The organism is Enterobacter cloacae, from assembly GCF_011078175.1.
In the GTDB taxonomy this organism is placed as follows: Bacteria; Pseudomonadota; Gammaproteobacteria; order Enterobacterales; family Enterobacteriaceae; genus Enterobacter; species Enterobacter cloacae_Q.
On record NZ_JAALCJ010000010.1, the window covers coordinates 57,672 to 115,342 of the forward strand.

Sequence of the window (57,671 nt, forward strand, 5' to 3'; positions counted from 1 at the left end):
GTGCGTCGTAGGCATACGGCAGGGATGGCAGTGTATAACTCATAATCCTCTCCATTATTGTCGGGCGGCACAGCTGTTAATGCCGCGTAAGCAGTTGGTTCATTATAGTTAATTAAATGATATTGAAAATGATTATCAATGCCGTAGTTTTTATAAGGTTATTCGTATTTTGATAAATGACAGAATTGTGAGTCTGCTCACGTGCTTAACGTGCTGATTGCCATCCTGAACAAAAGTGCGGCAACCTTCTGAAGGTTCCCAAACCGCCTCATTTTTACACTCATCAAGTCGGCGGGAAGCCTCCGGCTATAAAAACGATGAGGATGTAAAAATGAATCATGCGATTACGATGGGTATCTTCTGGCATTTGATAGGCGCGGCCAGTGCAGCCTGTTTCTATGCCCCGTTTAAAAAGGTGAAAGGCTGGTCATGGGAAACCATGTGGTCCGTAGGCGGTACCGTGTCCTGGCTGATTTTGCCGTGGACAATCAGCGCCATGCTGCTGCCCGATTTCTGGGGCTACTTCTCCTCCTTCAACGCCTCCACCCTGCTACCGGTATTCCTGTTTGGCGCGATGTGGGGCATCGGTAATATCAACTACGGCCTCACCATGCGCTACCTCGGCATGTCGATGGGGATTGGCATCGCGATTGGCATTACGCTGATTGTTGGCACCCTGATGACGCCAATCCTCAACGGCCACTTCGACGTGCTGATCAACACTCAGGGCGGGCGAATGACGCTGCTGGGCGTGCTGGTGGCGGTGATCGGCGTGGGCATCGTCACCCGCGCAGGCCAGCTGAAAGAACGCAAGATGGGCATCAAAGCCGAAGAGTTCAACCTGAAGAAAGGGCTGCTGCTGGCGGTGATGTGCGGCGTCTTCTCGGCAGGCATGTCGTTCGCCATGAACGCCGCCAAACCAATGCACGACGCCGCTGCGGCGCTGGGCGTTGACCCGCTGTACGCTGCCCTGCCAAGCTACGTAGTGATCATGGGCGGCGGCGCGCTGGTAAACCTCGGCTTCTGCTTCATTCGTCTGGCAAAAGTGAAGAACCTGTCAGTAAAAGCCGACTTCTCGCTGGCAAAACCGCTGATCGTCACCAACGTCCTGCTTTCCGCCCTCGGCGGCCTGATGTGGTATCTGCAATTCTTCTTCTACGCCTGGGGTCACGCCAGTATTCCGGCGCAGTATGACTACATGAGCTGGATGCTGCACATGAGCTTCTACGTGCTGTGCGGTGGACTGGTTGGGCTGGTGCTAAAGGAGTGGAACAATGCCGGACGTCGCCCGGTTGGCGTCCTGAGTCTGGGTTGCGTGGTAATTATTATCGCCGCTAACATTGTTGGCCTCGGTATGGCGAACTGATTACGCGGCCTTTCGACTGCGATGACGCCACTGAACCGGCGTCATCCCCACCTCGCGGTTAAACACCACCGAAAAGTAGTTACTGTCCTCAAAGCCGCAGCGCATCGCCACTTCACTGACCATCAGCTCCGTATGCTGTAACAGATACTGAGCATGGCAAACGCGCAGCTGGCGCAGATAGTGGTTTACCGTCATCCCCGTCTGGGTGCGGAACTGCTGGCGTAGCGCGCGCTCGCTGCACTGCTCCTGCTCGCAGAATTTTTCCAGCACGAAACTCTTGTTCAGGCTGCCCGCAAGCCGGGTGATTAGCTTATCCAGCAGCGCTTCCTGCGTAGTCGCATAGGGATTATCCGTGGCGTAACGATGGCGCTTCAGGGTCATCACCAGCTGGGCAAAAAGCAGCTCCGACATCTGGTTTGCCACCGGATCGCTCTTCTGGCTCTCCTGCTCCAGCTGGGAAATGGTCTGGCGCACCTGAGCCATGCCGTTGCTGCTTAAGCGCCAGTGCGGTTCGCCTCTGGCATCATGAAATCCGGGGATATTGCCCGCCCAGTCGACATTCAATTTAAGCCTGTCAGGGCAGTAGATGACGTTCTGCAACACCAGATCGTTAACCGAGGCGTAGGAGTGTTTATCTTCAGCGCGAATATAAAACAGGTCTCCGCGCGTGATGCGGTAGGGACGGTCGTTGAGGACGTGCAGGCCGTTGCCCCGCCACACCAGCACCAGCTCGCAAAACTCGTGGGTGTGCTCGGCAAAGACGTTTTGCGGGTAGCGGTCGGCCACCGCGACGGCCTGACTCGCGGAGGCAAAAAAATCATCTTTGCGAAGAATGAGCTGAGCAGCCACACCACAACCTCTACGGCGAATAACCGGACATTATTAGCCTTTTTGCAGCAAAAAAACGGTGACTGCCCTCGCGTTACTGAAGCAACGCGTCTTTCCCCTGACGGATATCGCGCGGCGACCAGCTAAATTCCCGACGAAACAGCGTCGAAAAGTGGTTACTGTCGCCGAAACCGCAGCGATAGGCGATATCGGTGACGCTTTCGTCGGTATGACGTAAAAGGTGACGCGCTTTGATCAGGCGCAGACGGTTAAGGTAACGCTGCGGCGTCAGGCCGGTATGCTGCTTGAGCTGGCGATGCAGCGTGCGCAGCGAGAGCGAAAAGTCATCTGCCAGCGTTTCCCAACAGACATCTTCGGCGAAGTGATCTTCCAGCCAGGCCATCAGCTGGTTCAGGCGCGCGTCGTTATTTTCCAGCCCTTCCACCAGGCTGCTGCGGCGCAGCAGCACCAGCAGCTGCATAAACAGCAGCTCGCGAGTGGCAATCGCGTGCGTCTCCTGCCCGTCCTCGCTTTGCTCCATCTGGCTCACCAGCTGACGCACCTGCTGCAATGTGGACTGATTCACCCGCCAGTGCGACGGATAGTGTCCGTCTTTCTCCTGCGGCAACAGCTGATTCAGCCCGGAGAGAAACTGGAACGCATCCGGAGAACGATAAAGCACATTAGTCAGGCACAGGTTGTCGGTATGTTCATACAGGTGCCTGTCGTGGTCGCGCACGAAGCACACCGTACCGCCGCTGATGGTATACGGCTGACCGTTAAACACGTGGATGCCCGTTCCGTGCTCAACAATCACAATTTCATGAAAATCATGATGATGTTCCGGGAACGCAGCCTGAGGAAGCCGTGGCTCAATCGCGACGGGAGAGGCCCCCGAAGGAAAAAAATCGATGCTGTGCAGTACGGTCATAACGGCCCCCACCAATGAGAAAAGTTCTCAAAATAGTAATTAAGGCCTTCCTCGCTCACCTTAAATTTTTGACAGCAAACCGCGCAAAAGCTGCCGGTTTTTCAAGAAACGGGCGGAAAGATCGGGAAATGCGGTCAGCGTCACACTGCCTGTAAACCCCGCCATTACTGGAAACTGTGAACTCCCTCACGTTCATCTTTGCTTTCTTGCCAGCGCGAGATTTGGGCTGTCAGTGGCGAGAAGGTGGCTATTTCTTCCCTTTCTTACACTCATCGCTAATGACTTAAGAAAGGACCCGACCATGACTTTTCGCCATTGTGTGGCTGTCGATTTAGGCGCATCCAGCGGCCGTGTAATGCTCGCCACCTGGGACTGTGACCTGCACACCCTTACGCTTCGCGAAATGCACCGTTTCGCCAATTGTCTGCAAAAACAGGACGGTTTTGTTACCTGGGATATTGATGCGCTGGAAGCTGAGATCCGTACCGGGCTTCACAACGTCTGCAAAGACGGCATTCGCATCGACAGTATCGGCATTGATACCTGGGGCGTGGATTATGTGCTGCTGGACAGTCAAGGCGAGCGCGTCGGCCTGCCCGTCTCCTACCGAGACAGCCGCACCGATGGACTAATGGCGCACGCCATCGCGCAGCTTGGCAAAGAGGACATCTATGGTCGTAGCGGCATCCAGTTTCTGCCGTTTAACACGCTGTACCAGCTGCGCGCGCTGGTAGAGCAACAGCCGGAGCTGGTCGAAAAGGTGGCGCATGCGTTACTGATCCCGGATTACCTAAGCTACCGTCTGACCGGCAACATGAACTGGGAATATACCAACGCCACCACCACGCAGCTGGTCAATATCAACACCGATAACTGGGATGAACATCTGCTGGCCTGGACCGGCGCCTCGCCATCCTGGTTTGGCACGCCAACCCATCCGGGCAATGTGATTGGTCACTGGCTTTGCCCGCAGGGGAATGAAATCCCTGTTGTCGCCGTCGCCAGCCATGACACCGCGAGCGCGGTCATTGCTTCGCCGCTCGCCAGCAAAGACGCGGCCTACCTTTCCTCCGGCACCTGGTCGCTAATGGGCTTTGAGAGTAAAACCCCTTACACCAGCGATGCCGCGCTGGCCGCGAACATCACCAATGAAGGCGGCGCCGAAGGCCGCTACCGCGTGCTGAAGAACATCATGGGCCTGTGGCTGCTCCAGCGGGTGCTGAAAGAGCAGAACATCACCGACCTGACCGCGCTTATCGCGGAAACCGAAACGCTGAAGGCCTGCACCTACCTGATTAACCCAAACGACGACCGCTTTATTAACCCGGTGCATATGAGCGCTGAAATCCAGGCCGCCTGTTTTGAAGCGGGGCAACCCGTACCTTCCCGCCCCGCCGAGCTGGCGCGCTGCATTTTTGACAGCCTCGCCCTACTCTATGCCGACATCCTGAGTGAACTGGCTGACCTTCGCGGTAAACCGTTCAGCCAACTGCATATCGTGGGCGGCGGATGCCAGAACCAGCTGCTGAACCAGCTCTGCGCCGATGCCTGCGGCATTACCGTGGTGGCAGGTCCGATAGAAGCCTCCACGCTCGGCAATATCGGCATTCAGCTGATGACCCTGGACGAACTTTCAAACGTCGACGATTTCCGTTCGGTGGTGACGGCGAATAACAGCCTGACCACTTTCATCCCCCATCCCTGCCATGAAATTGCCCGCTATCGGGCGCAGTTTCAGCAAAAACGACTGACTAAGGAGCTTTGCGCATGACCACTCAACTTGAACAAGCCTGGGACCTGGCTAAACAGCGTTTCGCCGCCGTTGGCGTGGATGTCGAAGAGGCGCTGCGCCAGCTCGACCGTCTGCCCGTTTCTATGCACTGCTGGCAGGGCGATGACGTCGCCGGTTTCGAGAACCCGGGCGGTTCCCTGACGGGTGGCATTCAGGCCACGGGTAACTACCCGGGCAAAGCGCGCAACGCGACCGAACTGCGTGCGGATCTGGAGCTGGCGCTGAGCCTGATCCCGGGGCCAAAACGCCTGAACCTGCACGCGATTTATCTCGAATCCGACGCGCCGGTCGCGCGTAACGAAATCAAACCGGAACACTTTAAGAACTGGGTGGAGTGGGCAAAGGCCAACCGGCTGGGACTGGATTTTAACCCGTCCTGCTTCTCGCACCCGCTGAGCACGGACGGGTTTACCCTTGCGCACGCCAACGACGACATCCGTCAGTTCTGGATCGACCATGTCAAAGCCAGCCGCCGCGTCTCCGCATACTTCGGCGAACAGCTCGGCACACCATCGGTAATGAATATCTGGATCCCGGACGGTATGAAGGACATTACCGTAGACCGACTGGCCCCGCGTCAGCGCCTGCTGGCCGCGCTGGATGAGGCCATCAGCGAAAAACTGGACCCGGCGCACCACATCGATGCCGTCGAGAGCAAGCTGTTCGGCATTGGGGCAGAGAGCTACACCGTCGGCTCAAACGAGTTCTACATGGGTTACGCCACCAGCCGCCAGACCGCGCTGTGCCTGGATGCCGGCCACTTCCATCCAACTGAGGTGATCTCCGACAAGATCTCCGCCGCCATGCTCTTCGTGCCGCGCCTGCTGCTGCACGTCAGCCGTCCGGTGCGCTGGGACAGCGACCACGTGGTTCTGCTGGATGACGAAACCCAGGCGATTGCCAGCGAAATCATCCGCCACGACCTGTTCGACCGCGTACACATTGGCCTCGACTTCTTCGACGCCTCCATCAACCGCATCGCGGCGTGGGTAATCGGCACCCGCAACATGAAGAAAGCCCTGCTGCGCGCGCTGCTGGAGCCTGTCGCCGCCCTGAAACAGCTGGAAGAAAACGGCGACTACACCGCGCGCCTGGCACTGCTGGAAGAACAGAAATCCTTGCCATGGCAGGCGGTGTGGGAGATGTACTGCCAGCGTCATGATGCGCCAGCGGGCAGCCAGTGGCTGGACAACGTGCGGGCATATGAGAAAGACGTGTTGAGCCAGCGCGGGTAATTGCCCCCTCATCCCTGCCCTCTCCCCAAAGGTGAGAGGGAGCAAACCATCCCCTCTTCCCGATGGGGAGAGGGTTAGGGTGAGGGGAAACTCTCACCGCGATAACTGGAAAAGAAAACTATGCAAACCATCACTACCTCCTGGTTCGTCCAGGGCATGATCAAAGCCACCTCCGATGCCTGGCTGAAGGGCTGGGACGAGCGCAACGGCGGCAACCTGACGCTACGCCTGGACGATGCGGATATTGAGCCATTTTCCGCAGATTTTCACCAGAAGCCGCGCTATATCGCCCTGAGCCAGCCGATGCCATTGCTCGCCAATACGCCGTTTATCGTCACCGGTTCCGGTAAGTTCTTCCGCAACGTCCAGCTCGATCCGCAGGCTAACCTGGGCGTGGTCAAAGTGGATAGCGACGGCGCGGGCTACCACATTTTGTGGGGGCTGACGGATGACGCAGTGCCAACCTCAGAACTGCCGGCGCACTTCCTCTCCCACTGCGAACGCATTAAGGCGACCAACGGCAAAGACCGCGTGATTATGCACTGCCACGCCACCAACCTGATCGCCCTGACCTACGTACTGGAAAATAATTCTGATTTCTTCACCCGCAAACTGTGGGAAGGCAGCACCGAGTGTCTGGTGGTGTTCCCGGACGGCGTCGGCATTCTGCCGTGGATGGTGCCGGGCACCGACGAAATCGGCCAGGCGACCGCGACGGACATGCAGAAACACTCGCTGGTGCTGTGGCCGTTCCACGGCGTCTTCGGCAGCGGCCCGACGCTGGATGAAACCTTCGGCCTGATCGACACCGCCGAAAAATCCGCGGAAGTGCTGGTGAAGGTCTATTCCATGGGCGGCATGAAGCAGACCATCACCCGGGAAGAGCTGATAGCCCTGGGCAAACGCTTTGGCGTGACCCCGATGCAGTCCGCATTAGATCTGTACAAATAATAACATCGCGCCCCGCTCATTGAGACGGGGCGAAAACCACCTGCAATCCCTACAACTAACTCAAGTCAGTGGAGTAAAAGCAATGAAAATAAAAGCAAGCTTGATCCTCACCGTTGCCGCTCTGGCGTTGTCCGGTTCCGCTTTAGCAGAAGTGAAAATCGCCCTGGTGGCGAAGTCCTTAGGGAATGGATTCTTCGAAGCAGCGAACGTCGGCGCGCAGGAGGCGGCCAAAGAGTTAGGCGATGTAAAAGTGATTTATACCGGCCCGACCACCACCACGGCGGAAGCACAGATCGAGGTGTTGAACGGGTTGATCGCCCAGGGCGTGGATGCGATCGCCATTTCCGCGAACGATCCGGACGCCGTCGTGCCGGTGCTGAAAAAAGCGATGCAGCGCGGCATAAAGGTCGTGTCCTGGGATTCCGGCGTGGCGAAAGCCGGACGTCAAATTCACCTGAACCCGTCGAATAACGCGCTGATTGGCGAAACCAACGTGAAGCTCGCCGCCGATGCTCTGAAGGCGCTCAACGTTGAGAAAGGTGACGTCGCCGTGCTGAGCGCGACCCCAACCTCCACCAACCAGAACATCTGGATTGCGGAGATGAAAAAGGTGCTGCCGAAGTACCCGTCCGTTAATCTGGTGACCGTGGCCTACGGGGACGATCTCTCCGACAAAAGCTACCGCGAAGCGGTCGGTCTGCTGAAAACCTACCCGGACCTGAAAGTGATCGTCTCGCCTTCGTCAGTAGGTATTGTCGCCGCGGCTCAGGCGGTGAAGGACCAGGGCAAAATTGGCAAAGTGTATGTTACGGGGTTAGGCCTGCCGTCCGAAATGGCCGGCGCGGTGAAATCCGGCGCGAGCAAAAGCTTTGCTATCTGGAACCCGATTGATCTTGGCTATGCCGCAACTTACTTAGCGGACGATCTGGTGAAAGGCACGGCCACCAAAGACGAAGCCAGCATGGGTAAACTGGGCAAAGTGAAGCTGGATGCCGACGGTAACGGCGCGATGGCGGAGCCGTTCGTTTACGATGCCAGCAATATTGATAAGTTCTCGAAAATTTTCTGATCCTTATCTCCCTCTCCCTGTGGGAGAGGGTCGGGGTGAGGGCATCAGGCCGCATCTCCCCTCACCCTAACCCTCTCCCGAGGGGAGAGGGGATCTAACGGAGAACTATCATGACCCCATTGCTACAGCTTTCTGGCATCACCAAGGTGTTCCCCGGCGTGCGTGCCCTTGAGAACGTGCAGCTTGCGCTGTGGCCCGGCAAAGTGACGGCGCTTATCGGCGAAAACGGCGCGGGCAAATCGACGCTGGTCAAAGTGATGACCGGCATTTACCAGCCCGACGAGGGCGAAATCCTCTACAAAGCGATCCCCGTACAGCTCCCGACGCCGGAGTCTGCGCATAAAATAGGCATCACTGCCATTCATCAGGAAACCGTCCTGTTCGATGAACTGTCGGTCACCGAAAATATTTTTGTCGGTCAGTACCTCCACAAAGGCGTCCTGAAAAAGCTCGACTGGCCGGAAATGCACCGCCGGGCACAGGCGATCCTCACCCGGCTTGAGGTGCAAATCGACCCGCGCGCAACGCTGAAAACCCTGAGCATCGCCCAGCGTCACATGGTGGCGATTGCCCGCGCGCTGTCGTTTGAGGCGCAGGTGGTGATCCTCGATGAACCGACGGCGGCGCTGTCGCAGCATGAAATCCTCGAGTTTTACCAGATTGTGGAGCGTTTAAAGCAGGAGGGTAAAGCCATCCTCTTTATCTCCCACAAGTTCGACGAGATTTTTGAGCTGGCCGATCACTACACCATTTTGCGCGACGGTGTGTTCGTCGGTGCAGGGGCAATAAATGAAATCACCGAGGAGCGGATGGTGTCGATGATGGTCGGGCGCGCCATTACCCAAACCTTCCCGAAAATCGACTGCGAAAAAGGCGAGACGGTGCTGGAGGTGAAAAAACTCTGCCATCCGACCGAGTTTGCGCATATCTCGTTCTCTCTGCGTAAAGGAGAAATCCTCGGCTTTTACGGGCTGGTGGGTGCCGGGCGTACCGAATTAATGCAAGCGCTTTCCGGCGTCACGCAGCCGTCGTCGGGTGAAATCATCCTCAACGGTCAGCCCAGACGCTTCCGCCAGCCTGCGGATGCGATCAAAGCCGGTATCGTCTGCGTGCCGGAAGAAAGGCAGAAACAGGGGGCGATTATCGCCCTGCCGATTGCCCAGAACATCAGCCTGCCTCAGCTTAGCACGCTCAATCCGAACGGCGTGCTGCATGACGACCGCGAATGGAAGCTGACAGACGAATACGCCAGGCGCCTGCAAGTGAAAGCCTTCAGCTGGAAGCAGGCGGTGGAGACTCTCTCTGGCGGCAACCAGCAAAAGGTCGTGATTGGCAAATGGCTGGCAACGCACCCTGACGTAATCATCCTTGATGAGCCGACAAAAGGCATCGATATCGGTTCAAAGGCAGCCGTGCATCAGTTTATGTCTGAGCTGGTCGGCCAGGGGCTGGCCGTAATTATGGTCTCGTCCGAACTGCCGGAAGTGATGGGCATGGCGGATCGCATTATCGTCATGCACGAGGGGCTGATGGTGGCCGAATACCAGGCGGGAGACGCGACGGCAGAAACCATCGTCAGCGCCGCCAGCGGTGCAAAACAGGAGGCGGCATAATGCTTAGCTCACTCTTAAAACACCGCGAAGCGCTGCTTGGCGCGGTGATTGTCCTGATGGTCGTCGCCATTGGCAGCCGCGTGCCGTCGTTTATCGCGCCAGGTAACCTGGTGGAGATGTTTAACGACACCGCCATTCTGATCGTCCTCGCGCTCGGGCAGATGATGGTGCTGCTCACTAAAGGCATCGACCTGTCGATGGCGGCCAATCTGGCCCTGACCGGGATGATTGTCGCCCTGATTAACTTCCATTACCCGGACGTGCCCGTCTGGGCGCTGCTGATCCTCGCCAGCGCGCTTGGGCTGCTGATGGGCGCGATAAACGGCCTGCTGGTGTGGAAGCTGGGCATTCCGGCGATTGTGGTAACGCTCGGCACCATGAGCATCTACCGCGGAATGATCTTTTTGCTCTCCGGCGGCGGCTGGGTGAACTCCAACCAGATGGGTACAGACTTCCTCGGCCTGACGCGTGCGTCAGTGCTGGGCTTGCCGGTGCTGAGCTGGTGCGCCATCGCCGCACTGCTGCTGGTGGGCTACTTCCTGCGCTACAGCCGCACCGGACGGGCGCTCTACACCGCAGGCGGGAACGCCACGGCAGCGTACTACACCGGGATCAACGCCGGGAAAATGCAGTTCATCAGCTTCTGCCTTTCCGGTCTGCTGGCCGGGTTCTGCGGCTACCTGTGGATCTCGCGCTTTGCCGTTGCGTATGTTGACGTCGCGAACGGTTTTGAATTGCAGGTGGTGGCAGCCTGTGTGATTGGCGGGATCAGCACCATGGGCGGCACCGGCCGCGTGCTCGGCTGTCTGTTCGGGGCGCTGTTTCTTGGCGTCATCAATAACGCCCTGCCGGTGATCGGCATCTCCCCGTTCTGGCAAATGGCGATTTCCGGCGCGGTCATTGTCATCGCTGTGCTGCTGAACGAACGCGGCAACAAGCGCAAAGGCAGGCTGATCCTGCGCGACGCGGCGCTGGCACGTCAGAAACTGGCGGTGAAACCATGAGTAAAATGATGACATCTGAAGAGTTCAAACCCACTTCTGCGCCGGGCATCTTCCAGCGCCTGCTGTGCTGGGAGGGCTTCCTGCTGGCGGTGACGCTGGCGGTGTTCGTGGTGAACGCGCTCGCCTCGCCCTACTTCCTCAACATCTGGAACCTCTCCGACGCGACGTTCAACTTCACCGAAAAGGCGATCATCGTGTTGCCGATGGCGATGCTGATTATCGCCCGGGAAATTGACCTGTCGGTGGCCTCTACCATCGCGCTCAGCTCCACGGTGATGGGCTTTTGCGCGGCGGCGGGAGTCGATACGCCGCTGCTGGTCTGCGTGGGATTAGGCGTCGGGCTACTGTGCGGGCTGTTCAACGGCATTCTGGTGACGCGCTTTAACCTGTCGTCCATCGTCATCACCATCGGCACCATGAGCCTGTACCGTGGTATCACCTACATCCTGCTCGGAGACCAGGCGCTGAACAGCTACCCGGAGAGCTTTGCCTGGTTCGGCCAAGGCTACGTCTGGGGTGCGCTGTCGTTCGAGTTCGCGCTGTTTATTGTACTGGCCGCTCTGTTTGCCTTTGCGCTGCACCGCACCAATTTTGGCCGCCGCACCTACGCCATCGGTAACAACCCGACCGGCGCGTGGTACTCCGGCATCAACGTGAAGCGCCACAACCTGATCCTGTTTGCGCTGGTAGGACTGATGTCCGGCCTGGCGTCGGTGCTGCTCACCTCGCGGCTGGGCAGCACCCGCCCGACCATCGCGATGGGCTGGGAGCTGGCGGTGGTGACGATGGCGGTGCTCGGCGGCGTCAATATTCTCGGCGGGTCCGGCAGCATGGTGGGCGTGATTATCGCCGCCTTCCTGATGGGGCTGGTGACCTTCGGCCTGAGCCTGCTCAACGTGCCGGGCATTGTGATGTCGGTGATCATCGGCGCCATGCTGATCGTGGTGATTTCGCTGCCGATTATCACTCGCCGGATTATGCAGCGAAGACGGATCTCATAGCCGGGTGGCACTGCGTTTACCCGGCCTGCTTAACCGTAGGCCCGCGCAAGCGCAGCGCCGCCGGGCATAAAAATCACAGTAATTAAGGAGAATTATCATGAGCTTTATGTTGGCACTGCCAAAAATCAGCCTGCACGGCGCGGGCGCAATCGGCGATATGGTCAACCTGGTGGCGAGCAAGCAGTGGGGAAAAGCGCTGGTTGTCACCGACGGTCAGTTGGTAAAACTCGGCCTGCTCGACAGCCTGTTTAACGCGCTGGATGCCCATCAGATGTCGTATCACCTGTTCGATGAGGTGTTCCCGAACCCGACGGAGGCGCTGGTGCAGAAAGGCTATGCGGCATATCAGGACGCGGAGTGTGATTACGTGATTGCCTTCGGCGGCGGCAGCCCGATTGATACCGCCAAGGCAATCAAAATCCTCACCGCCAACCCCGGTCCGTCAACCGATTACTCCGGCGTCGGCAAGGTGAAAAACGCGGGCGTGCCGCTGGTGGCAATCAACACCACCGCAGGCACGGCAGCGGAGATGACCAGCAACGCGGTGATCATTGACTCCGCGCGGCAGGTGAAAGAGGTGATCATCGACCCGAACATCATCCCGGATATCGCCGTGGATGATGCCAGCGTGATGCTTGATATTCCGGCCTCCGTGACCGCCGCAACCGGCATGGATGCGTTAACCCACGCCATTGAAGCCTACGTGTCCGTCGGCGCGCACCCGCTCACTGATGCCAACGCGCTGGAAGCGATTCGCCTGATCAACCTGTGGCTGCCGAAAGCGGTCGACGACGGTCACAACCTGGAAGCGCGCGAGCAGATGGCCTTTGGTCAGTATCTGGCGGGCATGGCGTTTAACAGCGCCGGTCTGGGGCTGGTGCATGCCCTGGCACACCAGCCGGGCGCGACGCACAACCTGCCGCACGGCGTGTGCAATGCCATCCTGCTGCCGATCGTCGAAAACTTTAACCGCCCGAACGCGGCCGCGCGTTTTGCCCGCGTGGCGCAGGCGATGGGCGTTGACACGCGCGGCATGAGCGATGAAGCCGCAAGCATGTCAGCCATTCAGGCGATTCGTGACCTGAGCGCCCGCGTCGGCATTCCGTCCGGCTTCAGCCAGCTCGGCGTCACCAAAGCCGATATCGAAGGCTGGCTGGATAAAGCCCTCGCCGACCCGTGCGCGCCGTGTAACCCGCGCACCGCCAGCCGCGATGAGGTGCGCGAACTCTATCTGGAGGCATTATGATCCGCAAAGCCTTTGTGATGCAGGTAAACCCTGACGCACACGAGGAGTATGAACGTCGCCACAATCCGATCTGGCCCGAGCTGGAAGCGGTACTGAAAGCCCACGGCGCGCACCACTACGCCATTTACCTCGACAAAGCCCGCAACCTCCTTTTTGCGACGGTGGAGATTGAATCGGAAGAGCGCTGGAACGCGGTGGCGAATACCGACGTCTGCCAGCGCTGGTGGAAACATATGGGTGACGTTATGCCGTCTAACCCGGATAACAGCCCGGTGAGTACGGAACTGAAAGAGGTGTTTTACCTGGAGTGATGTGTTAACGCTGCTGCCCCTGCGGTAGCAGCAATCTCCCGTCTGCCACTCAGCGTAAACGCCGACACCACCGTAATCGCCAGCACAAAACAGCCCAGCATAAGATACGTCTCCTGGAAGCCGATCCGGTCATACATATTTCCGGCAAAGGCGGAGAGAAAAATCGCCGCCGACTGTTTGGCAAACTGGAAGCCAATCAGGTAGATGGTGGCTGAAAGGCGCGTATCAAACACCCCGGTGATGTACTTGAATGCCCCCACCAGCAGGAACGGGACTTCCAGCGCGTGCAGCATCTTCAGGGCAATCACCTCCACGGCGGTGGTGGCAAACGACGAGCCGATAATGCGCGTCGCCATGATCACCCCGGCAATCAGCAGCGTGTTTTTCGCACCGATGCGGTTAATGATCCACGGCGAGCAGAACATGATGATCGCGTTACAGATTTCCCCCGCCGTGGTGGCGAAACCAAAGGCGCGGGTCCCCTCCTGCGGCGTGGCGAAGAAGGTTTTGAAGAAGGTAGCAAACTGCTGGTCGAAGACGTCATATACGCAGGCCACGCCAATCACGTACAGGATGAACATCCACATTCTGCGCTGGCGGAACAGGTTGAACACGGTTTTGGCAGTGATCTGCGGCTGATTCGCGCCCAGGGCGTTCATCACCTGCGCCGTCTGGTTGGGCTTCGGCTTCGCAACGACCAGCAGCAGCATCAGCAACAGCGCCGCCGCCGATCCCATCCAGAAAACATACGACGGATCGATGCCGAACAGGATGCCACCCGTTGAGGCGCATAGCCCCCAGCCGAGACAGCCGAACATGCGCGCCTTGCCGTACTCAAAAAAGCTGTTGCGGCTCACGCGTTCAATATAGGCCTCAATCGCCCCCGAACCCGCTGAGAAGACAAAGCCGATATACAACCCACCGCTCAGCGCCCCCAGCCAGATATTGGTTTTCAGCAGCGGAGCGAAGACGTACAGGAAGAACGGCGCGAACAGGAACAACAGCACCGAGATGATCCAAAGCAAATGTTTTTTCAGCCCCAGCTTGTCCGAAATGACCCCCAGCACAGGCTGGAAAGCAATGGCCGACAGCGAGATGCAGGAGAAGACAATCCCGGTATGAGTTTTATTCAGGCCAATGATGTCCGACAGCCAGATCGGCAGAAACGGAAAGCAGGTGGCCATGATGAAGAAGTAGAGAAAGAAGAACAGCCCGAAGATCCAGAAATTAGGGTTGTCTTTGTGGGTACAGGTTGTTGTGTTCATTATTTTTATCCTCAACGGAGGGCCGGCTGCCCGGCCCGTCACCCTTACACGCGTTCCACACCAATCAGAATGGCGGTTTCCGGATCCAGAATCGGCAGCGCAATACCCGCCTGCATCAGCCACTCACCGCTTACCGTTTGCGGCGCGTCCATCCACGCCGGCAGCTTGCGCATGGTGTGCCCGCCCTTGCCCGTAATCTGAATGTTCGGGTGATCGAGCAGCGTGATGCGGTACTGCGCGCTGGCGTCTAACCCCGGCATGCGCAGCGGCATCATCAGGGTGTAATCCGGCATCGCGAGCTGGCTGACCATAAACAGCCCCTGCGTCTTGTCCTGGCTCACTATACCCTGCGCCAGGGTGGTGGCGTCCGGCATATCCACGCGCCACTGGGTGCCGCGATGAATAACCTCGCGCCACCGCTTATACAGCGCGGCGTAATGGCGATAGCCTTCACGCTCCTGCGCGTCCACGGAGAGCGGATCCAGCTCCAGCCCCATGTGACCAAACAGCGCCGTGAGTCCGCGGAACTGAATGCTGTGCTGGCGGAAGGTGGCGTGACATTTATGATGACCGATATGCGCTCCCATCACCTCCGGCGGGAAGAAGTAGCTCATGCCGCGCTGGATAGTGTTGCGCTCCAGTGCGTCATTGTTGTCGGACGCCCAGAAGCGGTGGCAGCGGGTCAGCACTTCATAATCGATTCGCCCGCCCCCGGAGGAGCAGGACTCAAACTCAATGTGCGGAAAGCGCTCGCCCAGAACGTCCAGCAGGCGATAAAACTGGCGCGTCTGGGCATCGGCGGCGGCTTTGCCCTTGTGCCCTGGCTGCACCAGCTCGCGGTTCATGTCCCACTTCACGTAGTCGACCGCATGCTCGCCCAGCAGCCAGCTCATGCGCTCGACCAGATAATCAAAGGCCTGCGGAATATTAAGATTGAGCACCAGCTGATGTCGCCCGGTCGCCTGGGCGTAGCCCGGCAGCGCCAGCACCCAGTCAGGGTGCGCGCGATACAGATCGGAATCCGGGTTAATCATCTCCGGCTCAATCCAGATACCAAACTCCATGCCAAGCTGTTTAACGTGATCGATCACCGGCTTGAGGCCGTTCGGGTATTTTTTCTCGTCCAGATACCAGTCGCCCAGCGCGGCGTGGTCGTCGTTGCGGCCTTTGAACCAGCCGTCGTCGATAATAAAGCGCTCCACGCCCAGCGCTGCGGCCTCGTCGGCCATGCGCATAATGTAGTCCGGATCGTGGTTGAAGTAGATCCCCTCCCAGGTGTTGAGGTGCACCGGGCGCGGTTTATCTTCCGGGAAGCGGATAACGTTGTCGCGCAGGTAGCGGTGAAACTGCCGGCTCATGCCGTTCAGCCCGTGCGGGGAGTGGCTGGCATACAGGCGCGGCGTCCAGAGCGTTTCCCCCTCTTCAATCGCCATTTCACCCGGCAGGTAGAGCGCTTCGGCCTGTATATAACGACGGCCATCGGTTTTCACCTCCGCTCGCAGGCGGTGGTTGCCGCTCCAGCCCAGATGCACGCCCCAGACGTTGCCGTGCATTTCACTGAACGACGGCGTGCCTGAAATCAGCGCCGGGAAATGTTCATGGGACGTTTTACCCCGGCGGTTCTCAACCACGAAGCTGTCGTGCTCAAGCGTAACGCGGTGCGGCTGGAACTCCCTGATCCAGCGTCCGTGGAAGGCCATCACCTCCTGCGCGCGCTCGGCCACCGGCAGCGTGACGGCAAAGCGATCCACCTGCCACGCCAGCGCTTTCAGGTTGGTCAATCCATGACGTACCACCAGCACGCCGCTGGCGTCCAGTGCCAGCTCGCTGGTCAGGCGCAGGCCCGCCTGTTTATCTTCCGCTGTTACCCGGAGGGTTTGCCCTTCGCGCTTTACATCTGTGGTGGTGAATACAGGGGAACCGTCGAGCCCCTGGCGATGCCCCTCGATGCCGGGCGAACCAAAAAGGCCGTGTCCCAGCTCTGCCATCAGCGTGACGGGGGAGTCTACATCCAGCCTGCCGTTAGCAACCGGACGTGCAAGCGTAGCGACATCCTGCGGTGAAAAGTGTTGAAGGTGCGGCCCCCAGTAGAGAATTTCAGCGAACGGGTGGCTTTTTAGCACCACGTCAACCGTATTGCTTTCAAGTCGAAAAATGGCATCTTGCATCGGACATCTCCTGTCATCGGGATGTCCTGAGTGTTGATCCGAAACGTTTCGGATATAAACCAAAACGTTTCGGATCTGTGATCGGGTTTAGAATTTTTGCTGTAATCAGGCCGTCTGGCCTGGGGAGAATTCCGGCTGCCAGAGCACCTGAAGCGTGTCGATGTCGTCGCCGTTAATCAGCTGGCGCACCATATCGGCAATCTGTTTCCCGACACCTTGACGGGTAGACTGGATCACCGCCGCGACGTCGATATCGACAATGCTGTCCTGCGGTAAACCGTCATAGACCACCAGCGAGACGGCATTTTCACCGCTTAAGCGCCCCATCTGCGCCAGAGCCATCGCTGCGCCGTCGCCGTGGGTGTTGCAGTCGGTAATGATGGCCGTGGGCGGCTGCGGCAGGGAGAGAAGTTCTTGCGTGGTGGCATACCCCACGCGGCGCGAAGGAGGCATGGCGCGCAGCCATTCGCTGGAAAGACCGGCTTCCCGCAGCGCGTCCAGGAAGCCCTGGCGACGCTGGGTAATAAATGCCTGGTTGTTGCTTTCACCCAGCAGCGCAATGCGCTGATGGCCTTTCTCGATCAGCCAGCGGGTGGCCTGATACGTACCGGCATAGTTGTCGAAATCAAACCATGCGTACGGCTGCGGGAGCTGGCTGCGGCCGAGCGCCAGGAACGGGAACCCGGCGGCCTGAAGCTGCTCAAGACGCGGATCGTGATCCAGCGTATGCGCCACTATCAGCGCATCCACGCGTCGGCTCTGCACCATGCGCATATAGCTGTGTTTGTCCGCCAGATCGTCGTCAGCGATGAGCAGCAGGTCAATCTCATGTCGCGCCAGTTCGTGGCTAATTTCGCCGACCATGTCCATAAAGACGCTGTTATTGAGCGGAACAGGATGCACCGGAAATACCAGTCCGACGGCGTCGATTTTGCCCATCTTCAGGCGGCGGGCAAAGGTGTTTGGACGGTAGCCACGGCGCTGGGCCTCCGCTTCCACGCGGGCGCGCGTCTCAGCAGAAACGTCGTCATACCCGTTGAGGGCGCGGCTGACGGTGGTAACAGACAGCCCCAGTTCTTTGGCAATGGCTTTAAGCGACATGATTTTCCGTATCTTCGTTAGTTTTGTTCCGCCACCAGCAGCGCGTGCGTATCGGGCTCCAGCGCCTTAAAGATATGCGGCTGGTCAGCGGGGTAGCAAATGTAATCTCCCGGGCCGAGCTCTTCCGCCGCGTCGATCAGACCGACCATCGCCCGCCCCTGAGTCACGATAATATGCTCAACCGACCCAGGCGGATGGGGCTGGGAAATACGGTCTGCCCCCGGCTGAGTCAGCAGCAGATAGATATCACGACGCGCCCCCGGCGGACACGCCGCGAGCAAAATCGCCTCGTAGTTCGCCTGCCCGGCCACAACCTTTGTGCCCTCGCCGCGGCGGATCACCTGCGTGACGGGTTGTTGCGGCTCCAGTAATCGGGCAAACGGAATATCCAGCGCCACGCAAAGCGACCATAGCGTTTCCAGGCTAGGATTGCCGTTGCCAGACTCCAGTTGGGAAAGCGTGGATTTGGCGATCCCGGCACGGCGGGCAATTTCCGCCAGCGAAAGCCCGGTTCGCAGGCGTTCTCGCACCAGACTTTTGGCGATTACGCTAATTGGCTGCGTCATAAAACGGCCTCTGCCTCTCTATATCGAACGAATCGTTCGCCTTGTAAAACGGTTTTGATGCGTTCATTATAATGGAAATACGTTCGATATGGCTAAAATGGTATGAAGAATCACCTCTCTTGCCTGAAAGGCGACACGATAAAAGCGATCGTCCTGGTCTGCCTCGCGGTGGGCGTGGTCGGCATGTCCTACGGCTCGCTGGCGATGGCCTACGGGTTCCCACTGTGGGTGCCGTTTGTCCTCTCCCTCACGGTGCTGGCAGGCGCGTCCGAGTTTATGTTTATCGGCATCGTGGCGAGCGGCGGTAATCCGCTGGCGGCGGCCGCGGCCGGTTTACTGGTTAATGCCCGCCATGTGCCCTTCGGCGTGACGGTGCGTGACCTGGTGGGCAAGCGCGGCCTGAGCTTTCTGGGCTGTCATATCATGAACGATGAAAGCGTGGTGTTTGGCCTGTCGCAAAAAACTGCCGAGCAGCGTAAAGCGGCGTACTGGCTGTGCGGTCTTGGCGTGGCAATCATCTGGCCGCTGGGGACGGTGCTGGGCGCGATGGTCGGTAAGCTGCTGCCGGACCCGGAGACCATCGGGCTGGACGCGGTGTTCCCGGCGATCCTGCTGGCGTTAGTAGTGCCAGCGTTTAAAAACCGTACCACGCTGATCCGCGCCTGTAGCGGCGCAGTGCTGTCGCTGGCCGCCGTACCGTTTGCGCCGGTTGGCCTGCCGGTGCTGCTCTCTCTGCTCGGTCTCGCTGCGAGGAAAAAATAATGGAAAACATGACGGTTTTTATTCTCGGCATCGCCATTCTTTCTGCCGGAACCTACCTGATGCGTCTTGGCGGAGCGAAGCTCGGCAACCGGCTGGCGCTTTCTGAACGATCGCAGGCGTTGCTTTCCGATGCGGCTACCGTTTTGCTGTTCTCCGTCGCGCTGGCGACAACGTTTTATGAAGGGGACCATTTTGCCGGGATGGCGCGCGTACTGGGGGTGGGGTTCGCGGTGTTTTTGGCCTGGCGAAAAATGCCGTTGATTGTGGTGATCGTCGCGGCGGCGGTGGTGACGGCACTGCTGCGTCTGGCGGGTATAAACTAAAAAAGCGCCCCAGGGGCGCTCTTTCGACGGTATAGCGGAATTATTTGTTCAGTTCAGCAGTCATGTGTACGCGGTTACCGGTGAATGCCTGGGTAATTTTGTAGGATGACGCGCCCGCTTCCTGAGCCTGTGCGGCAATTTTAGCTTCAGCACCGTCCAGCGTAGAGGAGGATGCGGTCACTGTCTGCGCAGCAAAAGAACCGAAAGAAGTAGCCAGAGCGATTACTGCGACAAAAGTTTTGATGCTGTTCATGTGTTTAAACCCTTTCGTTAAGTTGATTTGGTAAGGCACCGTGCCTTGATGAGATAAATAATAGCCCTCATCACGGCCAACTGATAGCGGAAGGATTTGCCATAATCATTCAAAATTACTGATCAACTATTAGCCGCTGAGGATGGGTATAAATTGTCGCCCTTCCCGGCTTGCAGAACCCCACCAGCGTCAGGTTGCAGCGCTCCGCCACCTCCACCGCCAGCGTGGTTGCCGCTGACACCGCAAACAGAATCTCCACGCCGCACATGGCGGACTTTTGCACCATCTCATAGCTGGCGCGGCTGGAGACTAACGCCGCGCCCTGCTGCCAGACGCTGCTTTCCCGAGCGCGGCGGCCTAACAGCTTGTCCAGCGCGACGTGGCGGCCCACGTCCTCATGCCCGCCGGTAATGTTCCCCGACGGCAATATCCATGCCGCCGCATGGGTACAGCCGCTGAGCTGGCCGATGGGCTGCACGTCGTTCAGGTGCTCAAGCGCCCGATCAAGGTGCGCCAGATTGAACGTCTGGGTGAACGGCAGCGGGATAATCGGTTTGCCGATATCGTTAAGCTGTTCAACGCCGCACACGCCGCATCCGGTACGTCCGGCCAGGGCCCGGCGGCGCTCTTTCAGCCCCATAAAGCGGCGGCTGGAGAGTTCGATTTGCACTTCAAGACCATTACAGGCATGAACTACGTCCATGCCGTAGATCTCCTGCGGATGCGCAATGATGCCTTCCGAGAGGGAAAAACCAATGGCGAACAGCTCAAGATCTTTCGGCGAGGCCATCATCACCACATGCGAAATCCCGTTATAGACCAGGGCAACGGGGACTTCTTCCGCCAGAAAATCTGGCGTGGCATGTGAAATGTGAGGCGGTCTGTGTACCGACAGTTCCACAGTGCCCGCAGGCAGTGGCGACGCGTGGGTAGCACGGTTTTGTTTAGACACAACGGTATTCCTGAACAACCACGGAAGTGAGCCTGCTATTGCAACACAAACGGCAGGCCTTACGCATAGTATGGATCAATTTTTCAGCGACCATTCTCCTACTCAATCCGGAGGGGTGCAACCAGTCGTCTGCTACACCTCTTTAACATGCGTAGGGTAAAATGTGATTGATATCACATTTTATAATCAATGCCGTGATAATACGTTCACTTTGTTTTAACGCCGTTGGAACAGGCGTACCGACATTGTGGTATTCTGGGCTTATCCCTCGGAGAAATGAGGGATTAATGCAAATTTTTCTCCTTTGCGGTTAATTCTCAACCGCAGAGTAAAACTACATAGCAATGTCGTAATGAACCAAGGAGTGACCCATGCAGGTCAGCAGAAGGCAGTTCTTTAAGATCTGCGCTGGCGGTATGGCAGGCACCACGGCGGCGGCACTGGGCTTTGCGCCCGGTGTAGCGCTGGCGGAAACACGGCAGTATAAACTGCTGCGCACCCGCGAAACCCGTAACACCTGTACGTACTGCTCCGTCGGCTGTGGGCTGTTAATGTATAGCCTCGGCGACGGTGCGAAAAACGCCAAAGCATCTATTTTCCACATCGAAGGCGATCCGGATCACCCGGTCAACCGTGGTGCACTCTGCCCGAAAGGGGCCGGTCTGGTAGATTTTATCCACTCCGAAAGCCGCCTGAAGTTTCCTGAGTATCGCGCTCCCGGCTCTGACAAATGGCAGCAAATCAGCTGGGAAGAAGCGTTCGATCGCATCGCTAAGCTGATGAAAGAAGACCGCGATGCCAACTTCATCGCGCAGAATGCCGAAGGCACCACCGTTAACCGTTGGCTCTCCACCGGCATGCTGTGTGCTTCAGCGTCCAGTAACGAAACCGGCTATTTAACCCAGAAATTTACGCGCGCACTCGGTATGCTCGCGGTCGACAACCAGGCGCGTGTCTGACACGGACCAACGGTAGCAAGTCTTGCTCCAACATTTGGTCGCGGTGCGATGACCAACCACTGGGTCGACATCAAGAACGCCAACCTTATTGTGGTGATGGGCGGTAACGCCGCTGAAGCGCACCCTGTCGGGTTCCGCTGGGCGATGGAAGCCAAAATCCACAACGGTGCGAAACTGATTGTGATCGATCCCCGCTTTACGCGTACGGCGTCAGTGGCGGATTTCTACACCCCTATTCGTTCAGGTACTGACATCACTTTCCTGTCAGGCGTATTGCTGTACCTGATGAGCAACGAAAAATATAACCGCGAGTACACCGAAGCCTATACCAACGCCAGCCTGATCGTGCGTGAGGATTACAGCTTCGAAGATGGCCTGTTCAGCGGTTACGACGCCGAAAAACGCAAATACGACAAAACCAGCTGGAACTACGAGCTGGATGAAAACGGCTTTGCGAAGCGCGATACCACCCTGCAACATCCGCGCTGCGTGTGGAACCTGCTGAAAGAGCACGTCTCCCGCTACACGCCGGAGGTTGTCGAAAACATCTGCGGTACGCCGAAGGCGGACTTCCTGAAGGTGTGCGAGCTGATTGCGGAAACCAGCGCGAAAGACAAAACCGCGTCGTTCCTGTATGCGCTCGGCTGGACGCAGCACTCCATTGGCGCGCAGAACATCCGCACCATGGCGATGGTTCAGCTCCTGCTCGGCAACATGGGGATGGCCGGTGGCGGCGTGAACGCCCTGCGCGGTCACTCCAACATTCAGGGTCTGACCGACCTCGGCCTGCTGTCGCAAAGCCTGACGGGTTATATGAACCTGCCAAGCGAAAAACAGACCGACCTGCAAACCTACCTCACGGCCAGCACGCCAAAACCGCTGCTCGAAGGCCAGGTGAACTACTGGGGCAACTATCCGAAGTTCTTCGTCTCAATGATGAAGGCCTTCTTCGGTGACAAAGCGACGGCGGAAAACAGCTGGGGCTTTGACTGGCTGCCGAAGTGGGACAAAGGCTACGACGTGCTTCAGTATTTCGAGATGATGCACCAGGGCCAGGTCAACGGCTATATCTGCCAGGGCTTTAACCCGGTGGCGTCGTTCCCGAACAAGAACAAGGTTGTTGAGTCTCTGTCGAAGCTGAAGTTCCTGGTGACGATTGACCCGCTCAATACCGAAACGTCGACGTTCTGGCAGAACCACGGTGAGTCGAACGACGTCGATCCGTCGAAGATTCAAACCGAAGTGTTCCGTCTGCCGTCAACCTGCTTCGCGGAAGAGAACGGGTCTATCGTCAACTCTGGCCGCTGGTTGCAGTGGCACTGGAAAGGCGCGGACGCCCCGGGCATCGCCCTGAACGACGGCGAGATCCTGGCCGGCATCTTCTTACGCCTGCGTAAAATGTACGCGTCTGAAGGCGGCGTAACCCCTGAGCCGGTGCTGAACATGACCTGGAACTACTCGACGCCAGAGAATCCGTCTCCGGAAGAAGTGGCGATGGAGAGCAACGGTAAGGCGCTGGCGGACGTTATCGACCCGGCGACCGGTGCGGTGCTGGCGAAGAAAGGCGATCAGCTCAGTACCTTCGCCCATCTGCGCGATGACGGTACAACGTCAAGCGGCTGTTGGATCTTCGCCGGTAGCTGGACGCCGAAAGGCAACCAGATGGCCAACCGCGATAATGCCGACCCGTCAGGGCTGGGCAATACGCTGGGCTGGGCATGGTCCTGGCCGCTGAACCGCCGCATTCTTTATAACCGTGCCTCCGCTGACCCGCAGGGCAACCCGTGGGATCCGAAGCGTCAGCTGCTGAAGTGGGACGGCGCGAAATGGGGTGGCGTGGATATTCCTGACTACAGCACCGCGCCTCCGGGCAGCGATGTCGGGCCGTTTATCATGCAGCCTGAAGGGATGGGACGTCTGTTTGCTATCGACAAGATGGCGGAAGGGCCGTTCCCGGAACACTACGAGCCGTTTGAAACGCCGCTGGGTACTAACCCGCTGCACCCGAACGTGGTCTCTAACCCGGCAGCCCGTATCTTCAAGGGCGATTTTGAAGCGCTGGGTAAAAAGGACAAGTTCCCGTATGTCGGCACCACTTACCGTCTGACCGAGCACTTCCACTACTGGACCAAGCACGCGCTGCTTAACGCCATCGCGCAGCCGGAACAGTTTGTGGAGATCGGCGAGAAGCTGGCGAACAAACTCGGCATCGCCCATGGCGATACCGTGAAGGTCTCCTCTAACCGCGGCTACATTAAAGCCAAGGCGGTGGTGACCAAGCGTATTCGCACGCTGAACGTTCACGGACAGCAGGTGGATACCATCGGTATTCCAATTCACTGGGGTTATGAGGGCGTGGCGAAAAAAGGGTTCATTGCGAACACCCTGACGCCGTTCGTCGGTGATGCGAACACGCAGACGCCGGAGTTTAAGGCCTTCCTCGTGAACGTGGAAAAGGTGTAACGGAGACGACCTATGGCTTATCAATCTCAAGACATTATCCGTCGTTCCGCGACTAACGGTTTCACGCCCGCGCCTCAGGCGCGGGATCACCAGCAGGAAGTGGCGAAGCTTATCGACGTGACCACCTGTATCGGCTGTAAAGCCTGTCAGGTGGCCTGTTCAGAGTGGAACGACATCCGTGACGAAGTGGGTCACAACGTCGGGGTGTACGACAACCCGGCGGACCTGACCGCCAAGTCCTGGACGGTAATGCGTTTCTCGGAAGTGGAGCAGAACGACAAACTGGAATGGCTTATCCGCAAAGACGGCTGTATGCACTGTGCGGATCCGGGCTGCCTGAAGGCGTGTCCGTCAGAAGGGGCTATCATTCAGTATGCCAACGGCATCGTCGACTTCCAGTCCGAGCAGTGCATTGGCTGCGGCTACTGCATCGCGGGCTGTCCGTTTGACGTGCCGCGCATGAACCCGGAAGACAACCGCGTCTACAAATGCACGCTGTGCGTAGACCGCGTTAACGTCGGCCAGGAGCCAGCCTGCGTGAAGACCTGTCCAACCGGCGCCATTCATTTTGGCTCTAAAGAGGATATGAAAACGCTGGCGGCAGAGCGCGTGGGCGAGCTGAAAACCCGCGGTTACGACAACGCTGGCCTGTACGATCCGGCCGGGGTTGGCGGTACGCACGTGATGTACGTGCTGCACCACGCCGACAAGCCGAATCTGTACCACGGCCTGCCGGAGAACCCGGAAATCAGCGCCACGGTGAAGTTCTGGAAAGGCATCTGGAAACCGCTGGCCGCGGTGGGCTTTGCTGCCACCTTCGCAGCGAGCATCTTCCACTACGTCGGCGTCGGTCCGAACCGTGCGGAAGAGGAAGACGACAACCTGCATGAAGAGAAAGACGAGGTGCGCAAATGAGAAAACGTGACACCATCGTGCGCTACACCGCGCCGGAACGCATCAACCACTGGGTCACCGCCTTCTGCTTCATGCTGGCGGCGATAAGCGGGCTGGGGTTCTTCTTCCCGTCCTTCAACTGGCTGATGCAGATCATGGGGACACCGCAGCTGGCGCGTATACTGCACCCGTTTGTTGGCGTCATCATGTTCGCGTCGTTTATCATCATGTTTTTCCGATACTGGCACCATAACCTAATCAATCGGGATGATATCTTTTGGGCGAAGAATATTCGTAAGATCGTCGTCAACGAGGAAGTAGGTGATACCGGGCGTTATAACTTCGGCCAGAAATGCGTATTCTGGGCGGCGATTATCTTCCTGGTCCTGTTGCTGGTCAGCGGCGTGATCATCTGGCGTCCGTACTTTGCGCCTGCTTTCTCAATCCCGGTGATCCGATTCGCGCTGATGCTGCATTCATTTGCCGCAGTGGCGTTAATTGTGGTTATCATGGTGCATATTTACGCCGCCCTCTGGGTGAAAGGCACCATTACCGCGATGGTGGAAGGCTGGGTAACCAGTACGTGGGCGAAGAAACATCACCCGCGCTGGTACCGTGAAGTCCGCCAGAAACAGGAAAAGTCATCTGAATGAGTATTCGCATAATCCCGCAAGATGAGCTGGGGTCGAGCGAGAAACGTACGGCGGAGTATATTCCGCCGTTGTTATTCCCCAGACTCAAGAACCTCTACAACCGCCGCGCGGAGCGTCTGCGCGAGCTGGCAGAGAACAACCCGCTGGGCGATTTTCTGCGTTTTGCCGCGCTTGTCGCCCACGCGCAGGAAGTGGTGCTGTACGACCATCCGCTACAAATGGACCTGACCGCACGCATCAAAGAAGCCAACGAGCAGGGCAAACCGCCGCTGGATATTCACGTCCTGCCGCGCGACAAACACTGGCATAAGCTACTGTATTCCCTGATCGCCGAGCTGAAGCCGGAGATGAGCGGCACGGCGCTGGCGGTCATTGAGAACCTGGAAAAAGCCTCCGATCAGGAGCTGGAAGAGATGGCGAACGCGCTGTTTGCCTCCGACTTCTCGCTGGTGAGCAGCGATAAAGCGCCGTTCATCTGGGCTGCGCTGTCTCTTTACTGGGCGCAAATGGCGAGCCTGATCCCAGGCAAAGCCCGCGCCGAATACGGCGAAGCGCGCCAGTTCTGTCCGGTGTGTGGTTCAATGCCGGTCTCCAGCATGGTACAGATTGGTACAACGCAGGGGCTGCGCTATCTGCACTGCAACCTGTGTGAAACCGAGTGGCACGTGGTGCGCGTGAAGTGCAGCAACTGCGAGCAGACCCGCGATCTGAACTACTGGTCGCTGGAAAATGAAGAAGCGGCGGTGAAAGCAGAAAGCTGCGGCGACTGCGGGACCTACCTGAAGATTCTGTATCAGGAAAAAGACCCGAAAGTCGAAGCCGTGGCCGACGATCTCGCCTCGCTGATTCTGGACGCGAAGATGGAGCAGGAGGGCTTTGCCCGCAGCTCGATCAACCCGTTCCTGTTCCCGGGTGAAGGGGAGTAATCTCCATAAAGGCCCGGTGAGCCTCAGTGCAACCGGGCTAATTACTGCGATAGCGCAGGGATGACATGTTGAGGGTCGTTAGCAATCGCGCGCAACAGCGCTTTAGCCGGACCTGTAGGTGAGCGTCTGCCTTGTTCCCAGTTACGCAATGTATCAACGCTGACAGAGATTAAGGTCGCGAATTTACTCTGCGACAACCCGGATGCCTGACGAATTTCTTTTATTTTCATCGCATCGATTTGAAAGGTACGCGACGGCTCGCGTTGGCCCTCGGCAATCTCGTTCATTTGCCCAATGCTTTGGGTTAACCGCTCAAACAACGCCTTATCCATTTACCACCTCTCTATCATCTTTTTCAGAATGGCTTTCTCCTCCGTGGACAGGTCATCTTTAATCCCTTTGCGATAGATGAGCAGCATCCTGATTTCAAACTCGCGCGTACGATGAAAATAGATAACTCTTACACCACCGCGTTTTCCCCTGCCGCCTGAAAGCCAACGAATCTTTCGTAAGCCTCCCGTGTTCTGGATCAGAACGCCATAATCAGGTTGCGTAGCCAGGAAAACCTGAAGCTTATGGTATTCGTCGTCATCCAGTAACGTTTTGACGTCTTCTGTGAAGATATCCGTTTCAATGAAAAGCATAAAACATACGCCATTGGCTTATAGTAGCAAATATCAAACGTACGTCAATGACGTACCCCTATGAGAGTTACGTTATTAAGGTTTCGGCTACTAATCCATTTATTTCATTGAGTGCAGTAGGTTTCTTCGAGCCTTTTTCCAGAACTTAAAATCCAACCAAATATTCCGCAGAAGAAGGGATGAAGATCAGAGAAAGGTCGTTAACGCTGCAAGAGATAGCGGCAAGGAAAAAGCGTAACTGAGTTGATGGGCAGGGATGGTCAAAACCTGATTGACGGTGCTCACCCACATGATTACGGGCAGCATGCCATATTCTCTCTTTATGCGGATGACCCATTTTTGTCATCCGCATTTTGCATCAGCAAAGGGTTCCTTTATTACATTTAGAGTAGCAACGCTACTCCTCCTCGTTCCCACCCTCTTCATACGCGCCATACGGCTTCGCAGGCAGAACGATATAGGTGCCTTCAAACACCGCGCCAGGCGTATCATCGCCAAACAGCTCAACCTGCATCTGCACGCGTGCTTTACGTCCACGCGCCAGGCGGTCGAGATCGCCGCCCAGTGCGCCCAGGTCGGCCACCGCGCTCGGCTTGCCGCTGATCGGCGCGCTGTAACGAATATGGGCATCGGCAAGAATAATAGTGCCGCCAAGATGGCGCTCGCGCAGCATCAGCCAGATCAGCCCCCAGCCGGTGAGCGTGGCGAGTGAAAACAGGCTGCCGGCAAACAGGGTATGGTGCGGGTTCTGGTTGCCGGTTTCCGGCATGGTGGTAATGAATTTTTGACCGGTATATTGCTGAATACGCACACCCATTTTTTCACTGAGCGGAATGTGCTGATACCACGCCTGCTGGAGCTGCCCGCACCAGTCGGCGCGATGGAGAATATCGTCCAGGGTGGCGATGGGTTTGATCATCAAAAAGTGACGAATCGGCGTAGTTTGCGGGGCAGTGATTTCCCCCTGATTCACGAAACCGAGCTTGGCAAAGAACTCAACGGCATCTTCGCGGGCGCTACAGGTGACGCGCTTAACCCCTTCCTGACGGGCAACGGATTCCAGCGTCATCGCCATCAGCGTTCCGAGGCCTTTGTCCTGTACGGAGGGGTGAACGGCCATAAAGCGGATAGAGGCTTCGTTGTCGGCATTGATATACAGACGTCCCACGGCTACGAGGTTGCCCTCTTCATCCACTACCATCTGGTGATGCGCCATCGCGTCCCAGGCGTCGCGTTCAGAGCCTTTCGGCTGATGCAGTGGCTTGCGCAGCATTTCCCAGCGGAAATGGTAATAAGCGTCTAATTCTTCTTCAGTTTGCGGTACTCGAAGGTGATACATAGCTGTACTCTCTCTTGTTACCCGCGGCCATGCCGCCAGTTGGCTCATACCTGGAGCCAGAATGTGACGGGGCCATCGTTCACCAGCGATACCTGCATATCCGCAGCGAATCGTCCGGTTTGTGTATTCATGTCCTGTTGGCGACAGCGCTCAACAAAGTACTCGTAAAGGGCTTCTGCGCGATCCGGCGCCGCGCCTTTTGAAAAACTCGGGCGCATGCCGCGTTCGGTATCGGCGGCCAGCGTAAACTGGGAGACCACCAGCACGCTGCCGCCAGCCTGCTGAACGTTCAGGTTCATCTTGCCTTCCGCATCGCTGAAAATCCGGTAGCCCAGCACGCGCTCGCACAGGCGGTTGGCTTTTTGTTCGTCATCATCCTTTTCGACACCCAGGAGCACCAAAAGTCCTGGGCCAATTTCACCCGTCACCTCTCCCTCCACGGTGACGCTGGCACGGGTTACGCGCTGAATCAATGCAATCATGGTTGGTCTGCTTCTTGTCGTTTTTCAGCTTCTGCTGCTTTTTTGAGTTCCCGGTAGACCCCGAGAGTGACAGTTATTTCGGCGCCAAGCAAGACGATACACCACGTCCAGTAGACCCAGACAAACAAAATGGGGATCACCGCCAGCACGCCGTAAATCAGCTGATATGAGGGGAACATGGTGATATAAAGCGCGAATCCTTTCTTGCCCAGCTCAAAGAGCAACGCCGCTATCAGCGCACCCACCACGGCATCCCGGTTGGGTACGCGCGTGGTTGGCACCACGCTATAGAGCAGCCAGAAGGAGAGCCACGATAAAATCAGCGGGAAGATACGCAGCACGTTATCGATCACGCTGTTTAAGTCGGTCGCCCAGCGCAGCGAAAGAAGGTAAGAGCTGATCGCCAGGCTTGCCCCCGCCAGCAATGGGCCAAGGGTTAAAATCATCCAGTAGACGGCAAAGGAGTAAACTTTCGGCCGGACTTTTTTGCTCCGCCAGATGGTGTTGAGCGCGCTGTCGATGGAGTACATCAGCAGCAGCGCGGTAACAATAAGCCCACACGCCCCTACCGCCGTCATCTTGCTGGAGTTGGCGACAAACTGTTCAATGTAATTCTGGATCACATCGCCGGTGGCAGGAATAAAGTTCGCAAAGACGAAATGGCGAAGCTGCATGCTCACATCGGCGAACATCGGAAACGCCGAAAAAAGCGCAAAAATCACTGCCACCAGCGGAACCAGCGAGAGCAACGATACGTAAGCGAGATTGCCCGCCAGCGTGGTCATGTTGTCCTCATCAATGCGATGCCAGAGGAGTTTCAGCCACGCCCTAAGCGGACGCGTATGATGATTGGCTTTTTGATGAACGGTTTTTAGCATAACTGCTTCACGAAGTAGTTCGGTATCGTCTCTTTTCCGGTCACCAGAATGGAGGTGATGCCCAACTGGTTAGCTCCCTCTATATTATCGGCGTTATCGTCAAAAAAGACCGCATCCGCCGCCGTCAATCCTTCTTCCTGCAATACCGCCTGATAGATGCGCGCCTCAGGTTTACGCATCCCCATCTCCTGGGAAAGATACACTTTATCTGCCGCCGCGTGGATTTCCGGGTATTCATCCGGCCAGAAGGTGGTATGCAGGCGGTTCGTATTTGATAGCACAACAACGCGATGCCCCTGCGCGCGCAGCTTATGCATGATGTCGATCACTTCCGGGCGGATCGCGACAAATATGGCCTGCCAGCCATGAGAAAACTGCTCGTAGCTTAACGAGAGACCCATTTCCTGGCAGAAACGCTCTGCAAACGCTTCGTCGCTGATCTCACCGCGCTCGTGCAGATGGAAAGTCTCACCCATCGCAAAATTCTGCTTTAACGTCGCCAGCGGAACACGGCTAAAATCGCTCCATGCGCCCAGCACCCGGTTAAAATCGATATCGACGATTACATTTCCTAAGTCAAAGATATAAAGCATGTTTATCTCCTTTCGCCGTGGAAAACTAACTGTAGCGGGAAAGAGAAACTTTAGCTATGCGCCAGATTCAGCTTAGAGAAAGGAAAGGCCCGAATCGCAATATCGGGCCATAAGACGATCAGCCAGCTTGCTGATCTTCTCCGAAATTGACTTCGACAACTTCGACCTTGCTGCATTTGAGGTGATTTTGCAGCGCCGAGCCGGGCAACTCATCGGTGAAAAGCGCCGTGGCCTGCGCCACGTTGCCAATTTCAACCGCCGCGGAGGCGTGATATTTCGTATGATCGGCTGCCAGTAAAATATGCCGGGAGTGGGCAAGCATGGTTTTCACCACGCTGGCTTCGTTAACATCAAATTCCATCATCGCACCGTCGTGTTCAATGGCCCCGACGCTGGTCACGAGGTAGTCCGCCCGGAAGCCAGACACAAACGCCGTTGCCGCCGGGCCGATAATGCCGCCGTTGTGCGGGCGCAGCGTGCCGCCCGGAACCATCACTTCAAAGCGCGGATTTTTATACAGAATATGCGCCACCCGCAGACTATTGGTGATGATGCGCAGATGATTATGGTTAAGCAGCGCCCGCGCAACGTGTTCCACGGTCGTCCCGATAGTGATAAAGATGGTCGAACCGTCGGGGATATAGTCCGCAATCGCTTCGGCAATCGCCCGTTTCTCTTCAGTCAGCGAGACTTCTCGCTGCTCGAACGCGGTGTTGACCACGCTGGATGCCCTGCCCGCACCGCCATGATGACGCGTGATCAGCCCCTGCTCGCTGAGCTTGCGAATATCCCGGCGCACGGTTTGCGTCGACACATCCAGCAGTTGTGCCAGTTCATCAATGTTCATATAGCCGCGATCGGCAATCAGCGTCAGCAGCTGATCGTGACGCGGGTTGCCGGTCAGTTCGGTAAGGCTCATGGGCTGTCCTCTGAAAACCATCACGCCCCGCATTTTATACAAAAAGTGACAAAAAAGAGCGGGTTTGATCACAGTCGGGTATACCCGCGCGCCCGCCGGGCCTGGTACATTTCAGGGCTGCGACGGCGCTGGCAAAACGCACCGCGTCAGTGGCGGACGCTTGCTGCGCCAGACTAACCGCCAGCGCACCGTGGAAAACGTCACCCGCTCCTGTTGTATCAACAACCTCAACCTCAAAGCCAGGCTGATGACATACCCTGCCGCTTTCCAGCCAGAAGCAGCCGTCCCGTCCCTGCGTAACGTACACATGTCCATTTGTGAGCATTTGTGCTTTTTTCAGCGCGCCTTCGGTTTCATCCCGCTGCGTTAAACGCCGCAGTCCCGGCGCGGAGAAGGCCGCGTGATCGCTTAAGGCGATCAGCTCCGTGATATCCTGCGGGGTAACATCCGCATCCAGCAATGTCGGTACGCCCTGCTGGCGGGCCAGGGTAAATGCCTGTTTTGCCCCGTCATGCCAGCGCACGTCGGCTAAGACAATGTCCCACTGGGAGAAATCGATTTCATGCAGCCAGTCTGCCGCCGCAGGCAGGTCGGGGCTGGGGTAGTTCGCAATTACGCGCTCCCCGCTGGCATCCACCAGCACCGCAGATTGTGACGATCGGGCACCGTTAAATATGCGCGTGTAGCGGGTGTTCACCCCCAGGGATTCCAGCTCCGCGAGCAGCCGTCTGCCGGTATCGTCGTCCCCCACCCGGCCAATAAAATCCACTTTCGCGCCCAGTTTCGCGGCAGCCACCGCCGCAGTAGCCGCGGGGCCGCCCCCCACTTCCGTATAGTCTTTCGCGACATATTTCCCACCTTCCTTCGGTAAATCATCGAGATACCAGATGCGATCCAGCACGGTAATGCCGACACAAACGATGCGAGTCATGGTGATTCCTTCTGCGATTTCTGATGCCTTCATTTTAATTTCACCAAATGTTTAAAAAGTGACCCGTGTCAATTTTTTGACTATAAATTACAAATACGATCAAAAACAGACACCACAAACGCGCAAAAATTGACACGATGTGACAGGAGAGAGGCATGTCAGCAATCGCATTTATCGGCTTAGGACAGATGGGCGCGCCAATGGCGAAAAATCTGTTGAAACAGGGCCACCAGCTTAACGTTTTTGATGTAAACCCGCAGGCGGTTCAGGCGCTGGTTGATAGCGGCGCTCGGGCGGCGGCAACGCCCGCTCAGGCCGCAACGGATGCCGAATTCGTGATCACTATGCTGCCAAACGGCGACCTGGTGCGCAGCGTGCTGTTCGGCGAGCACGGCGTGTGCGAAGGGTTATCCCGCGACGCGCTGGTGATTGATATGTCCACCATTCACCCGCTGCAAACCGATGCCCTGATCCGCGACATGGCTGAGCGTGGCTTCAGTCTGATGGACGTGCCCGTCGGACGCACCTCTGACCATGCCATTGCCGGCACGCTGCTCCTGCTCGCAGGCGGGACGGTGTCGCAGGTTGAGCGCGCCACCCCCGTATTAATGGCAATGGGCAATGAGCTGATTAACGCCGGCGGGCCGGGCATGGGCATCCGCGTGAAGCTCATCAATAACTACATGAGTATCGCCCTGAATGCCCTTTCCGCCGAGGCCGCCGTGCTGTGCGAAGCGCTTGGCCTCTCCTTTGACGTGGCGCTCAAGGTTATGAGCGGCACACCTGCGGGTAAAGGCCACTTCACGACATCCTGGCCGAACAAGGTGCTGAAAGGGGATCTTTCTCCCGCCTTCATGATCGACCTTGCACATAAGGATCTGGGGATCGCCCTCGACGTGGCCAACCAGCTCCACGTCCCGATGCCGCTGGGTGCCGCCTCCCGCGAAGTTTACAACCAGGCACGCGCCGCCGGGCGCGGGCGCGAAGACTGGACAGCCATTCTTGAACAGGTTCGCGCTTCTGCCGGGCTGAAAAAATCACACTGATACAAAAGGACTGAGGAATGACGATGTACACCCTGAAAGATATCACCCGACCTTCCGGCGGTTTTGCGATGCTGGCTGTGGATCAGCGTGAAGCAATGCGCCTGATGTTTGCAGCCGCAGGCGCGCCGGTGCCGGTAACCGACCAGCACCTGACGGATTTTAAGGTCAACGCGGCAAAAATTCTGTCGCCGTACGCCTCGGCGATCCTCGTCGACCAGCACTTCTGCTATCGCCAGATTGTCGAGCAGCAGGCCGTGGCCAAAAGCTGCGCGATGATTGTGGCAGCCGACGAGTTTATTCCGGGGAACGGTATTCCGGTCGACAGCGTGGTGATCGACAAGAACGTCGACGCGCAGGCGGTCAAACGCGATGGCGGCAAGGCGCTGAAGCTGCTGGTGCTGTGGCGCAGCGATGAAGATCCGCAGCAGCGCCTGGAGATGGTGAAGGCGTTCAATACGCTGTGCCACGACAACGGGCTGCTGAGCATTATCGAGCCGGTGGTGCGTCCACCGCGCCGCGGCGCCGCGTTTGACCGCGAGCAGGCGATTATCGATGCGGCCAAAGAGCTGGGCGATAGCGGTGCCGACCTCTACAAAGTGGAGATGCCGCTGTTCGGTAAAGGTACGCAGCAGGAACTGCTGGCCGCCTCGCAAAAGCTGAACGAGGAAATCAATATGCCGTGGGTGATCCTCTCTTCCGGCGTGGATGACAAGCTCTTCCCGCGCGCGGTGCAGGTTGCCATGCAAGCGGGCGCGTCAGGCTTTTTAGCCGGTCGCGCCGTGTGGTCGTCCGTGGTGGGGCTGCCGGATACTGAAATGATGCTGCGCGACGTCTCTGTGCCAAAACTACAGCGTCTGGGTGAGATCGTCGACGAAATGATGGCTCGCCGCTAAGAAGGAACCGAACATGAAATGGTTTAACACCCTGAGCCATAACCGCTGGCTCGAACAAGAGACCGACCGTATTTTCGATTTCGGTAAAAACGCCGCCGTGCCGACCGGCTTCGGCTGGCTGGGCAATAACGGCCAGGTGCGTAGCGATATGGGCACGCATCTGTGGATCACCGCCCGCATGCTGCACGTGTATGCAGTGGCCGCCAATATGGGTCGCCCCGGGGCGTATGCCCTGGTTGAGCACGGCATTAATGCCCTCAACGGCCCGCTGCGCGACAAACAGCACGGCGGCTGGTACGCCTGTGTTAACGATGAAGGCGCGATCGACGCCTCCAAGCAGGGCTATCAGCACTTCTTTGTGCTGCTGGGCGCGGCAAGTGCCGTCACCACTGGCCACCCGGCGGCCCGCAAACTGCTGGACGATGCGATTGAGGTGATCGAGCGCTATTTCTGGAGCGAGGAAGAACAAATGTGCCTCGAATCCTGGGACGAGGCCTTTAGCAAAACCGAAGATTATCGCGGCGGCAACGCCAACATGCACGCCGTGGAAGCCTTCCTGATCGTCTATGACGTCACGCACGACCGCAAGTGGCTCGACCGCGCCCTGCGCATCGCCTCGGTGATTATTCACGACGTGGCGCGCAAAGGGGAGTACCGCGTTAACGAACACTTCGACACGAACTGGAATCCAATCCGCGATTACAACATCGACAATCCTGCCCATCGCTTCCGCGCCTACGGCGGTACGCCGGGCCACTGGATTGAGTGGGGCCGCCTGATGTTGCACCTGCGCGCCGCGCTGGAAGCCCGTTTTGAAACCCCGCCGGAGTGGCTGCTGGACGATGCGAAAGGACTGTTCCACGCCACCATCCGCGACGCCTGGGCACCGGACGGGGCCGATGGTTTCGTCTACTCCGTAGGCTGGGACGGCAAGCCTATTGTCCGTGAACGCGTGCGCTGGCCAATCGTCGAGGCCATGGGCACGGCGTACGCGCTGTATACGGTCACTGGCGAGGCGCAGTACGAAGCCTGGTATCAGAAGTGGTGGGACTACTGCATCAAGTACCTGATGGACTACGAGAACGGTTCCTGGTGGCAGGAGCTGGATACCAATAACGAAGTGACCACCAAAGTCTGGGACGGCAAGCAGGATATTTACCATCTGCTGCACTGCCTGGTGATCCCCCGCCTGCCGCTGGCGCCGGGCTTAGCCCCTGCCGTAGCCGCCGGATTACTGGATAGCCTGGCCAAATAATAAAGACGGAGTTTTTATGCGTACCCTACACAATATAAATCTGAAAAATAATGAAAATGGTTTCACCCTCAGCTGGGAAAACCACCTGATTTTGTCCCACTCTGCGGATGCTCCCTGCCTGTGGATTGGCGCAGGTGAGGCGGATATCGAGATGTTTCGCGGCAATTTCAGCATCAAGGACAAACTGAACGAAAAGATCGCGCTGACGGACGCAACCGTCACGCAGCAAAGCGCGGGCTGGGCGATCCGCTTTACCCGTGGCGATGCGGTGAGCGCGACGCTGCTGGTGGGCGTCGATGCCGAAGGCCGTCTGGAGCTGAAGCTTAAAAACGATGCCACCCGCCATAACCGCATCTGGCTGCGGCTGGCGGCCCAGCCTGAAGATCACATTTACGGCTGCGGCGAGCAGTTCTCTTATTTCGATCTGCGCGGCAAGCCGTTCCCGCTATGGACCAGCGAACAGGGCGTGGGCCGTAACAAGCAAACCTACGTCACCTGGCAGGCCGACTGCAAAGAGAACGCGGGCGGCGATTACTACTGGACCTTCTTCCCGCAGCCCACCTTCGTGAGCACCCAGAAGTATTTCTGCCACGTGGACAACAGCTGCTATATGAACTTTGACTTCAGCGCGCCGGACTTCCACGAGCTGGCGTTCTGGGAAGATAACGCCACGCTGCGCTTCGATTGTGCCGAAACGTATGTCGATCTGCTGGAAAAACTCACCGGCCTGCTGGGGCGCCAGCCTGAACTGCCTGACTGGGTTTACGACGGCGTGACGCTGGGTATTCAGGGCGGCACCGAGGTCTGCCAGCAGAAGCTCGACGTCATGCGCAAAGGCGGCGTGAAGGTGAACGGCATCTGGGCGCAGGACTGGTCCGGCATTCGCATGACCTCCTTCGGCAAACGCGTGATGTGGAACTGGAAGTGGAACAGCGACCTGTATCCACAGCTCGACGAGCGTATTCCACAATGGAAACAGGAAGGCGTGCAGTTCCTCTCCTACATCAACCCGTACGTCGCCAGCGACAGAGACCTCTGCGAAGAGGCGGCGAAGCGCGGCTATCTGACCAAAGATGCCGACGGCAAGGACTACCACGTCGAGTTCGGCGAGTTCTACGCAGGCGTTATCGACCTGACCAATCCTGAAGCCTATGACTGGTACAAAGAGGTCATCAAAAAGAATCTGATCGAACTGGGCTGCGGCGGCTGGATGGCCGATTTCGGGGAATACCTGCCGACCGATACTTTCCTGCACAACGGCGTTAGCGCGGAGATTATGCATAACGCCTGGCCTGCCCTGTGGGCGAAGTGTAACTACGAGGCGCTGGAGGAGACCGGTAAGCTCGGCGAAATCCTGTTCTTCATGCGCGCGGGCTACACCGGTAGCCAGAAGCACTCGGTGATGATGTGGGCAGGGGATCAGAACGTCGACTGGAGCCTTGACGACGGTCTGGCATCCGTGGTGCCGGCTGCGCTCTCTCTGGCGATGACCGGGCATGGCCTGCACCACAGCGATATCGGCGGGTATACCACCCTGTTCGAGATGAAGCGCAGCAAAGAGCTGCTGCTGCGCTGGTGCGATTTCAGTGCTTTTACGCCGATGATGCGTACCCACGAAGGGAACCGTCCTGGCGATAACTGGCAGTTTGATGGCGATGCGGAAACCATCGCGCACTTCGCGCGCATGACCACCGTCTTCACCACGCTGAAGCCGTATATCAAAGCCGCCGTCGCGCAGAACGCCAAAAGCGGCCTGCCGGTGATGCGCCCGCTGTTCCTGCACTACGAGGACGACGCGCGCGCCTACACGCTGAAATACCAGTACCTGTTTGGCCGCGATCTGCTGGTGGCGCCGGTTCATGAAGAGGGACGCCGCGACTGGTCGCTCTATCTGCCGCAGGACACCTGGGTCAATGCGTGGACCGGCGAAACCTGCCTTGGCGGTGACGTGACCGTTGATGCCCCGCTCGGCAAGCCGCCGGTGTTCTATCGCCAGCACAGCGAATGGGCAGATCTGTTTAGCACCTTACGTCATATTTGATAAGGCTCGCCCGCAGGGAAACCTGCGGGCAGACGGAGAACAATAATGAGTCAACATACTTCCGATCCGGCAACCCTACGCCTGCCGTTTAAAGAAAAACTCGCCTACGGGATGGGCGACCTCGGCTCTAACATCCTGCTGGATATCGGCACGCTGTATCTGCTGAAGTTTTACACCGACGTGCTGGGGCTGCCTGGCACCTACGGTGGGATCATCTTCCTGATTGCGAAGTTTTTTACCGCCTTCACCGACATGGGCACCGGGATCATGCTCGACTCCCGGCGCAAAATCGGCCCGAAAGGGAAATTCCGCCCGTTCGTGCTGTACGCGGCGTTCCCGGTGACCCTGCTGGCGATTGCCAACTTCGTCGGCACACCGTTTGAGGTAACCGGCAAAACGGTGATGGCAACCGTGTTGTTTATGCTGTACGGCCTGTTCTTCAGCATGATGAACTGTTCTTACGGCGCGATGGTGCCCGCCATTACCAAAAACCCGGACGAGCGCGCCTCGCTGGCCGCGTGGCGTCAGGGCGGCGCCACGCTTGGCCTGCTGCTCTGTACCGTCGGCTTTGTCCCGGTGATGAACCTGATTGAAGGTAACGACCAGCTTGGCTACATCTTTGCCGCGACCCTGTTTTCGCTGTTCGGGCTGTTCTTTATGTGGTGGTGCTATAAGGGCGTTACCGAGCGTTACGTCGAGACGCAGCCTGCTAACCCGACGCAGAAACCGGGGCTGTTGCAGTCGTTTCGCGCCATCGCCGGGAACCGTCCGCTGTTTATCCTGTGCATCGCTAACCTGTGCACGCTGGGTGCTTTTAACGTCAAACTCGCCATCCAGGTCTACTACACGCAATACGTGCTGAACGACCCGATCCTGCTGTCGTATATGGGCTTCTTCAGCATGGGCTGTATTTTTATCGGCGTCTTTATGATGCCCGGCGCGGTGCGGCGTTTCGGCAAGAAAAAGGTTTACATCAGCGGGCTGACGATTTGGGTGGCAGGCGACCTGCTCAACTACTTCTTCGGCGGCGGCTCGGTGAGTTTCGTGGCGTTCTCCTGCCTGGCGTTTTTCGGTTCCGCGTTCGTGAACAGCCTGAACTGGGCGCTGGTCTCCGATACCGTGGAGTATGGCGAGTGGCGCACCGGCGTGCGCTCCGAGGGGACGGTCTATACCGGCTTTACCTTCTTCCGTAAGGTATCCCAGGCGCTGGCGGGCTTCTTCCCGGGGATCATGCTGACGCAGATCGGCTATGTGCCCAACGTGGTGCAATCCGCCGGCACGGTTGAAGGGCTGCGGCAGCTGATATTTATCTACCCGAGCCTGCTGGCGGTTATCACCATCGTGGCGATGGGCTGCTTCTACAACCTCAACGAGAAGATGTATGTGCGCATCGTGGAAGAAATTGAACTGCGCAAACGTACGGCATAAATGACGAGATAGAGCGCCCTGCGGGGCGCTCTGAGGATCGACCATGAAACATAATACTGATCCGTTAACCCTGAAACTGAGCCTGCGTGAGAAGTGCGCCTACGGGATGGGCGATTTTGGCTCGAATCTGATGCTGTGTATTGGCACGCTGTATCTGCTGAAGTTTTACACCGATGAACTGGGCATGCCGGCGTTCTATGGCGGCATTATTTTCCTCGTCGCCAAGTTTTTCACCGCGTTTACCGACATGCTGACCGGGGTGCTGCTGGACTCCCGGCGTAATATCGGCGCGCGGGGGAAATTCCGGCCATTCATTCTCTACGCCTCCGTCCCGGTGGCGCTGGTGGCCACGGCGCAGTTTATGGCCAACGACTTTAGCCTGACGGTGAAAACGGCGCTCGCCACGGTGCTCTTTATGCTGTTTGGCCTCAGCTATAGCCTGATGAATTGCTCTTACGGCGCGATGGTTCCGGCGATAACCAAAAACCCGAACGAGCGCGCGCAGCTTGCCGCCTGGCGTCAGGGCGGCGCAACGGTGGGGCTGCTGCTCTGCACCGTCGGCTTTATGCCGATTCAGGCGCTATTCGTCAGCCAATCCTCACTCGGTTATCTGGTGGCCGCGCTGGTGTTTGTGACGGGTGGCCTGTTCTGCATGTGGTGGTGCTACAGCGGGGTGAAAGAGCGCTACGTGGAGCTCACGCCCGATCACCATAAGCCCGGCATTCTGAAATCGTTCTGCGCGATTTTCCGCAATCCGCCGCTGCTGGTGCTGTGCATCGCCAACCTGTGTACCCTCGCCGCGTTTAACATCAAGCTGGCGATTCAGGTCTATTACACCCAGTACGTGCTGAACGATCTGCACCTGCTGTCGTGGATGGGCTTTTTCAGCATGGGCTGCATTCTGATTGGCGTGTTTCTGGTGCCCGGCGCGGTGAAGCGCTTCGGCAAGAAGCCGGTCTATCTGGGTGGGCTGACGCTGTGGGCAGTGGGCGACGTGCTGAATTTCTTCTGGGGGACCAGCTCCCTGCTGTTCGTGCTCTTTTCCTGCATGGCCTTTTTCGGCACGGCGTTTGTGAACAGCCTGAACTGGGCGCTGGTGCCAGATACCGTCGATTACGGCGAATGGAAAACCGGCATCCGCGCCGAGGGGTCGGTTTACACCGGTTACACCTTCTCGCGCAAAATATCCGCCGCCCTCGCTGGCTTCCTGCCAGGCATCATGCTGACCCAGATTGGCTACGTTCCCCATGCCGTGCAGAGCGCGGGCACGCTGCTTGGGTTGCGTCAGCTTATTTTCCTCTGGCCGTGCGGCCTGGCGATCGTTGCCGCCGTCACCATGGGGCTGTTTTATAAACTCAACGAAGCGCGCTTCGCCTTTATTATCGAGGAGATTGGAAAACGGAAAAAACAATCAGCGAATACCCCTGAGATAACCACCAACAATAAAGCGTCAGCAGTCACTTTATAACAATAAATCCGGCCAATATGTCCTTCCTGTTTATCAGGAGGAAGGCCTTTCTGTACCTGATACATGGACAAATTATGAAAAGAATCATCACCGTACTGATCGTGTCGTCTGTGTCCTGCCCGGTTTTTGCCGGAGCCTATGTTGAAACGCGCGAAGCTTACAACACCGCCTCTGAGCTGCACGAGGTGATCCTCCGTGCGGGCTATAACTTCGATATGGGCGCGGGACTGATGTTCACCAATGCCTATAACGTGGGGAAATGGGATGAGCTAAAGCACAGCTATAACGAAATCGAGGGGTGGTATCCATATCCACTCTTCAAACCGACCGACAAACTGACCTTTCAGCCCGGCGGGTTAATTAACGACAGCAGCGCAGGATCGGGTGGCGCGGTTTATTTAGATACCAACTATAAATTTACGGACTGGTTTAATCTGACGTTCCGCTATCGCTATAACCATAACAATTACGATACGCCGGACTATAACGGGCAGATGGATAAGAACGACACGCATGAATTCGCCAACTACTGGAACTTCAAAGTGACGGATGCGTTTTTCTACACCTTTGAGCCGCACTTTTTCCAGCGGGTGAATGATTACCACAGCAAAAATGGCAAAGACCATCACTGGGAAATCACCAATAAATTCAGCTATAAGATCGACAGAAACTGGCTGCCGTATCTTGAGCTACAGTGGCTGGACCGATGGAATGATTACAACCGCGAGCAGTACCGGATCCGTTTAGGGTTGCGGTATTCGTTCTAATAAAAAAGCCGCTGATCGCTCAGCGGCTTTTCGTTGCCGGGTGGCGCTTGCGCTTACCCGGCCTACGGCATAACCGAATTACTCTTCTTTCGCACCGCGCATAGCACGTTTACGATCGTTCTCGGTCAGGTGACGTTTACGGATACGAATTGACTGAGGCGTCACTTCGACCAGTTCGTCATCATCGATGAATTCCAGAGCCTGCTCCAGCGTCATCTTGATCGGTGGAACCAGAACCGTTGCTTCGTCAGTACCGGACGCACGCATGTTGGTCAGTTTCTTACCGGTCAGGCAGTTTACGGTCAGGTCGTTAGAACGGCTGTGAATACCGATGATCTGGCCTTCGTAAACTTCAGCACCGTGGCCCAGGAACAGCTTACCGCGGTCCTGCAAACCGAACAGCGCAAACGCAACCGCTTTACCCTGACCGTTGGAGATCAGTACGCCGTTGTTACGCTGGCCCACTTCGCCCGGACGAACGTCGTCGTAGTGGCTGAAGGTGGAGTACAGCAGACCGGTACCAGAAGTCATGGTCATGAACTCAGAACGGAAGCCGATCAGGCCACGGCTTGGGATCACGTAGTCGAGACGTACGCGGCCTTTGCCATCTGGATTCATGTTTTTCAGGTCGCCTTTACGCTCACCCAGTGCCTGCATCACAGAACCCTGGTGCTGCTCTTCAACGTCCAGCGTTACGTTTTCGAATGGCTCTTGTTTACGGCCATCGATTTCGCGGAAGATAACTTTCGGACGGGAAACCGCCATCTCGAAACCTTCACGACGCATGTTCTCAATCAGAACAGACAGGTGCAGCTCACCACGACCGGAAACGCGGAATGCATCAGCGTCTTCGGTTTCTTCAACGCGCAGCGCAACGTTGTGCACCAGCTCTTTGTTCAGGCGGTCAAGGATCTGACGAGAGGTAACAAACTTACCTTCTTTACCACAGAACGGAGAGGTGTTGACGTTGAAGAACATGGATACGGTTGGTTCATCAACGGACAGGGCTGGCAGCGCTTCGACGTTCTGCGGATCGCAGATGGTGTCGGAGATATTCAGTTCACCCAGGCCGGTGATGGCGATAATGTCGCCCGCTTCAGCAATGTCGCTCTCGATACGCTCAAGACCCAGGTGAGTCAGCACTTTACCGACTTTACCGTTACGGGTTTTACCTTCGCTATCGATGATAGTGACCTGCTGGTTAGGCTTCACTTTACCGCGCTTGATACGACCAATGCCGATTACGCCAACGTAGTTGTTGTAGTCGAGCTGGGAGATCTGCATTTGCAGGGTGCCTTCCAGGTCAACGTTTGGCGCAGGAACGCGGTCAACAATCGTCTGGTACAGCGGAGTCATGTCTTCCGCCATGTCTTCGTGATCCAGACCGGCGATACCGTTCAGCGCAGACGCATAAACGATAGGGAAGTCCAGCTGTTCGTCGGTCGCGTCGAGGTTAACGAACAGGTCGAAGACCTGGTCAACAACCCAGTCAGGACGCGCACCAGGACGGTCAACCTTGTTGATCACAACGATAGGTTTCAGGCCATGGGCAAATGCTTTTTTGGTCACGAAGCGCGTTTGCGGCATAGGGCCATCAAATGCGTCAACCACCAGCAGCACGGAATCCACCATGGACATCACGCGCTCAACTTCACCACCGAAGTCGGCGTGCCCTGGGGTATCAACGATGTTGATACGGTAGTCATTCCATTTGATAGCGGTGTTTTTGGCGAGGATGGTAATCCCACGCTCTTTCTCCAAATCGTTGGAGTCCATCACACGCTCTTGAGTTTCGGCACGAGCATCAAACGTACCGGACTGCTGTAGCAGCTTATCAACCAGGGTAGTTTTACCATGGTCGACGTGCGCGATGATGGCGATATTACGCAATTTTTCGATCACAACTTTGCCTCAGGCATTTAGAAATAGCGCGTTATTGTACACGGATTAATCGCACTACAAAACAGGATCACAAACATCCCCCGCAAACAAGTATTGCAGAGATGCTTTGTGATCGCTTTCACGGAGCGGTAAAAGGGCACTTTAACGTAAATTGCACCAATATGGTGCTCAATGTTCACATTGAAGCACTATACTGGTGCAACAAATCCAATGTGGTGCAGCCCTTCTGCACTATGGTGCGCATGATAACGCCTTTTTGGGGTGTTTTAAAAGTTGGCACAGATTTCGCTTTACAGAAATACAGTAAAAAAATGGCAGCCCAGCCGATTTGAAGACCTCGTTACCACGACGACAATGACCAATCTGGAGAGTTAAGTATGTCCGCTGAACACGTTTTGACGATGCTGAACGAACATGAAGTGAAGTTTGTTGATCTGCGCTTCACCGATACCAAAGGTAAAGAACAGCACGTCACGATCCCTGCTCATCAGGTGAACGCCGAATTCTTTGAAGAAGGCAAAATGTTTGACGGCTCCTCCATTGGCGGCTGGAAAGGCATTAACGAATCCGACATGGTGCTGATGCCAGATGCAACCACTGCGCTCATTGACCCGTTCTACGAAGAACCTACGCTGATCATCCGCTGCGATATCCTGGAACCCGGCACGCTGCAAGGCTATGACCGTGACCCACGCTCTATCGCAAAACGCGCTGAAGAGTACCTGCGTTCTACCGGTATCGCCGACACCGTTCTGTTCGGGCCAGAGCCAGAGTTCTTCCTGTTCGACGACATCCGTTTCGGTGCTTCAATTTCTGGCTCCCACGTCGCTATCGATGACATCGAAGGCGCATGGAACTCTTCCACCAAGTACGAAGGGGGTAACAAAGGTCACCGTCCTGGCGTGAAAGGCGGTTACTTCCCGGTTCCTCCGGTCGATTCTTCCCAGGACATCCGTTCTACCATGTGTCTGATCATGGAAGAGATGGGTCTGGTTGTTGAAGCGCACCACCACGAAGTGGCGACGGCTGGCCAGAACGAAATCGCTACCCGCTTCAACACCATGACCAAAAAAGCGGATGAGATTCAGATCTACAAATACGTTGTGCACAACGTTGCGCACCGTTTCGGTAAAACCGCGACCTTCATGCCAAAACCAATGTTTGGCGACAACGGTTCCGGTATGCACTGCCACATGTCCCTGTCCAAGAACGGCACCAACCTGTTCTCTGGGGACAAGTACGCGGGTCTGTCTGAGCAGGCGCTGCACTACATCGGCGGTGTTATTAAACACGCTAAAGCGATCAACGCCCTGGCGAACCCGACCACAAACTCCTACAAGCGTCTGGTCCCAGGCTACGAAGCACCCGTGATGCTGGCATACTCTGCCCGTAACCGTTCTGCTTCTATCCGTATCCCGGTGGTGGCGTCTCCGAAAGCGCGTCGTATCGAAGTGCGCTTCCCGGACCCGGCGGCTAACCCATACCTGTGCTTCGCAGCACTGCTGATGGCCGGTCTGGACGGTATCAAGAACAAGATCCACCCGGGCGAAGCCATGGATAAAAACCTGTACGACCTGCCGCCAGAAGAAGCGAAAGAGATCCCACAGGTTGCCGGCTCTCTGGAAGAAGCCCTCCAGGCGCTGGACGCAGACCGCGAGTTCCTGACCGCCGGCGGCGTGTTCACCGATGAAGCGATCGACGCTTACATCGCGTTGCGTACCGAAGAAAACGACCGCGTTCGCATGACGCCGCACCCGGTTGAGTTCGAACTGTACTACAGCGTTTAATTGATTTGTTTTACCCGGCGCATACGCGTCGGGAGTAGTTGCCGTGGAAACTTTAGCCCATCTTCGGATGGGCTTTTTTCTCCACCAACAACCTGATCTCACGCGCTTTTTACCTCTAAAACGTTATACTGCACTAAAATAGTGCAACGACTCCAGGAGACTGCTGAATGGCAACTGGCACGCTGCCCGATGCTGGGCAGATCCTCAATTCTTTGATTAACAGTATCTTGCTGGTCGACGACGAGCTGGCGGTGCATTACGCCAACCCGGCGGCGCAGCAGCTGCTCGCCCAAAGCGCCCGAAAACTGTTTGGCACGCCACTGCCGGAACTGCTGAGCTATTTCTCGCTGAATATTGGTCTGATGCAGGAGAGTTTGCAGGCGGGTCAGGGTTTCACCGATAACGAAGTGACGCTGGTGATTGACGGTCGCTCGCATATTTTGTCCCTCACCGCACAGCGCCTGCCAGATGGCATGATTCTGCTGGAAATGGCGCCGATGGATAACCAGCGTCGTCTCAGCCAGGAGCAGCTTCAGCATGCGCAGCAGATTGCGGCGCGCGACCTGGTGCGCGGGCTGGCCCATGAGATTAAAAACCCGCTGGGCGGCTTGCGCGGTGCGGCACAGCTTTTGACCAAAGCGCTGCCTGACCCTGCCCTGGCGGAGTATACCAACGTGATTATTGAGCAGGCGGACCGTCTGCGTAATCTGGTCGATCGCCTGCTCGGGCCGCAGCAGCCCGGTATGCATGTTTCAGAAAGCATTCACAAGGTTGCGGAGCGGGTGGTGAAACTCGTCTCTATGGAGCTGCCGGACAACGTTACGCTGGTGCGTGATTACGACCCAAGTCTGCCGGAGCTGGCGCACGATCCGGACCAGATTGAACAGGTGCTGTTGAACATTGTGCGTAACGCGTTGCAGGCGCTGGGCCCGGAGGGTGGCGAAATTATTCTGCGTACCCGCACCGCGTTCCAGCTGACGCTGCACGGCGTACGTTATCGTCTGGCGGCACGTATTGATGTGGAAGATAACGGACCGGGGATCCCGCCGCATCTCCAGGACACCCTGTTCTACCCGATGGTCAGCGGTCGCGAAGGCGGCACCGGGCTGGGATTATCCATAGCCCGTAATTTAATTGACCAACATTCCGGCAAAATTGAATTTACCAGTTGGCCGGGACATACCGAGTTTTCGGTTTTCCTGCCGATTAAAAAATAAAGGTGACGTTTATGCAACGAGGGATAGTCTGGGTAGTCGATGACGATAGCTCCATCCGTTGGGTGCTTGAACGCGCGCTCACAGGAGCGGGATTAAGCTGCACGACGTTTGAGAGCGGCAGCGAGGTGCTCGACGCACTCACCACCAAAACGCCGGACGTTCTGCTCTCGGATATTCGCATGCCGGGCATGGACGGACTGGCGCTTTTAAAGCAGATCAAACAGCGGCACCCCATGCTTCCGGTCATCATAATGACCGCCCACTCCGACCTGGATGCCGCCGTCAGCGCATACCAGCAGGGGGCGTTTGATTACCTGCCAAAACCGTTTGATATCGACGAAGCCGTTGCCCTGGTCGAACGCGCCATCAGCCATTATCAGGAGCAACAGCAGCCCCGCCACGCGCCGGATTTCGGGCCTACGACGGATATCATCGGTGAAGCGCCGGCCATGCAGGACGTGTTTCGCATCATCGGGCGTTTGTCGCGCTCGTCTATCAGCGTCTTGATTAACGGTGAATCTGGGACCGGTAAAGAGCTGGTCGCACACGCCCTTCATCGCCACAGCCCGCGGGCGAAAGCGCCCTTTATCGCCCTGAACATGGCGGCGATCCCCAAAGATTTGATCGAATCTGAGCTGTTCGGCCACGAAAAAGGGGCGTTTACCGGAGCGAATACCATTCGTCAGGGACGCTTTGAACAGGCTGACGGCGGAACGCTATTCCTGGATGAAATCGGCGATATGCCGCTGGATGTTCAGACCCGACTGCTTCGCGTGCTGGCAGATGGCCAATTTTACCGCGTGGGCGGTTATGCGCCGGTGAAGGTGGACGTGCGTATTATCGCCGCGACGCACCAGAACCTGGAGCTGCGCGTGCAGGAGGGGAAATTCCGAGAGGATTTATTCCATCGTCTGAACGTGATCCGCGTCCACCTGCCGCCGCTGCGTGAGCGTCGGGAAGATATCCCGCGTCTTGCGCGCCATTTCCTGCAAGTGGCGGCCCGCGAGCTGGGCGTGGAAGCCAAGCAGCTTCATCCGGAAACGGATGCCGCCCTCACCCGTCTGGCGTGGCCGGGCAACGTGCGTCAGCTGGAAAACACCTGCCGCTGGCTGACTGTGATGGCCGCCGGACAGGAGGTGTTGATTCAGGATCTCCCTGCCGAGCTGTTTGAAGCTACCGTGCCCGAAAGCAGCACCGGGCATGCGCTGCCGGACAGCTGGGCAACGCTACTGGCACAGTGGGCAGATCGCGCGCTGCGTTCCGGTCATCAAAATCTGCTCTCCGAAGCACAGCCTGAGATGGAACGCACACTATTAACTACCGCGCTTCGTCATACCCAAGGCCACAAACAGGAAGCGGCTCGTCTGTTGGGATGGGGTCGAAACACCCTGACGCGCAAGCTGAAAGAGCTGGGAATGGAATGAGCTTACTCCACTGCGTAAAGGTTATTAATTGAGCGCAAAATGCCGTTATTTTGCGCTTTACTGTTCCGATGAGTTTTGTATGATCGTGCCCGGAAAATGGGGGAAGTATCATGCTGGAATCATTAGTGACTTTGCTTTCGAGTGGAGCAGCAGAAAGCCACACGCCACAAACTGCCGTTGCGGCGGTATTGTGTGCGGCACTGGTTGGGCTGTTTAGCTAGCAAGCTGTCGAAGAAAAGCCGGGTGGCGCTTCGCTTACCCGGCCTACATCTCGCACTTAAGTAGGCCGGGTAAGGCAAGGCCGCCCCCGGCATTGCAGTTCAAATCACGCGCGAGAACTGCTGCATACGCGCCTTCTGCCGCAGATAAGCGTCAAAGCACATGCAGATATTACGAATCAACAGACGCCCTTTCGGCGTGACGACAACCGCGCTCTCCGTTACATCCACCAGCCCGTCTTTCGCCAGCGGCGCCAGAAGCTTCAGGTCTTCGGCAAAGTAATCGCTGAATTGCAGATCCCATTGCGCTTCCACATCGCTGAAATCGAGACGGAAATTACAGATAAGCGCCTTAATCACATCGCGGCGGATGCAGTCGTCACGGGTTAGCGCAATACCGCGCCACAGCGCGTTACCCGCTTCATCAACCTGCTGGTAGTAGAGCTTCAGCTCTTTCTGGTTCTGGGCGTAGCAGTCACCAATCATGCTGATGGCGGAGACGCCCATTCCGAGCAGATCGGTATCGCCCTGGGTGGTGTAACCCTGGAAGTTACGGTGCAGGACACCCTCACGCTGGGCAATCGCCAGCTCATCGTCCGGACGGGCAAAGTGATCCATTCCGATAAACTGATAGCCAGTTTCGGTCAGCGAGGCGATGGTCTCCTGTAAAATGTCCAGCTTCTGCTGGGCGGAAGGCAGATCCGCATCTTTAATTTTGCGCTGAGCGGCGAACAGCGTCGGCAGGTGCGCATAGTTAAAGACGCTCAGGCGGTCCGGGTTAAGTTCAGCCACGCGTTTAAGCGTGTAGGCGAAGCTCTCCGGCGTCTGCTTCGGCAGGCCGTAAATCAGGTCTATATTCGTGGAGGTAAAGCCGATTTCACGCGCATGGTTGAGTAAGGCAAAGATAAACGCTTCGTCCTGCTCGCGGTTTACCAGACGCTGTACTTCTTTGTTGAAGTCCTGCACGCCCATACTCAGGCGATTGAAGCCTTCGGCGCGTAAATGATCCAGCACATTGAGTTCGATTTCACGCGGATCGACCTCGATCGAAATTTCGGCGTCGTCGTTAAAACTGAAATTACCGCGCAGCAGCGCCATCAGACGGCTGATCTGCGTTTTGTTCAGGTAGGTTGGCGTACCGCCCCCCCAGTGAAGCTGGCTGACGTGGCGCCCGTTAAACAGCGGTGCGCGGTGCAGAATTTCTTGTTCGAGCGCATCAAGGTATTGATCGGCCTTATGCTGCTGGCGGGTAACGATTTTATTGCAGCCGCAGAAGTAGCAGAGCTTGTGGCAGAACGGAATATGGACGTAGAGCGACAGCGGGCGCTCGGGGTAGCGCGCCACAGCATGCTGAAAATCCGCCTCGCCGAAAGCGTCAGAGAACTCCAGCGCGGTGGGGTATGAGGTATAACGCGGCCCGGAATAGTTATATTTCTGGATCAGGGCCAAATCCCAGTCGATAGATGGTACAGACATGCTCACTCCTTCCGATGGTGTCGCGTTCGTATACGGCGGCCCGTTCTGGTCCCGTTGCGGGCCATCATTCGGGTGCGCAGCCACTTCTGTCGCCGCGACAACCGCCGTAGTTTAACGAATAACCACACCAGATAACATATAACCGGAAGGGTTATAAGCAGGACGAGTGTACCTGCCGGGTGCAAATGTTAGTTTCCACCTTTCAGCAGACGCATCATATCTTCCTGCTTTTCGTCTTCCTCTTCGTCTTCTTCGTCATCGTAGGACAGACCCAGCTTCTGCATCAGTTCATCAATGCGGTCCAGTTTGTCGTCCACCCAGGACTGCTCTTCGGCGGTCAGGGTTTCACCCTCTTCAAGACGTTCCAGCAGCGCATCCAGGCGCTCATCATTCTCCAGCATATCCAGCTCAGCCTGCGGTGAAAGCATAGGTTTCTCGCTCTTTGGTTTGTGCTGCTTAGTAACCGGCGTGTCTGTCACGCCAAGTGGAATGGGAGTTTTACTGCCGATTCGAGGATCTTTCTGCTGTTTGCCTTTTGCAGAAGCGCCTGCGGCACCGCCGCCGTTAGCACGGCTACCCGCAGCATGGCCACGATGTTTTTTATCGCGTTTGCGATCGCGCGCTTCCTGATTCAGTTCTTCGCGCGTTTTGCGGCGTGCTTTTGCAGGGCGTTTCGCGCCCGCAGCGGAGGTCGGTTTTTTCATGATGTTTTATCTTTAAGTCGTTTTCTTCAGTATAGAATTGCGGCGAAATCTAGCAGAAAGCAAGCAAAGAAAAAAGGCGACAGAGCAATCTGTCGCCTTTTTTCCTGACTCACAACCCTTAACGGGTCAGACATTCCCTGTTTGCCTGCAACAAACCCTGTTTTTCCCTTGGCTACTACCGTCCGTGATACGGTTCCGTTTCCTGTTAAAAACGCCTCCAGGCGCCGGTCGTCCTGACAATCCTGAGTCTTCGCCTCCTGGCGCTCCTGACCCTTATCCTTAAGTCGTTATCCTGTTGGCATCCTCGCCGTGGCACACACTTTACCTTGTTCCCTTAAACTAACAAGCAACAAAAAGGTACAAAACCGGATTTTCAGATAATTACTCATCATTAACTCTTTGAATTTTAATATCTTGAGATTTTTTGCGCCTACGATTTCTCTTAAATTTCTCATATATATAAGGGCAGATCTCTCACATTCAGTAGGGCTTTCACTTACATGTCAGTGACGATGGGAAAAGCCTTTTGCCTGCATTCAGGTATAATCCCCCGCAGATTACGATTTTTGGAGACGACCACGTGACTACCTGGAACTACCAACAGACGCATTTTGTCACCAGTGCGCCCGATATTCGCCACTTACCCTCAGATACAGGGATTGAAGTGGCATTTGCTGGCCGCTCCAATGCGGGAAAATCCAGCGCCCTGAACACGCTGACCAATCAGAAAAACCTGGCGCGTACCTCAAAAACACCTGGCCGTACTCAGCTGATTAACCTTTTTGAAGTAGCTGAAGGTAAACGCCTGGTCGATTTACCGGGGTATGGCTACGCGCAGGTACCCGAAGAGATGAAGATCAAATGGCAGCGCGCGCTGGGTGAATACCTGGAAAAACGCATGTGTCTGAAAGGTCTGGTGGTGCTGATGGATATTCGCCATCCGCTGAAAGATCTCGATCAACAGATGATTGACTGGGCGGTGGCAAGCGATATTGCGGTACTGGTGCTGCTCACAAAAGCGGATAAACTGGCGAGCGGCGCGCGCAAGGCGCAGGTGAACAAGGTTCGTGAAGCGGTGCTGGCATTCAACGGTGATGTACAGGTTGAACCGTTCTCCTCGCTTAAAAAGCAGGGCGTGGATAAACTGCGTCAGAAGCTCGACAGCTGGTTTAACGATCTGGAACCAGCGACTGAAGCGGAAGCAGAGTAACAACAGGCGCGGCGATGACCGCGCTTTTTTTCGCCTGAAAACTTTCTTTGCCGCAATAAAAAACGCCCCAGTCATTACTGACTGGGGCGGCTAAAATATTCAGCCAAATCCGATTACGTGAAGTAAAAGGTCTGAAAGATAGAACATCTTACCTCTGTACCCTACGTCGTTAACTCTACTCTTTTTTTATCGCTGGACAAAGCACTTTTTGTAGTTTTTTTTCATTCTTTACATAGGGAATTCTAATGATCGTCACAAAACGCACGTACTTATGTTGCTTACTTACATAAAACGCGCGTTATTCCGTTAACCCTTAGTGAGCCTGATCCCAGTTTTCCCCGCTACCCACTTCCACCAGCAACGGAACGTCCAGCTTCATGCTGTTTTCCATCAGTTCATGGATCTTCTGAGAGACCGTCTCCAGATCGTCTTTATGCACTTCAAAGACCAGTTCATCGTGTACTTGCATGATCATTTTCACGCGCGGTTTTTCTTTTTCAAGCCAGGCATCGACGGCGATCATCGCACGTTTAATGATGTCTGCCGCCGTGCCCTGCATAGGGGCGTTGATCGCAGCACGTTCGGCACCCGCGCGGCGCGCGGCGTTGCTGGATTTGATATCCGGAAGGTAGAGACGACGGCCATCCAGCGTTTCAACGTAGCCATTCTCTTTCGCCTGCGCACGGGTCCGCTCCATATATTCCAGCACGCCCGGATACCGCTCGAAGTAGAGATCCATATACTTCTGCGACTCTTTACGCGGAATGTTGAGCTGGCGTGAGAGGCCAAAGGCACTCATGCCGTAAATCAGGCCGAAGTTGATCGCTTTTGCGCTACGACGCTGTTCGTTTGTCACGCTCTCCAGCGGCAGCCCAAATACCTCGGCAGCGGTAGCCCGGTGGATGTCCTTCCCTTCGGCAAATGCCGTCAGCAGGCCTTTGTCGCGAGACAGGTGCGCCATAATGCGCAGCTCGATTTGCGAGTAGTCCGCGGAGACAATCAGGTAATCCTCTGGTGCAATGAAAGCCTGGCGAATACGGCGGCCCTCTTCATTACGTACCGGAATGTTCTGGAGGTTAGGATCGGTTGACGAAAGGCGCCCGGTCGCCGCCACTGCCTGGTGATAGGAGGTGTGTACGCGGCCCGTTTTCGGGTTGATCATCAGCGGCAGTTTGTCGGTATAGGTCGATTTCAGCTTAGCAAGGCCACGGTATTGCAAAATAACTTTTGGCAGGGGGTAGTCCAGCGCCAGCTCTTCCAGCACCTCTTCAGATGTTGAAGGGGCACCGCCCGGGGTTTTTTTCAGAGGCTTGATACCCTGTTTTTCAAACAAGATGGTTTGCAGCTGTTTCGGTGAAGACAGGTTGAATGCCTCGCCCGCAAGCTCATGCGCTTTCTGTTCAAGCTCGGTCAGGCGCTGCGCCAGCTCGCCAGAATGGTTATGCAGCACCGTCGGGTCGATTTTAACACCGTTACGCTCAATGCGGGACAGCACAGGCACCAGCGGCATCTCAATGTTCTGGAACACATTCAGCGGCCCTTCATGCTTCTGCAACTTCGGCCACATTTTGAGATGCAGCTGTAACGTGACGTCAGCATCTTCCGCAGCGTAGCGGCCAGCTTCTTCCAGCGCAATCTGGTTAAAGGTCAGCTGATTTTTGCCCTTACCGGCAATTTCTTCAAAAGTGATGGTTTTGTGTTTGAGCCAACGATCGGATAAGGAATCCATATCATGGCGGCCCGCCACGCTGTCCAGAATGTAGGATTCCAGCATGGTATCAAAGGCGATACCACGCAGCTCAATGCCGTAGTTTTGCAGAATACCGCGGTCGTACTTCAGGTTTTGCCCGACCTTCAGCGCTTTCTCGTCTTCAAGAATTGGCTTCAGCAGTTCTAATGCACGCTCGCGGGAGATTTGCTCCGGCGCATCCAGATAGTCGTGAGCTACCGGAACATAAGCGGCAATACCCGGCTCCGTCGCGAATGACAGGCCCACCAAATTAGCAGAAATGTTATCGAGGCTGTCCGTTTCGGTATCGAAGGCAAATACTGGCGCTTTTTTCAGCTTTTCAATCCAGGCAACAAGTTGTGATTCCTCAAGGACAGTTTCATAGTTGTCGAAGGAGAGCGCTGTCGCCTCCTTTTCAGCCTGCTCTTCGGCATCGACAACGATGGTCTCTTTCGGCTTCGCCGCAGGTTTTGCTCCCTTCGCCTGAAGCCATTTGCCGGCTTCAACATCCGCAGTCCAGCGTTTAAATTCGTATTTTCTGAACAGACCAAGCAATTCGTCTGCGGCGGGTTCCTGCACTTCCAGCTGTTCGCAGGTCAGTTCCAACTCTACGTCGGTTTTGATGGTGGCCAACTGGTAGGAGAGATAAGCCACCTCTTTGTTATCAGCAAGCTTACCGGCCATGGTTTTTGCCCCACGGAAGGTAAGACCGGCAATTTTGTCGGACTCCTCATATAGCGTATCCAGCCCGCCCAGCCCTTGCAGCAGCGCCTGAGCTGTTTTTTCGCCCACGCCCGGCACGCCAGGAATGTTGTCCGAGGAGTCGCCCATCAGCGCGAGGAAATCAATAATGAGTTCAGGCGGCACGCCATATTTAGCGACCACTTCTTCCGGGCCAAGAATGGTGTTGGTCATGGTGTTGATCAGCGTGATCCCAGGCGTTACCAGTTGCGCCATGTCTTTATCGCCGGTACTGATCAACACCGGGCGGCCTGCTTTTTCCGCTTCGCGCGCCAGGGTACCTATTACGTCGTCAGCTTCAACACCTGAGACCGCCAGCAGGGGTAGTCCCATCGCTTTCACCATAGCGTGCAGCGGTTCAATCTGCGCGCGCAGATCGTCAGGCATAGGAGGACGGTGAGATTTGTAGTGCTCAAATAATTCATCGCGGAAGGTTTTACCCTTCGCATCAAACACCACGGCCGCATGGGTTGGATGGTATTGCAGAATCAGGCTGCGCAGCATATTCAGCACGCCGTACATTGCGCCGGTAGGTTCTCCTGCGCTGTTGGTCAGAGGAGGAAACGCATGATACGCCCGATACAGGTAAGAAGAGCCATCGACGAGTATAAGTGGGTTTTCTGGGATCTGAACCATAATGTCCGTGCCTTTTATGAATTTATGGGTAAAGGATGCCACAGAAGGATGAAAACATCAGGTTTTAGCGCTTTATATAGAAAAAGATTTTGCGATCGGGAAGATCGCTCGCAAAACAAAACTGTGGATAAGTTTGTGCATATTTTTAATACAGGTGAATAACAGTTCAATCAATCTAATGCCGAGAACTTAATTATATATGAAAATCAATATATTAGGATTAGATCAATGAAGATCACGCCTCACTGATGGTTATTTAGTCTATGTGGATATAAGACTTAAGCACTCTTCTTATATAGAAAAATTGGCTGCCTGACAGTGAAAGCCGATGCTTCGTGGTGTGAAAGCGCCCTTGCCCACGCGATTTTCTGTTAAGATCGGCGCCCAGCACCGGATAGCCGGCTGCTCAATTACAGCTAACTATCTGAAAAATATCATCATGTCGAGAATACTCGCTGCGATAACATTATTGTTAAGCGTCATTTTAACTATTCTGGTTACCATCGCCTGTTCTGTGCCAATAATTGTTGCCGGAATACTTAAGCTCCTGCTGCCTGTGCCTCCGGTATGGCGCGCGGTGTCTGCTTTTTGTAATTTTATGATGTACTGCTGGTGCGAGGGGCTGGCGATCCTGTTGCATCTGAACCCCTGGTTGAAGTGGGATGTTCAGGGTCTGGAGAAGCTGAATAAAAAGAACTGGTATCTGCTGATCTGCAATCATCACAGCTGGGCCGATATCGTTGTATTGTGTGTGCTGTTTCGCAAGCACATTCCGATGAACAAATACTTCCTGAAACAGCAGTTGGCCTGGGTACCTTTCATTGGCCTGGCCTGCTGGGCGCTGGATATGCCGTTTATGAAACGTTATTCACGCAGCTATTTAATTCGTCATCCGGAACGCCGTGGTAAAGACGTGGAAACCACGCGCCGTTCTTGCGAGAAGTTTCGCGCGCATCCCACCACCATTGTTAACTTCGTCGAAGGATCGCGCTTTACTGAAGAGAAGCGTCAGCAGACCCGCTCTCCCTATCAGAACCTGTTGCCGCCAAAGGCTGCGGGTATCGCAATGGCGCTCAACGTGCTGGGTGAGCAGTTCGACAAATTGTTGAACGTAACGCTCTGCTATCCGGAAAACGACAGGACGCCATTCTACGATATGCTCAGCGGCAAGCTGACGCGTATCGTTGTCCGCGTTAATCTGGTCCCCGTCAACACTGACCTGCACGGGGATTATGTAAACGATAAAAACTTCAAACGTCGTTTCCAGCTTTGGCTTAATACACTCTGGAACGAGAAAGACGAACAGATAACGAAGATTAAATCTTCATACAAAAACGCCGGTCAGTGACCGGCGTTTTTCTTTATGTTTGTTACTTTTTCTCAACCAGGTATTTCACGGTATCAGCGTACTGTTGTACAAAGATATCCATGCTGGTCGTGTCCATACCACGCATATTCACCTGGTATTTGCCGTTAACATACATCGCCGGCACGCCCTGCAACTGGAAGTCAGCGGCAGCTTTTTCCTGCTGTGCCACGAGAGATTTCACCACAAAACTGTTCCAGGCCGCGTCGTAGTCTTCACCTTTCACACCGGCATCCACGAACACTTTACGGATATCTGCTGTAGTTTGTACGGTCTGGGTTTTCTGTACGGCTTCAAACATAGGCGCGGTGATTTTATCTTCCACGCCCAGCGCAATCGCGACCGCCCATGCCTGAGTCAGATCTTTACCCAGTGGGCCAAGGAACTCAACGTGGTATTTCGTCATTTTAGTGCCTTCCGGCAGCTTTTTCTTCACATTGTCTGAAACATGAAGTACCTGCTCAAACTCGTAGCAATGCGGGCAGTAGAAGGAGAAGAACTCCAGCACTTGAGGCTCGCCAGCAACAGGTTTGTCCAGCGTGATGTACTGCTTGCCGTCGGTAAACTGCGCAGCAGTTGCGCTAAATGCCAGAATCATACCAGCCAGCGCCAGCCAAATTTTTTTCATGATTAACTCTCTCCTGGGTGTGTCCAATTAATACATCGGCGTTAATTGCAAAGGGGGTTCCTGTAGAACCTTAACCTGCTCGGTAAATGTGGATATCTGGTTGCGCCAGTAATCCTCCCCGGTAAGCCAGGGGAAATTTCGGGGAAAAGCCGGGTCTTCCCAACGCCTGATTAACCACGCGAGATAATAAACAAATCGCATCGCACGTAAAGGCTCTATCAAGGCAATTTCGTCTGAATTAAAGGGGCTAAACTCTTCATAAGCTTCAATTATGGTCTCAAGCTGCATGCGCTGCTCGGCTTTATCACCGTTGAGCAGCATCCACAGATCCTGCACCGCGGGTCCCATACGTGCGTCATCAAGATCGACAAATAGCGGCCCATCGCGCCAGAGAATATTCCCGGCGTGGCAGTCACCGTGCAGGCGCAGAGTAGTAATATCATCCCGCCAGCAGGCTTTTACAGCATCAATAAGCTTATCGGTCGCCGTGAGGAAATTATCCTTTAGCGCATTCGGGATCAGCGCCGATGTTTCGAATACCTGTCGCGACTCAATAAGATATTCCTGCACACCAATTGTCGGACGGGCAACAAATGTTTTTTTACGTCCCGTCTGATGAATGCGCCCCAGATAGCGGGCGACCCATTCCATCTGATCAATATTATCCGCCTCAAACTGTCTTCCGCCCAGGCTCGGAAATATCGCGTAATAAAATCCCTGATGGGTCAGCAGCGTTTGGTTATTGAATTTGAGCGGTGCCGCAACGGGAACATCGTCATCCAACAGATCGTGGGCAAACTGATGCTCTTCCTGAATTTGTTCTGCGGACCAGCGCTGTGGACGGTAAAACTTTACGACAAAGCGCTGGCGCTCTTCGTCCTGAAATTGATAGACGCGGTTTTCGTAGCTGTTTAAAGGGGTTAACCCGGAATCCACCCGAATACCCTGTTCGAACAGCGCATCCATAATGGTATCCGGGTGTAGTGTCTGGAAAGTAAAAGCCTGGTCGTTCATCCGATCATCCGGAAATTATACGAATGATTCAGGATATCATCTTGTGGCGACTTCGGTGGCTCCGCTTACAAGCTTTTACTCTTTAATTACGCCTCGAGCGCGCAGTAAAGCGGTTTTAAAATCTTCCTCATAGTCTTTCTGAATCCCAGGAATTACAGCATCTTTGGCAGAGTCACGCATTTTCAGGTGATAGATCAGGATGTCGTCAGAAAGGTCAGCCAGTTCGCCATCAAAACCTGACTCTTTCGCCAGTTTCTGTAAAAATTGCATCAGATTCAGCTCTGGCTCTTTTTGCCAGGCTGG

General features: G+C 56.2%; 53 protein-coding genes (2 of these 53 cut by a window edge). 29 read left to right on the forward strand and 24 right to left on the reverse strand.

Translation table 11 applies throughout. From position 1 onward, the window contains the following. On the reverse strand, positions 1–43 hold the 5' portion of the coding sequence (gene sodA / locus G6Q29_RS19085; RefSeq protein WP_165466735.1) for a superoxide dismutase [Mn]. The gene continues 578 nt to the left of window position 1, outside the view; the window shows 43 of its 621 coding nt (coding positions 1–43); it begins with the start codon at positions 41–43; its stop codon lies beyond the left edge, outside the window. Between the two features lie 288 nt (positions 44–331). Here sodA and rhaT point away from each other — a divergent pair, with 288 nt between their 5' ends. Then, entirely contained in the window at positions 332–1,366 is a 1,035-nt protein-coding gene (gene rhaT / locus G6Q29_RS19090) for an L-rhamnose/proton symporter RhaT (protein WP_017694058.1), read from the forward strand. On the opposite strand, the gene rhaR is transcribed toward rhaT, so the two are convergent. Both rhaR and rhaS (G6Q29_RS19100) read right to left on the reverse strand, forming a co-directional pair. Beyond that, complete coding sequence (gene rhaR / locus G6Q29_RS19095; RefSeq protein ID WP_165466736.1) at positions 1,367–2,215, reverse strand: HTH-type transcriptional activator RhaR; 849 nt, start codon at positions 2,213–2,215, stop codon at positions 1,367–1,369. It lies immediately after the preceding gene. Between the two features lie 73 nt (positions 2,216–2,288). Continuing rightward, a complete protein-coding gene (gene rhaS, locus G6Q29_RS19100; RefSeq protein ID WP_165466737.1) occupies positions 2,289–3,125 on the reverse strand; it encodes an HTH-type transcriptional activator RhaS in 837 nt (278 codons plus the stop codon). 301 nt (positions 3,126–3,426) lie between these two features. Between rhaS (G6Q29_RS19100) and rhaB the strand changes: the two genes are divergently transcribed. From rhaB to rhaM, 9 genes are all read left to right on the forward strand, one after another. Beyond that, a complete protein-coding gene (gene rhaB, locus G6Q29_RS19105; RefSeq protein ID WP_165466738.1) occupies positions 3,427–4,896 on the forward strand; it encodes a rhamnulokinase in 1,470 nt (489 codons plus the stop codon). After that, a complete protein-coding gene (gene rhaA / locus G6Q29_RS19110; RefSeq protein WP_165466739.1) occupies positions 4,893–6,152 on the forward strand; it encodes an L-rhamnose isomerase in 1,260 nt (419 codons plus the stop codon). The genes rhaB and rhaA overlap by 4 nt, the downstream gene beginning before the upstream one ends. Before the next feature lie 120 nt (positions 6,153–6,272). Then, positions 6,273–7,103, forward strand: a complete 831-nt coding sequence (rhaD, locus tag G6Q29_RS19115) for a rhamnulose-1-phosphate aldolase (RefSeq protein ID WP_165466740.1) — start codon at positions 6,273–6,275, stop codon at positions 7,101–7,103. Positions 7,104–7,185: 82 nt separating this feature from the next. Continuing rightward, positions 7,186–8,172 (forward strand): rhamnose ABC transporter substrate-binding protein, encoded by a 987-nt coding sequence (rhaS, locus tag G6Q29_RS19120; RefSeq protein WP_165466741.1) that lies wholly within the window; start codon positions 7,186–7,188, stop codon positions 8,170–8,172. Positions 8,173–8,282: 110 nt separating this feature from the next. Continuing rightward, positions 8,283–9,785, forward strand: coding sequence for a sugar ABC transporter ATP-binding protein (locus G6Q29_RS19125; RefSeq protein ID WP_165466742.1), 1,503 nt, complete (start codon positions 8,283–8,285; stop codon positions 9,783–9,785). After that, positions 9,785–10,789, forward strand: coding sequence for an ABC transporter permease (locus G6Q29_RS19130; protein WP_165466743.1), 1,005 nt, complete (start codon positions 9,785–9,787; stop codon positions 10,787–10,789). Before G6Q29_RS19125 ends, G6Q29_RS19130 begins: the two co-directional genes overlap by 1 nt. Beyond that, entirely contained in the window at positions 10,786–11,790 is a 1,005-nt protein-coding gene (locus G6Q29_RS19135) for an ABC transporter permease (RefSeq protein ID WP_165466744.1), read from the forward strand. The genes G6Q29_RS19130 and G6Q29_RS19135 overlap by 4 nt, the downstream gene beginning before the upstream one ends. Before the next feature lie 97 nt (positions 11,791–11,887). Next, on the forward strand, positions 11,888–13,036 hold the full coding sequence (fucO, locus tag G6Q29_RS19140; RefSeq protein ID WP_165466745.1) for a lactaldehyde reductase: 1,149 nt from the start codon (positions 11,888–11,890) through the stop codon (positions 13,034–13,036). After that, positions 13,033–13,347, forward strand: coding sequence for an L-rhamnose mutarotase (gene rhaM, locus G6Q29_RS19145; RefSeq protein WP_165466746.1), 315 nt, complete (start codon positions 13,033–13,035; stop codon positions 13,345–13,347). Before fucO ends, rhaM begins: the two co-directional genes overlap by 4 nt. Here rhaM and G6Q29_RS19150 read toward each other — a convergent pair. From G6Q29_RS19150 to G6Q29_RS19165, 4 genes are all read right to left on the reverse strand, one after another. Beyond that, on the reverse strand, positions 13,335–14,612 hold the full coding sequence (locus tag G6Q29_RS19150; RefSeq protein ID WP_165466747.1) for an MFS transporter: 1,278 nt from the start codon (positions 14,610–14,612) through the stop codon (positions 13,335–13,337). The two genes, rhaM and G6Q29_RS19150, sit on opposite strands and share 13 nt — an antisense overlap. 44 nt (positions 14,613–14,656) lie before the next feature. Next, positions 14,657–16,780, reverse strand: coding sequence for an alpha-galactosidase (locus tag G6Q29_RS19155; RefSeq protein ID WP_165466748.1), 2,124 nt, complete (start codon positions 16,778–16,780; stop codon positions 14,657–14,659). Positions 16,781–16,885: 105 nt separating this feature from the next. Then, positions 16,886–17,881, reverse strand: coding sequence for a LacI family DNA-binding transcriptional regulator (locus G6Q29_RS19160; protein WP_165466749.1), 996 nt, complete (start codon positions 17,879–17,881; stop codon positions 16,886–16,888). A gap of 17 nt (positions 17,882–17,898) precedes the next feature. Continuing rightward, a complete protein-coding gene (locus G6Q29_RS19165; RefSeq protein ID WP_003861973.1) occupies positions 17,899–18,447 on the reverse strand; it encodes a helix-turn-helix domain-containing protein in 549 nt (182 codons plus the stop codon). Positions 18,448–18,549: 102 nt separating this feature from the next. Here G6Q29_RS19165 and G6Q29_RS19170 point away from each other — a divergent pair, with 102 nt between their 5' ends. Both G6Q29_RS19170 and G6Q29_RS19175 read left to right on the forward strand, forming a co-directional pair. Then, complete coding sequence (locus tag G6Q29_RS19170) at positions 18,550–19,209, forward strand: AzlC family ABC transporter permease (protein ID WP_165466750.1); 660 nt, start codon at positions 18,550–18,552, stop codon at positions 19,207–19,209. Next, positions 19,209–19,532 (forward strand): AzlD domain-containing protein, encoded by a 324-nt coding sequence (locus G6Q29_RS19175; protein ID WP_003861969.1) that lies wholly within the window; start codon positions 19,209–19,211, stop codon positions 19,530–19,532. Before G6Q29_RS19170 ends, G6Q29_RS19175 begins: the two co-directional genes overlap by 1 nt. A gap of 40 nt (positions 19,533–19,572) precedes the next feature. On the opposite strand, the gene G6Q29_RS19180 is transcribed toward G6Q29_RS19175, so the two are convergent. After that, the gene (locus G6Q29_RS19180; protein WP_006808708.1) at positions 19,573–19,785 is read right to left on the reverse strand and encodes a DUF1471 domain-containing protein; all 213 of its coding nucleotides are present in this window, start codon (positions 19,783–19,785) and stop codon (positions 19,573–19,575) included. Positions 19,786–19,900: 115 nt separating this feature from the next. After that, the gene (fdhD, locus tag G6Q29_RS19185) at positions 19,901–20,737 is read right to left on the reverse strand and encodes a formate dehydrogenase accessory sulfurtransferase FdhD (protein WP_165466751.1); all 837 of its coding nucleotides are present in this window, start codon (positions 20,735–20,737) and stop codon (positions 19,901–19,903) included. A gap of 371 nt (positions 20,738–21,108) precedes the next feature. On the opposite strand from fdhD, the gene fdnG reads away from it, so the two are divergent. From fdnG to fdhE, 4 genes are read left to right on the forward strand one after another with little or no spacing between them, the layout of a single operon-like run. After that, on the forward strand, positions 21,109–24,159 hold the full coding sequence (gene fdnG / locus G6Q29_RS19190) for a formate dehydrogenase-N subunit alpha (RefSeq protein ID WP_165466752.1): 3,051 nt from the start codon (positions 21,109–21,111) through the stop codon (positions 24,157–24,159). 12 nt (positions 24,160–24,171) lie between these two features. Next, positions 24,172–25,074, forward strand: a complete 903-nt coding sequence (fdxH, locus tag G6Q29_RS19195; RefSeq protein WP_003861960.1) for a formate dehydrogenase subunit beta — start codon at positions 24,172–24,174, stop codon at positions 25,072–25,074. Further along, positions 25,071–25,706, forward strand: coding sequence for a formate dehydrogenase cytochrome b556 subunit (gene fdoI, locus G6Q29_RS19200; RefSeq protein ID WP_008501832.1), 636 nt, complete (start codon positions 25,071–25,073; stop codon positions 25,704–25,706). The genes fdxH and fdoI overlap by 4 nt, the downstream gene beginning before the upstream one ends. Then, the gene (gene fdhE / locus G6Q29_RS19205; protein ID WP_165466753.1) at positions 25,703–26,632 is read left to right on the forward strand and encodes a formate dehydrogenase accessory protein FdhE; all 930 of its coding nucleotides are present in this window, start codon (positions 25,703–25,705) and stop codon (positions 26,630–26,632) included. Before fdoI ends, fdhE begins: the two co-directional genes overlap by 4 nt. Before the next feature lie 41 nt (positions 26,633–26,673). Here fdhE and nadS read toward each other — a convergent pair whose 3' ends face one another. The 8 genes from nadS to G6Q29_RS19245 all read right to left on the reverse strand — a co-directional run bounded on the left by nadS (position 26,674) and on the right by G6Q29_RS19245 (position 32,418). Continuing rightward, positions 26,674–26,964: a NadS family protein gene (gene nadS / locus G6Q29_RS19210; RefSeq protein ID WP_165466754.1), complete on the reverse strand. Its 291-nt coding sequence runs from the start codon at positions 26,962–26,964 to the stop codon at positions 26,674–26,676. Beyond that, a complete protein-coding gene (locus G6Q29_RS19215; RefSeq protein ID WP_165466755.1) occupies positions 26,965–27,276 on the reverse strand; it encodes a type II toxin-antitoxin system RelE/ParE family toxin in 312 nt (103 codons plus the stop codon). Positions 27,277–27,673: 397 nt separating this feature from the next. Next, positions 27,674–28,615 carry a fatty acid biosynthesis protein FabY gene (fabY, locus tag G6Q29_RS19220; RefSeq protein WP_165466756.1) on the reverse strand — a complete coding sequence of 314 codons (942 nt, stop codon included), beginning with the start codon at positions 28,613–28,615 and terminating at the stop codon, positions 27,674–27,676. A gap of 44 nt (positions 28,616–28,659) precedes the next feature. After that, positions 28,660–29,097, reverse strand: coding sequence for a D-aminoacyl-tRNA deacylase (gene dtd, locus G6Q29_RS19225; protein WP_006808716.1), 438 nt, complete (start codon positions 29,095–29,097; stop codon positions 28,660–28,662). Further along, positions 29,094–29,975 (reverse strand): virulence factor BrkB family protein, encoded by an 882-nt coding sequence (locus G6Q29_RS19230; protein ID WP_165466757.1) that lies wholly within the window; start codon positions 29,973–29,975, stop codon positions 29,094–29,096. Before G6Q29_RS19230 ends, dtd begins: the two co-directional genes overlap by 4 nt. Then, a complete protein-coding gene (yihX, locus tag G6Q29_RS19235) occupies positions 29,969–30,568 on the reverse strand; it encodes a glucose-1-phosphatase (RefSeq protein ID WP_165466758.1) in 600 nt (199 codons plus the stop codon). Before yihX ends, G6Q29_RS19230 begins: the two co-directional genes overlap by 7 nt. A gap of 118 nt (positions 30,569–30,686) precedes the next feature. Further along, positions 30,687–31,487, reverse strand: coding sequence for a DeoR/GlpR family DNA-binding transcription regulator (locus G6Q29_RS19240; protein WP_165466759.1), 801 nt, complete (start codon positions 31,485–31,487; stop codon positions 30,687–30,689). A gap of 34 nt (positions 31,488–31,521) precedes the next feature. Continuing rightward, the gene (locus G6Q29_RS19245; protein ID WP_165466760.1) at positions 31,522–32,418 is read right to left on the reverse strand and encodes a sugar kinase; all 897 of its coding nucleotides are present in this window, start codon (positions 32,416–32,418) and stop codon (positions 31,522–31,524) included. Between the two features lie 155 nt (positions 32,419–32,573). On the opposite strand from G6Q29_RS19245, the gene yihU reads away from it, so the two are divergent. The 7 genes from yihU (at position 32,574) to ompL (ending at position 41,316) form a co-directional block, all read left to right on the forward strand. Then, positions 32,574–33,464 carry a sulfolactaldehyde 3-reductase gene (yihU, locus tag G6Q29_RS19250; RefSeq protein WP_165466761.1) on the forward strand — a complete coding sequence of 297 codons (891 nt, stop codon included), beginning with the start codon at positions 32,574–32,576 and terminating at the stop codon, positions 33,462–33,464. Positions 33,465–33,481: 17 nt separating this feature from the next. After that, a complete protein-coding gene (gene yihT, locus G6Q29_RS19255; protein ID WP_165466762.1) occupies positions 33,482–34,357 on the forward strand; it encodes a sulfofructosephosphate aldolase in 876 nt (291 codons plus the stop codon). 13 nt (positions 34,358–34,370) lie between these two features. Further along, positions 34,371–35,612, forward strand: coding sequence for a sulfoquinovose isomerase (gene yihS / locus G6Q29_RS19260; RefSeq protein WP_165466763.1), 1,242 nt, complete (start codon positions 34,371–34,373; stop codon positions 35,610–35,612). Positions 35,613–35,628: 16 nt separating this feature from the next. Then, positions 35,629–37,653: an alpha-glucosidase gene (locus G6Q29_RS19265; protein WP_165466764.1), complete on the forward strand. Its 2,025-nt coding sequence runs from the start codon at positions 35,629–35,631 to the stop codon at positions 37,651–37,653. A gap of 45 nt (positions 37,654–37,698) precedes the next feature. Next, positions 37,699–39,081: an MFS transporter gene (locus G6Q29_RS19270; protein ID WP_165466765.1), complete on the forward strand. Its 1,383-nt coding sequence runs from the start codon at positions 37,699–37,701 to the stop codon at positions 39,079–39,081. A gap of 43 nt (positions 39,082–39,124) precedes the next feature. Beyond that, positions 39,125–40,549 carry an MFS transporter gene (locus G6Q29_RS19275; RefSeq protein ID WP_165466766.1) on the forward strand — a complete coding sequence of 475 codons (1,425 nt, stop codon included), beginning with the start codon at positions 39,125–39,127 and terminating at the stop codon, positions 40,547–40,549. A 74-nt stretch (positions 40,550–40,623) separates the two neighbouring features. Beyond that, on the forward strand, positions 40,624–41,316 hold the full coding sequence (ompL, locus tag G6Q29_RS19280) for a porin OmpL (RefSeq protein ID WP_165466767.1): 693 nt from the start codon (positions 40,624–40,626) through the stop codon (positions 41,314–41,316). Positions 41,317–41,394: 78 nt separating this feature from the next. Here ompL and typA read toward each other — a convergent pair whose 3' ends face one another. After that, on the reverse strand, positions 41,395–43,218 hold the full coding sequence (typA, locus tag G6Q29_RS19285; RefSeq protein WP_006808726.1) for a ribosome-dependent GTPase TypA: 1,824 nt from the start codon (positions 43,216–43,218) through the stop codon (positions 41,395–41,397). Between the two features lie 377 nt (positions 43,219–43,595). Between typA and glnA the strand changes: the two genes are divergently transcribed. From glnA to G6Q29_RS19305, 4 genes are all read left to right on the forward strand, one after another. After that, positions 43,596–45,005 (forward strand): glutamate--ammonia ligase, encoded by a 1,410-nt coding sequence (gene glnA, locus G6Q29_RS19290; RefSeq protein ID WP_003861925.1) that lies wholly within the window; start codon positions 43,596–43,598, stop codon positions 45,003–45,005. 167 nt (positions 45,006–45,172) lie between these two features. Continuing rightward, on the forward strand, positions 45,173–46,222 hold the full coding sequence (gene glnL, locus G6Q29_RS19295) for a nitrogen regulation protein NR(II) (protein ID WP_003861923.1): 1,050 nt from the start codon (positions 45,173–45,175) through the stop codon (positions 46,220–46,222). 11 nt (positions 46,223–46,233) lie between these two features. After that, positions 46,234–47,646 (forward strand): nitrogen regulation protein NR(I), encoded by a 1,413-nt coding sequence (gene glnG, locus G6Q29_RS19300; protein ID WP_063449670.1) that lies wholly within the window; start codon positions 46,234–46,236, stop codon positions 47,644–47,646. A gap of 110 nt (positions 47,647–47,756) precedes the next feature. Beyond that, on the forward strand, positions 47,757–47,867 hold the full coding sequence (locus tag G6Q29_RS19305; protein ID WP_017382667.1) for a YshB family small membrane protein: 111 nt from the start codon (positions 47,757–47,759) through the stop codon (positions 47,865–47,867). Positions 47,868–47,966: 99 nt separating this feature from the next. Here the strand turns inward: G6Q29_RS19305 and hemN are convergent, their stop codons facing one another. Continuing rightward, complete coding sequence (gene hemN / locus G6Q29_RS19310) at positions 47,967–49,340, reverse strand: oxygen-independent coproporphyrinogen III oxidase (RefSeq protein WP_165466768.1); 1,374 nt, start codon at positions 49,338–49,340, stop codon at positions 47,967–47,969. A 188-nt stretch (positions 49,341–49,528) separates the two neighbouring features. Next, positions 49,529–50,044, reverse strand: a complete 516-nt coding sequence (gene yihI / locus G6Q29_RS19315) for a Der GTPase-activating protein YihI (RefSeq protein ID WP_165466769.1) — start codon at positions 50,042–50,044, stop codon at positions 49,529–49,531. A gap of 580 nt (positions 50,045–50,624) precedes the next feature. Here yihI and yihA point away from each other — a divergent pair. Further along, complete coding sequence (yihA, locus tag G6Q29_RS19320) at positions 50,625–51,254, forward strand: ribosome biogenesis GTP-binding protein YihA/YsxC (protein WP_003861913.1); 630 nt, start codon at positions 50,625–50,627, stop codon at positions 51,252–51,254. Between the two features lie 313 nt (positions 51,255–51,567). On the opposite strand, the gene polA is transcribed toward yihA, so the two are convergent. After that, positions 51,568–54,360, reverse strand: coding sequence for a DNA polymerase I (gene polA / locus G6Q29_RS19325; RefSeq protein ID WP_165466770.1), 2,793 nt, complete (start codon positions 54,358–54,360; stop codon positions 51,568–51,570). Positions 54,361–54,799: 439 nt separating this feature from the next. On the opposite strand from polA, the gene G6Q29_RS19330 reads away from it, so the two are divergent. After that, complete coding sequence (locus G6Q29_RS19330; RefSeq protein ID WP_165466771.1) at positions 54,800–55,708, forward strand: acyltransferase; 909 nt, start codon at positions 54,800–54,802, stop codon at positions 55,706–55,708. 22 nt (positions 55,709–55,730) lie between these two features. On the opposite strand, the gene dsbA is transcribed toward G6Q29_RS19330, so the two are convergent. The 3 genes from dsbA to G6Q29_RS19345 form a co-directional block, all read right to left on the reverse strand. Further along, the gene (dsbA, locus tag G6Q29_RS19335; RefSeq protein ID WP_003861908.1) at positions 55,731–56,354 is read right to left on the reverse strand and encodes a thiol:disulfide interchange protein DsbA; all 624 of its coding nucleotides are present in this window, start codon (positions 56,352–56,354) and stop codon (positions 55,731–55,733) included. A gap of 27 nt (positions 56,355–56,381) precedes the next feature. Continuing rightward, entirely contained in the window at positions 56,382–57,368 is a 987-nt protein-coding gene (locus tag G6Q29_RS19340; RefSeq protein WP_165466772.1) for a serine/threonine protein kinase, read from the reverse strand. 75 nt (positions 57,369–57,443) lie between these two features. Continuing rightward, positions 57,444–57,671: the 3' portion of a YihD family protein gene (locus G6Q29_RS19345; RefSeq protein WP_003861904.1), read on the reverse strand. 42 nt of this gene lie beyond the right edge of the window; only the last 228 of its 270 coding nucleotides appear in the window; its start codon lies beyond the right edge, outside the window — the gene reads right to left on this strand; the stop codon is at positions 57,444–57,446.

Coding starts and splice junctions, on each gene's coding strand:
- rhaT (WP_017694058.1), top strand. CDS start 332: ATGAATCATGCGATTACGATGGGTATCTTCTGGCATTTGATAGGCGCG.
- rhaS (WP_165466737.1), bottom strand. CDS start 3,125: ATGACCGTACTGCACAGCATCGATTTTTTTCCTTCGGGGGCCTCTCCC.
- rhaB (WP_165466738.1), top strand. CDS start 3,427: ATGACTTTTCGCCATTGTGTGGCTGTCGATTTAGGCGCATCCAGCGGC.
- rhaA (WP_165466739.1), top strand. CDS start 4,893: ATGACCACTCAACTTGAACAAGCCTGGGACCTGGCTAAACAGCGTTTC.
- rhaD (WP_165466740.1), top strand. CDS start 6,273: ATGCAAACCATCACTACCTCCTGGTTCGTCCAGGGCATGATCAAAGCC.
- rhaS (WP_165466741.1), top strand. CDS start 7,186: ATGAAAATAAAAGCAAGCTTGATCCTCACCGTTGCCGCTCTGGCGTTG.
- G6Q29_RS19125 (WP_165466742.1), top strand. CDS start 8,283: ATGACCCCATTGCTACAGCTTTCTGGCATCACCAAGGTGTTCCCCGGC.
- G6Q29_RS19130 (WP_165466743.1), top strand. CDS start 9,785: ATGCTTAGCTCACTCTTAAAACACCGCGAAGCGCTGCTTGGCGCGGTG.
- G6Q29_RS19135 (WP_165466744.1), top strand. CDS start 10,786: ATGAGTAAAATGATGACATCTGAAGAGTTCAAACCCACTTCTGCGCCG.
- fucO (WP_165466745.1), top strand. CDS start 11,888: ATGAGCTTTATGTTGGCACTGCCAAAAATCAGCCTGCACGGCGCGGGC.
- rhaM (WP_165466746.1), top strand. CDS start 13,033: ATGATCCGCAAAGCCTTTGTGATGCAGGTAAACCCTGACGCACACGAG.
- G6Q29_RS19150 (WP_165466747.1), bottom strand. CDS start 14,612: ATGAACACAACAACCTGTACCCACAAAGACAACCCTAATTTCTGGATC.
- G6Q29_RS19155 (WP_165466748.1), bottom strand. CDS start 16,780: ATGCAAGATGCCATTTTTCGACTTGAAAGCAATACGGTTGACGTGGTG.
- G6Q29_RS19160 (WP_165466749.1), bottom strand. CDS start 17,881: ATGTCGCTTAAAGCCATTGCCAAAGAACTGGGGCTGTCTGTTACCACC.
- G6Q29_RS19165 (WP_003861973.1), bottom strand. CDS start 18,447: ATGACGCAGCCAATTAGCGTAATCGCCAAAAGTCTGGTGCGAGAACGC.
- G6Q29_RS19170 (WP_165466750.1), top strand. CDS start 18,550: ATGAAGAATCACCTCTCTTGCCTGAAAGGCGACACGATAAAAGCGATC.
- G6Q29_RS19175 (WP_003861969.1), top strand. CDS start 19,209: ATGGAAAACATGACGGTTTTTATTCTCGGCATCGCCATTCTTTCTGCC.
- G6Q29_RS19180 (WP_006808708.1), bottom strand. CDS start 19,785: ATGAACAGCATCAAAACTTTTGTCGCAGTAATCGCTCTGGCTACTTCT.
- fdxH (WP_003861960.1), top strand. CDS start 24,172: ATGGCTTATCAATCTCAAGACATTATCCGTCGTTCCGCGACTAACGGT.
- fdoI (WP_008501832.1), top strand. CDS start 25,071: ATGAGAAAACGTGACACCATCGTGCGCTACACCGCGCCGGAACGCATC.
- fdhE (WP_165466753.1), top strand. CDS start 25,703: ATGAGTATTCGCATAATCCCGCAAGATGAGCTGGGGTCGAGCGAGAAA.
- nadS (WP_165466754.1), bottom strand. CDS start 26,964: ATGGATAAGGCGTTGTTTGAGCGGTTAACCCAAAGCATTGGGCAAATG.
- G6Q29_RS19215 (WP_165466755.1), bottom strand. CDS start 27,276: ATGCTTTTCATTGAAACGGATATCTTCACAGAAGACGTCAAAACGTTA.
- fabY (WP_165466756.1), bottom strand. CDS start 28,615: ATGTATCACCTTCGAGTACCGCAAACTGAAGAAGAATTAGACGCTTAT.
- dtd (WP_006808716.1), bottom strand. CDS start 29,097: ATGATTGCATTGATTCAGCGCGTAACCCGTGCCAGCGTCACCGTGGAG.
- G6Q29_RS19230 (WP_165466757.1), bottom strand. CDS start 29,975: ATGCTAAAAACCGTTCATCAAAAAGCCAATCATCATACGCGTCCGCTT.
- yihX (WP_165466758.1), bottom strand. CDS start 30,568: ATGCTTTATATCTTTGACTTAGGAAATGTAATCGTCGATATCGATTTT.
- G6Q29_RS19240 (WP_165466759.1), bottom strand. CDS start 31,487: ATGAGCCTTACCGAACTGACCGGCAACCCGCGTCACGATCAGCTGCTG.
- G6Q29_RS19245 (WP_165466760.1), bottom strand. CDS start 32,418: ATGACTCGCATCGTTTGTGTCGGCATTACCGTGCTGGATCGCATCTGG.
- yihU (WP_165466761.1), top strand. CDS start 32,574: ATGTCAGCAATCGCATTTATCGGCTTAGGACAGATGGGCGCGCCAATG.
- yihT (WP_165466762.1), top strand. CDS start 33,482: ATGACGATGTACACCCTGAAAGATATCACCCGACCTTCCGGCGGTTTT.
- yihS (WP_165466763.1), top strand. CDS start 34,371: ATGAAATGGTTTAACACCCTGAGCCATAACCGCTGGCTCGAACAAGAG.
- G6Q29_RS19265 (WP_165466764.1), top strand. CDS start 35,629: ATGCGTACCCTACACAATATAAATCTGAAAAATAATGAAAATGGTTTC.
- G6Q29_RS19270 (WP_165466765.1), top strand. CDS start 37,699: ATGAGTCAACATACTTCCGATCCGGCAACCCTACGCCTGCCGTTTAAA.
- G6Q29_RS19275 (WP_165466766.1), top strand. CDS start 39,125: ATGAAACATAATACTGATCCGTTAACCCTGAAACTGAGCCTGCGTGAG.
- ompL (WP_165466767.1), top strand. CDS start 40,624: ATGAAAAGAATCATCACCGTACTGATCGTGTCGTCTGTGTCCTGCCCG.
- glnA (WP_003861925.1), top strand. CDS start 43,596: ATGTCCGCTGAACACGTTTTGACGATGCTGAACGAACATGAAGTGAAG.
- glnL (WP_003861923.1), top strand. CDS start 45,173: ATGGCAACTGGCACGCTGCCCGATGCTGGGCAGATCCTCAATTCTTTG.
- glnG (WP_063449670.1), top strand. CDS start 46,234: ATGCAACGAGGGATAGTCTGGGTAGTCGATGACGATAGCTCCATCCGT.
- G6Q29_RS19305 (WP_017382667.1), top strand. CDS start 47,757: ATGCTGGAATCATTAGTGACTTTGCTTTCGAGTGGAGCAGCAGAAAGC.
- hemN (WP_165466768.1), bottom strand. CDS start 49,340: ATGTCTGTACCATCTATCGACTGGGATTTGGCCCTGATCCAGAAATAT.
- yihI (WP_165466769.1), bottom strand. CDS start 50,044: ATGAAAAAACCGACCTCCGCTGCGGGCGCGAAACGCCCTGCAAAAGCA.
- polA (WP_165466770.1), bottom strand. CDS start 54,360: ATGGTTCAGATCCCAGAAAACCCACTTATACTCGTCGATGGCTCTTCT.
- G6Q29_RS19330 (WP_165466771.1), top strand. CDS start 54,800: ATGTCGAGAATACTCGCTGCGATAACATTATTGTTAAGCGTCATTTTA.
- dsbA (WP_003861908.1), bottom strand. CDS start 56,354: ATGAAAAAAATTTGGCTGGCGCTGGCTGGTATGATTCTGGCATTTAGC.
- G6Q29_RS19340 (WP_165466772.1), bottom strand. CDS start 57,368: ATGAACGACCAGGCTTTTACTTTCCAGACACTACACCCGGATACCATT.